Genomic DNA, 55,019 nt, shown 5'->3' with positions numbered 1-55,019 from the left:
GGTACGTCCCTTTTTTGTTGGAATGCGAGTAGCTTAAGAAGCTGCTTCGTCGGCTGCTTTAGCCTCATCGCGCGTTTCACCTTCCTGCACAGTAGTTGTAGCGGTATCTTCGGGAGCCGAAGTTTCTACAACTGCAGCAGGAGCTACAGCTTCGCCACCTACGGTAGCATCAGCCTTCTTGCTGCCACTGCGGCGCGAACGACGAGTGGTAGTAGCCTTGGCTTCGCCCACATTCTTAGCCTCCAGCAGAGTCTCGTTGAAGTCAACTAGTTCGATTACACACATTTCAGCGTTATCACCAAGACGGTTAGCGCTCAGCTTGATGATGCGGGTGTATCCACCAGGACGGGTTGCAATCTTGCTCGATACCGTACCGAATAATTCTTTCAGGGCCTCCTTGCTTTCCAGCACCGAGAACACCAGACGGCGAGAATGGGTCGTATCGTTCTTCGACTTAGTTAGCAGAGGCTCAACAAACTTGCGCAGAGCTTTTGCTTTAGCAACCGTCGTCGTTACACGCTTGTGCAGAATCAAAGACGAAGCCATGTTCGAAAGCATGGCATTGCGGTGCGAGGCCGTACGGCCGAGGTGGTTGATGGTTTTACCGTGACGCATAAAAAAGAAAAATGAGTGAGCTTGCGAACGACGACCACGGCGGAAGAGACCAAAGTAAGGCCACCTTCACATTAGAACCGTCATCCCTTGGGGCTCACTAGTTAAAGAAGTGTAAAAAGGAGTGCAAAGGTATGGAATACCTAGACATAAAAAATGTGCTGAAGTGAATATGTGTCACCCACATACTTCACATTCAGCACATTTCCACGGGAGACACTACTCTTCGTCGAGCTTGTATTTTCCTAAGTCCATCCCGAAGGTCAGACCTTTCTCCTCAACGAGGTTCTCCAATTCAGTTAGCGACTTCTTACCGAAGTTGCGGAACTTCATCATGTCAGCCATATCAAGCTGCACCAAGTCACCGAGGGTTTTGATGTCAGCGGCCTTGAGGCAGTTGTAAGCACGTACACTCAAATCCATATCTGCTAGAGGCGTCTTGAGCACCTTACGCATGTGTAAGGTTTCCTCATCTACCGTCTCCTCCTCTTCAGCTTTAGCCGTTTCGAAGGTCATCGTGCTGTCCGAGAACAGCATGAAGTGTTGAATCAGGATATTAGCAGCGCCTTTCAGCGCATCCTCCGGGTGAATTGAACCGTCCGTGTGAATCTCGATAACGAGCTTCTCATAGTCGGTCTTTTGCTCCACACGCGTATTTTCAATGCTATACTTCACGTTTTTGATAGGCGTGAAGATGGCATCAATGGCAATCTGACCGAATACTTGGTCAGCTGGCTTGTTTTCCTCTGCAGGAACATAGCCACGGCCTTTCTGAATCGTAAACTCAAACTCCAACTCGGTAGCTGGGTCTACGTTGCAGATCACCAACTCAGGATTTAACACCTGGAAGCCGTTGGTGAATTTGTTGATTTCGCCCGCCGTGAACGAATCTTGGCCCTTAATACGAACCGTGATTTTATCCTCAATGGCGTCGCTGACCTTCTTGAAGCGCACTTGCTTCAAGTTCAGAATGATTTCGGACATGTCCTCAATCACCCCTTCGATGGTCATGAACTCGTGCAGAACGCTGCTGGTGCGAACCGACGTGATGGCGTAGCCCTCCAGCGACGACAGCAGGATGCGGCGCAGAGCGTTGCCGATCGTGACGCCGTAGCCTTTCTCCAGCGGTTTAAATTCAAACGTTCCGTAGAAGTCGTCAGATTTCTCCATCACGACCTTCTCCGGCATTTGAAAAGCTAAGATTGACATAAGTGGGGCGTTTGAAGTAATGAATAGCAGGAAGTAAGAAGATGACCAATTTGGCCCGTTTTCTTACTGCCTGCTACCCAGATCCATTTATAACAAGGAAAAAAGTCGAAGCAGGAAAACGGCCCGGAATGCCGGGCCGTTCCCATATTACTTCGAGTAAAGCTCGACGATGAGCTGTTCCGTGATTTTCTCAGGAATCAGGTCGCGCGAGGGTACGCTGATGAATTTGCCTACCAACTCCTTGCCGTCCCACTCCAACCATGAGAAGGCGCGGGCGTTACGAGCGCTCAGGCTCGTAGTAATGGCTTCGAGAGACTTTGACTTTTCACGTACTGCAACAACGTCACCAGCACGAAGCTTATAGGAAGCGATGTTTACTACCTCGCCGTTTACTGTGATGTGCTTGTGCAGAACCAATTGACGAGCGGCACGGCGCGTAGGAGCAATACCGAAACGGTATACCGTGTTGTCAAGACGCGACTCCAGTAGGCCGAGCAGGTTGTCACCGGTGATGCCGGGCATCGTAGCAGCCTTGTGGAACAGGTTCTCGAATTGTTTTTCCAATACGCCGTAGAGGTACTTTACCTTCTGCTTCTCCATCAACTGGACAGCGTATTCTGACTGCTTCTTACGGCGGCCACGGCCATGCTGGCCGGGAGGATATGCTTTTTTAGTGAGCGCCTTGCTCGGGCCGAAAATCGGCTCACCAAAGCGGCGGGCAATTTTGGTTTTTGGACCAGTATAACGTGCCATTTCAGGTTTGTTGAGTTTTGAGGGGGTTGAACCGCGCGTGTCGGACTTCGGAAGCGCACCTCGCAGGGGTGAAAAGGCGCATCAGAAACCCGACACCGGTGGCCTGCAGTGCAGGCCTGTTCGCTAAATCAAACGCGACGACGTTTGGGAGGACGGCAGCCGTTGTGGGGCAGCGGCGTTACGTCCTTAATGGTCGTTACCTCAATACCCACGTTACCCAGCGTACGAATAGCCGACTCGCGGCCAGCACCCGGCCCCTTTACGAATACTTCGGCTTTGCGCATGCCCAGGTCGTGAGCCACTTTGCCGCAATCCGTAGCAGCCATCTGAGCTGCATAGGGGGTGTTCTTTTTAGAACCACGGAAGCCCATTTTACCAGCAGAGGCCCAGGAAATAACCTGTCCGTTGTTGTTGGTAATGGAAATGATGATGTTGTTGAACGAAGCTTTGATGTGAACTTGGCCTACGGCCTCAACAACGACAACGCGCTTCTTGGCTTTGTCTTTTCTTTTTTGTGCCATTTGGTTATCGCAAAAACTGCGGAAGGTGTTGAAGCTTATTCTTTCTAAGGGCTAAGCTTCGATTCCCGCTACAGATTATTTAGTAGCCTTCTTCTTGCCAGCAACGGTCTTCCGTTTGCCCTTACGGGTACGGGAGTTGTTCTTGGTACGCTGACCACGAACTGGCAGACCTTTGCGGTGACGCAGACCCCGGTAGCAACCGATGTCCATCAGGCGCTTAATGTTCAGCTGCACTTCAGAGCGCAGCACACCCTCGGTCTTATACTCGGCGGCAATCACGCCGCGGATTTCACCGGCTTCAGCTTCAGTCCAATCTTTCACTTTCTTGTTCAGGTCAACGCCTGCTTTAGTGAGGATCTGCTGAGCAGAAGGACGGCCAATGCCGAAAATGTAGGTCAGCGCGATTTCACCGCGCTTGTTGTCTGGGATATCTACCCCTGCAATACGAGCCATGTGCTTTTGTAAAAAGTCTGGTGCTACTACCCCTGACGCTGCTTATAGCGGGGGTTCTTCTTGTTAATCACGTAGAGCTTGCCTTTGCGGCGGATGATTTTGCAATCAACGCTACGCTTCTTGACGGACGCTTTAACTTTCATGTCGTCGGGTTATTTGTAACGGTAAACGATTCGGCCTTTCGACAAGTCGTAGGGCGACATTTCCAGCTTCACCTTATCTCCCGGCAGAATCTTGATGTAGTGCATCCGCATCTTGCCCGAGATATGGGCAATCAGTTGGTGACCATTTTCCAGCTCCACGCGGAACATGGCATTGGAAAGGGCTTCCAGGATGACTCCGTCCTGCTCAATGGAAGTTTGTTTTGCCATGAGGCTACTGTAAGGCTTTTTCTATGTATTCAAACGAGGTCAGAATTTCTGCCTTGTCTTTGCGTACTATGACAGTGTGCTCAAAGTGAGCCGAGGGCTTTAAGTCCTTGGTTCGAATAGTCCAACCGTCTTTTTCTTGGATGACGCTTTTCGTACCCAGGTTCACCATCGGTTCAATGGCAAGAGCCAACCCCGTCTGCAGCTTCACTCCCGCTCCACGTTTACCGTAGTTTGGAACCTCAGGCCGCTCGTGCAGTTTCTTACCAATTCCATGACCAACAAGTTCCCGAACTACTCCATACCCCAATTTCTCAACGTGGTTTTGAATAGCGTAGCTCACGTCACCCATGCGGTTACCTGCTATTGCTTGCTCAATACCGAGGTACAACGATTTTTTTGTTTCCTCTAACAAGGTTAGTACCTCTGGTGCTACCTCTCCTACTGGATGGGTATAAGCACTGTCAGCATGGTAACCATTGAGTAGTACGCCACAGTCTATAGAGACAATATCGCCACTCTTTAGGGTGTAGTCACCTGGGAAACCGTGTACAACTACTGAGTTTGGAGAAATACACAAGCTGTATTCGAACCCATTGTAGCCTTTGAATGAAGGCTGCCCACCATTGTCCCGAATGAATTCCTCCGCGCGTTTATCTAGCAGGCGCGTTGTAACTCCTTCCCGGATCAGACTGGCTACTTCACCATGAGCCTGAGCCAGTACTTTCGCACTGGCTCGCATGAGTTCTATTTCCTCCTCGGTTTTGTAAAAAATCATTTCCTACGAAGCGAGGGCAATGTTCTGTGAACGACCACGTACCTTGCCAGTCTTCATCATGCCATCATAGTGACGCATGAGTAGATAGCTCTTCATTTGGTTCATGGTATCAAGCACTACTCCTACCATAATGATCAGAGAAGTACCACCGTAGAATTGCGCAAAGGGCCGAGTAACGCCAGCTACTGTAGCTAGTGAAGGCAGGATAGCTATAACAGCAAGAGCAACTGCACCAGGTAATGTAATGCGGGTTAATACTTCGTCAATATATTCTGAAGTATCACGACCAGGCTTGACACCAGGAATAAAACCACCACTCCGCTTTAGGTCGTCCGCAATTTGATTTGGGTTGACGCTAATTGCAGTATAGAAGTAGGTGAATATGATGATTAGTAGCCCAAACACCACATTGTATACCCAATGGTTAGGCTGAAACCATGTGCCAATAAGGCCGGCAGCTTCACTATTTTTATTCCAGGCTGATGCTGCAATAGCAGGCACAAACATCAAAGACTGAGCAAAGATGATAGGCATTACACCGGCAGCATTCACTTTCATAGGAATATATTGCCGCTGAGCGCTTAGGGTAGCGGCTCCACCTACTTGCTTAGCGTACTGAACCGGAATCTGACGAACAGCTTGCGTAAGAATGATAACGGCCATCACTACCAAGAAGAGCACCGCTAACTCGATTAAGAATATTAGCGAACCGCGCATCGTACGAGCTTGTGCTTCTCCAATAAGCGCACCAGGTAGGCGTGATACTATCCCGATCATAATGATCATGGAGATACCATTACCAATTCCTTTGTCAGTAATTTTCTCACCAAGCCACATACAGAAAAGTGTTCCTGCTGTTACGATGATGGCGGTAGAAACTGTAAAAAACAGCCCTGGATTAATGATTGCCTCCGCATTGATCGTCGCAATAAAACCTACCGATTGCAATGCAACGATGGGAATTGTGAGAATGCGAGTGTATTGGTTGATTTTCTTACGACCAGACTCCCCTTCCTTCTGCAGTTTCTGAAAGTAAGGAACCGCAATAGTTAGCAGTTGCAATACAATAGAGGCAGAGATGTAAGGCATAATACCCAACGCGAAAATCGACGCGTGGCTGAATGCTCCTCCAAGCAAAGTATCTAGGATACCTAATACTCCAGAGGCGCCTTCTTTCAACCGCGTTGGATCAACGCCTGGCAGTACCACATAGGATCCTAGCCGATAGATGGCAATGAAAAAAAGCGTATTGAAGATCCGCATACGCAGATCTTCAATCGCAAAAACATTCTTTATCTGTTCGATAAGTTTTTTCATTGCTTCGTTGGCGCTACAGCGTCACAGCTTTGCCACCAGCCTTTTCGATAGCTTCAATAGCTGACTTCGAAAAAGCGTGGGCGTGTACTTCTAGAGCTTTCGTGATTTCACCACGGCCTAGAACTTTGATTTTAGCATTTTTGGATGCTAAACCAGCGTTTACAAAGAAAGCGCTATCTAAAGTAGTAACATCACCTTCAGTCAGGCTAGCCAATACATCAAGGTTAACAGCTTTGTATTCGACGCGATTAATGTTCTTGAAACCGAACTTTGGTACGCGACGCTGCAGGGGCATTTGGCCACCTTCGAAGCCCGACTTTTTGGAGTAACCCGAACGGGACTTGGCACCTTTATGACCGCGCGTAGATGTACCGCCACGGCCGGAACCCGTACCACGACCTACACGCTTTTCATTGCGGGTAGAGCCAACAGCGGGTTTGAGATTGCTGAGATTCATTTTCGGGAGATTCCTAGAGTTCGGTTACTTCCAACAGGTGCTTCACGGCATTCACCATACCAGCTACCTGGGGGGTGTTTTCAACAGCCTTTGTGCTGCCTACTTTGCCAAGGCCAAGGGCCTTCACAGTGCGCTTTTGACGCTCTGGGCGGTCAATAACGCTCTTAACGAGTTTAATCTGGATCTGTGCCATCTGCTCTTAGCCGTTAAAAACTTGAGAGAGGGTGATGCCACGAGCCTGTGCAATTTGCAATGGGTCGCGCATTTTCAGCAGGGCATCGAAGGTAGCCTTCACTACGTTGTGGGGGTTCGAAGAACCCTTCGACTTAGCTAGTACATCTTTGATACCAGCGCTTTCAAATACAGCACGCATAGCACCACCTGCAATTACACCTGTACCGGCAGCAGCTGGCTGTACTAATACATAACCACCAGAGTATTTGCCTTCCATCAGGTGAGGAACCGTGTGCTTGTACAGAGGCACTTTCACTAGGTTCTTCTTGGCATCATCAATGCCCTTGGCAATAGCATCAGTAACTTCGTTGGCTTTCCCGAGGCCATAACCTACAGTACCATTACCGTCACCCACTACTACAATAGCCGAGAAGCTAAAGCGGCGGCCACCTTTTACTACTTTGGCTACGCGGTTAATAGCAACCACCTTTTCTTTCAGATCAGAATCGCCAGTACGCGACTGCTGCTCGTTGTTACGGTCGTTGCCGCGACGGTCATTGCCACCACCCCGACGGTCGTTACCGCCTCGGTCATTGCCACCACCACGGTTGCCGTTGTTAAATTCTGCCATGATGAGTTAGAAATTGAGGCCGCCTTCGCGGGCTCCTTCTGCCAATGATTTTACGCGGCCGTGGTAGAGGTAACCGGAACGGTCAAATACCACTTTCGAAATTCCTTTTGCCTGAGCACGGGAGGCAATTTCCTTGCCTACTGCGGCGGCGAGAGCTACTCCGTTGCCCCCTTCCACCGAAACGTGCTTCGAGGAAGCAGACGCCAGCGTGTGACCATTCGTGTCATCAATAATCTGGGCGTAGATGCCCGTGTTGCTACGAAAGACTGACAGACGCGGACGCTCGGACGTGCCAGCGACCTTAGTGCGGATGATGCGCTGGATCCGTTTTCTTCTAGTTGCTTTATCGAAAGCCATGGTGTGATATTATTTCGAAGCCGTTTTACCAGCCTTACGACGAATCTGCTCACCCACGAAGCGCACACCTTTGCCTTTGTAAGGCTCAACTTTGCGCAGTGAGCGAATCTTGGCGGCCACCTGACCTAGCAATTGCTTATCAATGCTAGTCAGTGTAACGATTGGGTTCTTACCCTTCTCAGTTACAGCCGTTGCAGTTACTTCCTTAGGCAGAGCTAGGAAGATGTTGTGCGAGTAGCCCAAAGACAACTCAAGGGTAGTACCAGCCATTGAAGCTTTGTAACCTACACCTACTAGCTCCAACTTCTCTTCCAAACCGTTACTAACACCGCTTACAGCATTGTTTAACAAGGAACGGTAAAGGCCGTGCATGGCCTTGTGTCGCTTCTGCTCAGTGGGGCGGGTTACTACCAGCTGACCGTCTTCGGTTGCTACAGTAATGTCGCGGTCAACTGGAACCGTCAGGGTACCTTTTGGGCCCTTCACGGTAACCGTATTTTCGTTGCTCACTTCAATCTGCACGTTGGCGGGCAGGCTGATGGGCAGTTTACCAATGCGTGACATAGTCTCGTTTTCCTTTCAGATTAGTAGACGTAGCACAGCACTTCGCCGCCCACGTTCTCGGCTTTCGCCTCTTTCTCCGTCATTACGCCTTTCGACGTCGACAGAATCGCAATACCTAAACCGCTCAGTACGCGGGGCAGGTTTTCAACGTGGGCATACTGACGTAGACCCGGCGTGCTAATGCGCTCTAGCTTCGTGATGGCAGGCTTCTTGGTAGCCGGATTGTATTTCAGCGCGATTTTAATCGTGCCTTGTACAGCGGCATCATCAAAACGGTAGCTCTGAATGTAGCCCTTTTTATAGAGCACTTTCGTAATCTCCTTTTTGATGTTGCTGGCCGGGATTTCTACTACCCGGTGGTTTGCCTTGATGGCATTGCGCACCCGGGTCAGGTAGTCGGCAATTGGATCTGTATTCATTTCTTTAGAAAAGAGGCACCCATTTTTAGGGAGCCGCAAAGATATGAAAATTTCACCGCCACGAAAAGAGGCAACGAAACTTTCGGTTAAGACTACTCGGCTCGGCTTTTCACAGCTCGGCCAATGGTTTCTTTCGGCAACCTGCCAAATATGTGGAGCGTCCTCCACGGCCCTAGGGCTTTCAGGGGTGCAAAGATATATATCTTTTGCGACACTTACTCTATTACTAGATAAGCTTTTAGATATGCTCCTTCGTTTTCTTAGGGCAACATATAATCAAAATTGCCAAGCTGGGACTTCTAAGAAGAACCAACTTGGCAATTTCAGTTGAACAGTACAGGCTAGTTTTTACCAGCTTGACTTGGTTACGCCGGGGATTTTACCAGCGAGAGCCATTTCGCGGAAACGCACACGGCTGATGCCAAATTTGCGCATATAGCCACGAGGGCGTCCGTCGATTTTGTCACGGTTGTGTAGACGAACTGGCGAAGCATTCTTGGGCAGTTTGTCCAAACCTTCGTAATCGCCAGCAGCTTTCAGGGCCTTGCGCTTTTCAGCGTAACGGGCAACGGTAGCGATACGCTTCCGCTCACGGGCTTTAATTGATTCCTTAGCCATTGTTCTGTTTCTTGGCGTTAGCGAACGGCATACCGAAAGCTTTGAGGAGCTCGTAGCTCTGCTCATCGTTTTCGGCCGTCGTTACGAAGGTAATATCCATACCGGCAATCGACTTAATCTTGTCGATAGAAATTTCCGGGAAGATGATTTGCTCTTTAATGCCCAAGGTATAGTTACCACGACCATCAAAGCCTTTGTCATTGATGCCTTTGAAGTCACGCACACGTGGTAGTGCTACGGTAAGCAGACGGTCGAGGAATTCGTACATCTGCTCACCACGCAACGTTACACGGGCGCCAATTGGCATACCTTCACGTAATTTGAAGTTCGATACCGAACGTTTGGCGATGGTTGGAACAGCTTTCTGACCAGTAATTACCGTCAGTTCGTCTACTCCGTTATCTACCAATTTTTTATCGGCAACAGCAGCACCAATACCACGGTTAATGCAGATCTTGGTGATACGTGGCACCTGCATAATGCTCTTGAACTGGAATTTCTCCTGGAGCGCAGGTACTACTTCTTTTTGATATTTATCTTTCAGTCGAGCCATGGTCGTAGAGCGGATTAGGCGTTCGTCGAATCCGCACGCTTCACGTTGCTCACGTGAATCGGTGACTCGATTTTGGTGATGCCGCCCTGGGGGTTTTTAGCACTTGGTTTGTTGTGCTTGGTTACCAGGTTTAGGCCTTCCACGATAACACGCTGCGTCGAACGGTTCACCGATTTGATAACACCGGTTTTGCCTTTTTCGTCGCCGGCAATCACCAAAACGGTGTCACCAGTTTTTACGTGCAGTTTCGCGGGCGTTGCTTTCGTTTTCGTTGCCATTGCTTAGAGAACTTCAGGAGCCAGCGAAACAATCTTCATGAACTGCTTTTCACGCAATTCGCGGGCCACAGGGCCGAAGATACGGGTGCCGCGGGGCTCGTCGTTATTATTGAGCAATACAGCAGCGTTGTCGTCGAAGCGGATGTACGAACCATCTTTACGACGGATTTCCTTCTTCGTACGCACTACTACTGCCTTCGATACAGCGCCTTTCTTAGCGTTGCCAGAAGGAATAGCTGACTTAATTGCTACTACAATTTTGTCACCTACACTAGCGTATTTCTTGCCCGTGCCACCGAGGACACGAATGCATAGAACTTCTTTGGCGCCGCTGTTATCAGCGACGGTCAGACGGGATTCTTGCTGTATCATCTTACTTGGCGCGTTCTACGATTTCTACCAATCTCCAGCGTTTGTTCTTGCTCAACGGACGAGTGCTCATTATGCGCACCGTGTCGCCTTCGCCACATTCGTTATTCTCGTCGTGAGCCATAAACTTGGTCGACTTAGTAACGAACTTACCGTAGATGGGGTGTTTCATTTTGCTTTCCACAACTACCGTGATAGACTTATCCATCTTGGTAGAGGAAACGCGGCCGATGATTTCTTTACGCAGGTTCCGCTCGGTTGCGGTCGTTACCTGCTGTTCTTCGTTGCTTGCCATCGTTAGTTAGCAGAGTTAGTTGCCTGCTCGTTCTCGCGACGCTTCAACTCGGTCAGCAGACGGGCGACATTTTTGCGGGCTTGCTTCAGACGAATAGGGTTTTCTAAGGGAGAAATGGCATGTGCAAAGCGCATGTTCTGACCGTTAGTTTGCTCCGTCTTAATTTGGTTTTGTAGGTCCTCTGAAGAGAGGGCGCGGATTTCGGCGTTCTTCATCTTGTTTAAGCTTCTTGATAGTCGCGACGAACAACAAACGAGGTACGCACTGGCAGCTTCTGTGCGGCCAAGCGTAGCGACTCCTGCGCTACCTCTAATGAAACACCGTCAGATTCGAACAAAATGGTACCAGGCTTTACTACAGCTACCCAGTATTCTGGGGAACCCTTACCCTTACCCATACGAACCTCAGCAGGCTTCTTGGTAATTGGCTTATCAGGGAAAATACGGATCCATACTTGACCTTCGCGTTTCATGGCGCGGGTCATGGCAATACGGGCAGCCTCAATCTGGCGAGCCGTAATCCAAGCCTGTTCCAGCGACTTGATAGCGAACGAACCGAAGTCAATGGAGCTGCCGCGGTGGGCTAAGCCATGCACGCGACCCTTTTGCATCTTGCGATACTTGGTCCTTTTCGGTTGTAACATGAGTTATCTTGAATTGAAATTCGAGAGAAAAGAAAAAGGCTAGCGACGGGGAGCACCACCGCCTTGGCCGCCACGGTTCTGGCCACCGCCGCCGCCGCGACGCTGTCCACCACCTTGACCACCACGGTTATCACCGCCGCGGCCTTCGCCACCACGGTCGTTACGGTCGCGACGTGGTCCACGGTCACCACCACGGTCACCACGCTCACCACGTGGGCCACGGTCGTTGCCACGGCTTTCGCCACCTTGGCCACCAGCAGGCTGTTGGTTTGGAGAAAGATCCGGCTTGCCAAATACTTCACCACGCATAACCCACACTTTGATACCAATTTTGCCATATACCGTCTGTGCCTCTGACAAAGCATAGTCGATATCAGCACGCAAGGTATGTAATGGAGTACGGCCTTCTTTATATTGCTCAGAGCGAGCAATTTCAGCACCACCTAGACGACCACCGCACTGAATCTTGATGCCTTCGGCACCAACGCGCAGAGCAGCTTGAATGGCCATTTTCATAGCGCGACGGAAGGAGATGCGAGCTTGCAATTGCTGAGCAATGCTCTCACCTACCAGCTTGGCATCTAGTTCTGGACGCTTAATTTCAAAGATGTTGATCTGAACGTCTTTGCCAGTTATTTGCTTCAGTTCGTCCTTGATCTTATCAACCTCAGCACCACCCTTACCGATTACCACGCCTGGACGAGCCGTGTTGATCGTAATGGTTACGCGCTTCAGCGTACGCTCGATTACAATGCGGCTGATGCCACCTTTTGGAATACGAGCATTAATGTATTTGCGGATTTTTTCGTCCTCAACCAATTTGTCGGCAAAATCCTTGCCGCCGTACCAGTTCGAGTCCCATCCTTTGATGACGCCCAGACGGAAGCCAACCGGATTTACTTTCTGTCCCATAGTGCTTATGCGGTGGCTTCTGCCGTGGTTTCGTTAGATTTCTTAGCTGAGCTGCGACGAGTCTTCTTAGGAGCTTCGTTTATTACCTCAGCGGAAGGCTTACTCTCAGCAGCCTGCTTAGCAGCAGCTTTGCTACCTAGCGGCTCAACTTTTGAGTCAATAATCAGCGTCACGTGGTTGCTACGCTTGCGGATGCGGTGACCACGGCCCTGAGGAGCCGGACGCAAACGCTTCAGCTGACGACCTTCATCTACGAAAATCTCTTTGATGTAAAGATTAGCATCTTCAATGCGTTCGTCTTCGTTTTTCTGCTGCCAGTTAGCCAAGGCCGACAAGAGCAGCTTCTCAACGCGAGCAGCACCAGAGTTAGCCTCGAATTTCAGCAGGCCGAGAGCACGCGTCACTTTCTGACCGCGTACTAGGTTGGCCACCAAGCGCATCTTGCGCGGCGAGGTGGGCACATTGCGGAGTTTAGCTACTGCTTCCATCTTAGCGCTTGCCTTTATCTTTCTTGGCAATGTGACCACGGAAGTTACGGGTCGGAGCAAACTCACCGAGTTTGTGGCCTACCATGTTTTCCGTTACATATACCGGGATGAACTTATTGCCGTTATGAACGGCGAAGGTGTGGCCAACGAAATCCGGAGAAATCATCGAGCGGCGCGACCAAGTCTTCACCACCGACTTTTTGCCGGACTCATCCATTGCCGTTACTTTCTTCTCGAGCCGGAAGTCAATGTACGGCCCTTTTTTTAGTGAACGTGCCATTGCTTACTTCTTGCCTTTGCGGTTAACGATGAGCTGCTCGGAGTACTTGTTCTTGTTCCGGGTCTTCTGACCTTTCGAGAAGATACCGTTACGGCTACGTGGGTGACCACCCGACGATTTGCCTTCGCCACCACCCATGGGGTGATCGACTGGGTTCATTGCAACACCACGAACGCGCGGACGACGACCTAACCAACGGTGACGACCAGCTTTGCCGAGACGTACGTTCATATGGTCACCATTCGATACGGTACCAACAGTAGCCATGCAGGTAACGAGTACCATGCGCATTTCACCAGAAGGTAGTTTCAACGTGGCGTATTTGTCTTCGCGAGCTACTAGCTGAGCATATGTACCAGCGGAACGGGCCATAGCAGCACCACCACCGGGCATCAACTCGATGTTGTGTACAATAGTACCTAGCGGAATCTCGCGCAGAGGGAGAGCATTGCCTACTTCAGGGGCCACACCCGTACCCGACACTACAGTTGCTCCTACGATAACACCGGCGGGAGCAATGATGTAACGCTTTTCACCATCGGCATAGTTCAGCAGTGCGATGCGAGCCGTACGGTTTGGGTCGTACTCAATCGTCTTCACCGTAGCTGGAACACCAGCTTTGTCACGCTTGAAGTCGATAAGACGATACTTGGCTTTATGCCCACCACCAATGTAGCGGTTAGACATTTTGCCTGAGTTGTTGCGGCCACCGGAGTTTTTCATGGGTGCCAACAGCGACTTCTCCGGCGTCGACGTGGTAATCTCGTCGAAGGCCGGGGCTATGCGGAAGCGCTGACCCGGTGATGTTGGTCTTAGTTTTTTGAGTGCCATTACTCTAGCTTAGAAAATGCTCTTTGCGGAAAGGCGGGCTTATAGGCCGCTGTAGAAGTCGATAACGTCGCCTTCTTTCACGGTAACAACGGCCTTTTTGCCGTTCGGGCGACGGCCGGATACGCTGCCACCTTTCGTGAACTTAGACTTCAGCTTACCGTAGGTGCGGATCGTGCTAATGCCCGTTACCGTTACACCGTACAATTGCTCAATCTCTTTTTTGATTTGAACCTTGTTCGCGTCGCGCGCAACTTCAAAGGCATACTGGCCTTTTTCGTTCAAACCCGTGGCCTTCTCGGTCACGATGGGCTTCTTCAGGATGCTCATTACTCAGCAGTGGTATAGAGTTGTTCCAATGCCGTCAGGCCATCCTCCGACAGCAGCAGCGTGTCGGTATTCAGCAAGTCGTGCGTGTTCAGTGCTACTGGAGTAGCTACGCTTACTTTCTGAATGTTACGAGCCGAAAGCACTACATTTTTATCAACCGAGCCGGTTACCAGCAGGGTCTTTTTGCCGTTGTTCAGCTTCAGACCGTTCAGGATATTCAAGAACTCCTTGGTCTTGGGGGCCGACAGCGTGATGTTCTCTACCAAGCTACTTTGCCATCTTTAGCCAAGCTCGAGAGAGCTGACAGACGAGCAAGACGCTTGGTCTTTTTGTTCAGCTTGAAGCCATAATCGCGGGGCTGAGGACCGAACATACGGCCACCACCTACGAATACACCCGACTTCATAGAGCCGGCACGAGCACCACCGGTGCCCTTTTGCTTCTTCAGTTTTTTGGTAGTGCCGTGCACTTCGTTGCGCTGCTTCGACTTGTGCGTGCCTTGGCGCTGGTTAGCCAAGTACTGCTTCACGTCGAGATACATCACGTGCTCGTTCGGTTCCAGACCGAAGATGGCGTCAGACAGAGTAACCTTACGGCCGGTGTCTTCGCCTTTGATGTTATATACTGACAGTTCCATTTGCTAGGTTATTTTTCCAGGACCACGAAAGAGTTCTTGGCACCGGGAACCGAGCCGCTCACCACGATGAGGTTCTTGTCGGCTACAATGCGCATTACCTTCAGGTTCTGCACTTTCACACGGTCGTTACCCATGCGGCCACCCATGCGCATTCCTTTGAATACGCGCGAAGGCCATGAGCAAGCACCGATAGAACCGGGGTGACGGCCACGGTTGTGCTGGCCGTGCGTTTGGCCACCTACACCAGCAAAGTTGTAGCGCTTTACAACGCCTTGGAAACCTTTACCTTTTGAGGTGCCTACTACGTCAACGAATTCGCCTTCCTCGAAGAGGGTAGCGTCAATTTCGCTGCCAGCAGTATAATTAGCTACCTCGTCGGTACGGAACTCAACGAGTTTTTTCTTGGGGGTGGTTCCGGCTTTAGCGAAGTGACCAGCCAATGCTTTGGTGGTGTTCTTCGCCTTCTTCTCGCCGTAGCCGAGCTGGATGGCAGTGTAGCCGTCCGTTTCGATGGTCTTAACCTGCGTCACTACGCACGGACCCGCCTCGATGAGCGTGCAGGGAATGTTCTTCCCGTCCGGAGTGAAGAGGCTTGTCATACCGATTTTTTTACCGATGATGCCAGGCATTCGATTGGGGTTTTAGAAAAAGACACAGTTGAAAACGCCCAAGTGGCGTTTTCGGAAATGGAGTGCAAAGCTAGGAAATTGTTGACTGATAATCTACTACCGTTCTAAAATATTTTCAGAACCACATAGTTAGCGCCACTCCCTACTCACTTGCTGATTCTCAATTCCTTTGCACATGTGACCTATCACCCTCCTACCCTACTGTTATTCTATAGCTGCGTTTGGCATCTAAATAGACGTGTTCGCCCGGTTTATTAATCATGCTGGGCGCCATTCAGCCTCAGGCTGGCTTACCGGCTTACTTCCCTCCAGGGCTAAGAGGAGGAAGAACAGCGAAAAAGCTACCCCTACTTGTGTCTCTAAGGTGTACTCAACCAAGAAGGACAAGGTAACAATGAGATAGTGTGCCGCTAGGAGGGGAGCGTAGCGTGGCCAAATGCTGATGCCAGCATAATAAAACCCAATAATGAAGAGTAACACCCCTATAATACCAAAGGCAACTGCAGAGTATAAATATTGATTATGTGGTAGTATGTAGGCTTCCTGACGAATATTTGGGAATTCCTTTTGGTAATGCGCTGCCATTTCTTGCTCCATGTCAGCCTTGCCTACACCTAACAAGAAATTTTCTTTGATAACCATTGCTGCTACTCGATACGAGTACACACGTCCTACTAAGGAGTAGTTGTTGGCTGACTCGGTGTGCTCTACGCGACCAACATCTTCACGGGTATTGGCATACTTATTTTGGAACGTAGGGAAGCAGATATAGCTTACTATAGGTAGAACAAGCATTACTGCCGCTACTTGCAGAGCTCGTAAATAATCACGATGACGTATCAGTAACCACAAGCAAGTAATCCCCCCTAACACGTACAACGTGAGTAGGCCGCTACGCACAGCAAGCATATGCTGGTATAAGGCCAACCATATTACTGCGCCTAGCACCCAGGGGCGTAAGCGTGGCCCTACATTGTGGTGCATGAGAAGCAGAGAGCCGGCTACCACTGCTAACGTTACGATAAGACTAAAGCGAATATGATCTGGCTCTGTGGGCATCACTTTAGAGCGCAGATAAGACTCATTAATTTCTTGGGTGTGCAGTAAGTAATTTCCTGTGCTTACCAATGACCCCAACAGGGTAAGACCCAACAACCAGAGCCATAGCAACTGTAAGTATCGAGTTGGAAGCGGAGGCAGTAGCCAAAAAGCGAATGGTAACGACATAAAGGGCAATTGTAGTACTACATCCCGCTCATACGCTGACCAGTTAGCGGTACTCGTAACAAGACCAGAAGCTAGATGGATACCAAATACCAGTACAAACGATCCATATATAGTCCAGGTGGCGCGTTGGTACGAGGCACGGTGCAGCCCATAGCAGAGTAATCCTGTAATCAAGATTCCAACCATACCGATGCTAGGTAGCACACGGAAAAAAGGAGTGGTAAACAGCCCCGCAATGATGCAGCCGCAGAAAAAAACGGCAATCATCATTAATCTGGGTAATGGCAAGAGAACTGACAAGGAGGAAAACATGAAAACAAATGCGGTGCATTGGAGGCGTGTTACTCAGCCAACGTTGCTACTATACACAACAGTACGGTAGAGCCTCACTTCCGTGCCACAAGTTGCACCGATAAAAAACAAAACACCCCACCGGTTCCGCAGAACCAGTGGGGTGTTTTGTTTTATCTAAGCTGAAAAGCAGTCCTCAGACTTTAATTTCAACGTCTACGCCGCTTGGCAATTCAAGCTTCATCAGAGCATCTACCGTCTTCGACGAAGTAGAGTAGATATCTACGAGGCGCTTGTAAGTGCAAAGCTGGAATTGCTCACGTGACTTCTTGTTCACGTGGGGCGAACGAAGTACGGTGAATTTTTCTTTGTCGGTCGGCAATGGAATGGGGCCGCTTACGATAGCGCCCGTAGCCTTCACCGCCTTCACAATCTTCTCCGACGATTTGTCCACCAAGTTGTGGTCGTAGGATTTGAGTTTGATGCGAATCTTCTGGTTCATGTCTATTGAATGAAAGCGGTATTAGCGGATGGCGTTGCCCTTTTGCTTAGCAATGATTGCTTCAGCAAGGTTGTTAGGCACCTGATCGTAGTGCGAGAACGTCAGCGAAGCTGAAGCGCGGCCCGAAGAGATAGTACGCAGCGACGTCACGTAGCCGAACAGTTCCGACAGAGGAACATCAGCTTTGATAACGTTAGCACCACCTTTGGTATCCATGCCCTTCATGATGCCACGACGACGGTTCAAGTCACCGGTTACCGAACCCGTGTACTCATCTGGCGAAACTACCTCTACAGCCATAATAGGCTCAAGCAATTTCGGACCAGCCTGCTTACCAGCTTCGCGGAAACCACCACGGGCGGCGAGTTCGAACGACAGAGCGTCCGAGTCAACATCGTGGTAAGAACCGAAGTACAAACGAACGCGCATGCCTTCAATGGGGAAGCCAGCCAGCGGACCGTTCTTCATAGCTTCTTCGAAGCCTTTCTGAACCGGAGCAATGAATTCACGAGGAATAACACCACCCGTAATGTCGTTTACGAACTCCAAACCGGGTTTCTCCGGATCAGTCAGCTTCGGACCGAGTTCGAATACGATATCACCGAACTTACCACGACCACCTGTCTGCTTCTTATAGGTTTCGCGGTGCTCAACGGTTTTAGTCAACACCTCTTTGTAGGCTACCTGGGGAGCACCCTGGTTAATCTCCACCTTGAACTCACGACGCATACGGTCGATGATGATTTCTAGGTGAAGCTCACCCATACCTTTCAGTACGGTCTGGCCCGTTTCAGGGTCAGTCTGAACTACCAGCGTAGGATCTTCTTCTACCAGCTTGGCAATAGCCATACCCATCTTGTCAACGTCAGCCTGAGTTTTAGGCTCAATGGCGTAACCGATAACAGGCTCAGGGAACGACATCGACTCAAGTACTACGCGCGACTTCTCGTCAGTCAGCGTGTCACCGGTTTTAATGTCTTTGAAACCCACACCGGCAGCAATGTCACCAGCTTGGATTTTGTCGATCGGATTCTGCTTGTTCGAGTGCATCTGCATCAGGCGCGAGATACGCTCTTTCTTGTTAGTACGGTTGTTGTGCACGTACGAACCAGCATCCAACTGACCGCTGTAGCAGCGGAAGAAGCACAAACGACCTACGAAGGGGTCAGTAGCAATTTTGAACGCCAGAGCAGTGAAGGGCTCGTCGTTATCGGGGTGACGCTCGATTTCTTCGCCGGTGTCAGGATTGGTACCAACTACAGCAGGCATGTCCAGAGGTGATGGCAAGTAAGCCATAACAGCATCCAGCATCGACTGCACACCTTTGTTCTTGAAAGCCGAACCGCACATTACGGGCGAGAACTTCATGTCGATAACCGCTTTGCGGATTACCACCATCATTTCTTCGCGGGTAATGGAGTCTGGATCGTCAAAGAACTTCTCCATCAGCGTGTCGTCGTATTCAGCAACGCTTTCTACGAGCTTCTCACGCCATTCGGCTACCGTATCCACCAGATCTTCGGGAACTGGGATTTCCTTGTAGGTCTTACCCTGGGTCTCGTCGTCCCACACAATGGCTTTGCCAGTGAGCAGGTCAACTACGCCTTTGAAGGTGTCTTCAGCGCCGATTGGAATTTGCAGTGGCACGGGAGTAGCGCCTAGCTTATCCTTGATCTCGTTAACAGCTTTGAAGAAGTCAGCACCAGCACGGTCCATCTTGTTGACGAAGCAGATGCGTGGCACTTTGTACTTGTCAGCCTGACGCCATACAGTCTCCGACTGTGGCTCTACACCCGATACGGCGCAGAACAACGCTACGGCACCGTCCAGAACACGCAAAGAGCGCTCCACCTCTACGGTGAAGTCTACGTGGCCGGGAGTATCAATCAGGTTGATTTTATATTGCTTAGTCTCTGGGGTAGGATCACCCTGTACAGTTGGGTAATTCCAGAAGGTAGTAGTAGCAGCCGACGTGATAGTGATACCACGCTCCTGCTCCTGCTCCATCCAGTCCATCGTGGCAGCACCTTCGTGCACTTCCCCGATTTTGTGGGTTTTACCGGTGTAGTAGAGAATACGCTCCGACGTGGTGGTCTTACCAGCGTCGATGTGCGCCATAATCCCGATGTTCCGGAGGTATTGCAGATCTTTATTAACAGCCATTGCTTTTTTTGTGACGTAGGGAATTCAGCAGTTGAGCTTGTAGAACGCGAAAATTATTTTTCTCATTCCCTAAGCCCACAACTTCTAAAGTCCCTGCCAGGTCTGATTAGAAGCGGAAGTGCGAGAAGGCCTTGTTGGCTTCTGCCATCCGGTGCGTGTCGTCCTTTTTCTTCACGGCAGCACCTTCACCTTTGGCGGCAGCAATGATTTCGCCAGCCAACTTGTCTTTCATGGTTTTCTCACCACGACGACGAGCATATTGAATCAGCCACTTCGAGCCAACAGCAATGCGACGATCTGGGCGAACTTCAGTAGGCACCTGGAAGGTAGCACCACCTACACGGCGGCTCTTCACTTCTACAGTTGGCATTACATTGTTCAGGGCTTTACGCCACATTTCCAGGCCGCTCTCTTTGGTGCGCTGCTCAACCAGTTCGCAGGCATCGTAGAAAATACCGTAGGCCAGGTTTTTCTTCCCGTCGTACATCATGTAGTTAACGAAGCGGGTCACTAGCGTCTCCTTGAACTTGGGGTCCGGCAGGAGGATGCGCTTTTTTGGTTTTGACTTTCTCATGGGTGTAGAAATGAGTGTTACGGCAGTGAGCAGTGGGATAAGAACCATGTGCTATCCGGCACTGGGCACTACCTCACTCGTTCAATTACTTTTTCTTGCCGGGTGCTGGTTTGCCACCTTTGCCTGCTGCGGCAGCTTGGCCTGGCTTCGGACGCTTAGCGCCGTACTTCGAACGACGCTGCAGACGGCCGTTTACACCGGCAGTGTCAAGAGCGCCACGGATGATGTGGTAACGTACACCGGGAAGGTCTTTCACACGGCCACCACGGATCAGCACGATGCTGTGCTCCTGCAGGTTGTGGCCTTCACCAGGGATGTAGGCGTTAACTTCTTTGCCATTGGTGAGGCGCACACGGGCAACTTTACGCATAGCCGAGTTCGGCTTCTTAGGCGTGGTGGTGTACACACGGGTGCAAACGCCACGGCGCTGCGGGCACGAGTCAAGAGCCGGCGACTTCGACTTCGTCGTCAGCTTCTCGCGGCCTTTTCGTACTAACTGGTTGATGGTAGGCATCTACGGAATGTTTTGTCTAGGAGGGTTCTCTCCAAAAATTAGGCTTGCAAAGGTATAGAAGTTGCCTCGAAATAGCAAACAGGTTGAAATAGTTAATTTTAGAGAAATCATACGGGCATTTTAGCACCTCAAAAATCTACTTCTAGGGTCAACTACACGACTCAGAACGTATTCGTTTCCCCTTCTTCTATGCTATTACTATCACATAATCTCTCCACATTCAATTTAGTTACGTTACTCATTCCCCTATAGTTAGATAAAACAAAGAAGCGGCTTCTATCTTTCCGATAAAAGCCGCTCCGCTCATTGCACTATTTCTAGAATTATGCCTCCCCCACTTTACCACCGAACCCCATTGGGTACATAGGCCCGTCTTGCTGATGCTTGATAGCACCATGAGCTTGCTCGTAACGCTCAATATTTTCAGCTAAGGCGGCCTGCAAACGCTTTGCATGCTCGGGTGTCAACACAATGCGAGCTTTCACCTTTGCCTTCGGTAGCCCTGGCATTAAGCGAATGAAGTCGACCACGAATTCACTACTGCTATGTGCAATCATGGCAAGGTTAGCGTATTCGCCCTCGGCTATTTCTTCGGTCAACTCAATATTGATAGCATTTGAATCTTGAGGAACGTTGGCGTCGGTTTCCGGTTGATGTTGTTGGGCCATGTAGATGAAAGTTGAAGACGCTGGACCAGCGGCGTGAAATGACAAGTACGGATAAAAGAAAAAGCCGACCAGTATTTCTCTGGCCGGCTTTCCTTATTTACTATATGCTCCGGATGTTACTCCGAAACTGACTCGCGGCGTGAGGCGCGTGCAGTACGCTTGGTAGGAGCTACTACGTCGTCGGACTTGGCCGCTTGAGCAGCTTCCAGTTCCTCCTTCGAGCCTACGATCTGGCGAGTGTACTCGCGCAGACCGGTACCAGCTGGAATGAGGTGACCAACGATTACGTTCTCTTTCAGACCCAGCAGTTCGTCGGCCTTACCACGGATGGCGGCTTCGGACAGCACCTTGGTCGTCTCCTGGAAGGATGCGGCCGAGATAAACGACTGAGTGCCCAGCGAAGCTTGCGTGATGCCTTGCAGCGTGGGCCGTGATACGGCAGGCTGGGCTTCGCGCACTTCTACAAGAGCAAGGTCGCGGCGGCGCAGGCTGCTGTTCTCATCACGCAGGCGACGAGCCGTTACAATCTGGCCGGGCTTCAAGTTCGTAGAATCACCCGCGTTGGTTACCACCTTCATATCGATGATGGTATCATTCTCTTCCATGAAGATAATCTTGTCGATTACCTGGTGCTCAAGGAAGGTCGTGTCACCGGCATCAAGGATAACCACTTTCTGCATCATCTGGCGAACTACCACCTCAATGTGCTTATCATTGATTTTCACACCCTGCAAGCGGTATACTTCCTGAATTTCATTCACGAGGTATTCCTGCACTGCACCTGGACCCTGAATGTTCAGAATATCCGTTGGGGTGATAGCACCATCTGAAAGCGGCGCACCAGCCGGATGAAGTCATTGTCCTGCACAAGAATGTGCTTCGACAGCGGCACCATGTACTTCTTCTTCACGCCGTCTTTCGACTCCACGAAGATTTCACGGTTACCACGCTTCACCGTACCATAGGTTACTACACCGTCGATTTCAGCTACAACGGCTGGGTTCGATGGGTTACGCGCTTCGAAGAGTTCGGTAACGCGAGGTAGACCACCGGTGATGTCGCGAGTTTTACCCACGGCACGCGGAATCTTAGCCAGAATCTGACCAGCCTTGATCTTCTCACCGTTCTCCACGTTCAAGTGCGAGCCAACTGGAATAGAGTAGCCTTTGGAGCCTTCCAGGTCACCTTTCTTGCCGGGGCGAACAATGATAGCAGGGTTCTGATCCTTTGCCTTCGATTCGATAATCACTTTCTCGCGGTGACCGGTCTGTTCGTCCGATTCCTCACGGTAGGTGATACCTTCAGTAATAGCGTCGTACTGAACGGTACCATCAAACTCAGCCAAAATAACGGCGTTGTAAGGGTCCCAGTTGTTCAGTTCTTGGCCTTTCTCTACCTCTTGGCCTTCTTCAACCAACAAGAACGAACCGTACGGCACGTGGTTCGAGATGAACACCTTGCCAGTGCCTTTCTCCACGATGCGAATCTCACCCGAGCGACCCATCACCACTTTCACTGGCTCGCCGTCGGCGTTGGCAGTTTCTACGGTCCGGATGTCTTCGAACTCAATCACACCATTGAACTTGGCGCGAAGGCTAGCCTCTACGGCAATGTTTGAGGCAGTACCACCTACGTGGAAGGTACGCAAGGTCAGCTGGGTACCGGGTTCACCGATAGACTGAGCAGCAATTACGCCCACAGCCTCGCCCTTTTGTACCATGCGGCCCGACGACAGGTTACGGCCGTAGCATTTGGCGCAGATACCACGCTTCGATTCGCAAGTCAATACCGAACGAATCTCTACCGACTCGATGCTGGTAGCATCTACGCGGCGCGTGATATCCTCCGTGATTTCCTCACCAGCCGGCAGAATTACTTCGTCCGTGAGCGGATCAATGATATCGTGTACAGCTACTCGACCCAGTATACGCTCAGCCAGCGGCTCTACTACATCTTCGTTATCCTTCAAGGCGAAGGTCTCGATGCCACGTAGCGTGCCGCAGTCAGTTTCGTTTACGATTACGTCCTGCGAAACGTCTACCAGACGACGAGTCAGGTACCCGGCGTCGGCCGTTTTCAGTGCAGTGTCAGCAAGACCCTTACGGGCACCATGGTAGAGATGAAGTACTCAATTACGTCTAGGCCTTCTTTGAAGTTAGACAGAATCGGGTTTTCGATAATCTCACCAACCGAACCTTGCAATGACTTCTGTGGCTTAGCCATCAGACCACGCATACCGCCGAGCTGACGAATCTGCTCGCGCGAACCACGGGCACCGGAGTGCATCATCATGTAAATCGAGTTGAAGCCCTGGTTCTCCTTTTCGAGGCGACCCATGAGGGTTTCAGTGATTTGGTTGTTGATGCGGGTCCAGATGTCGATAACCTGGTTGTAACGCTCGTTGTCCGTAATTAGACCCATCTGATAGTTCTGCGTTACGGCAGCTACATCAGCTTGGGCTTGGGCAATTAGAGCGTCTTTCTCTTTCGGGATGTTGATATCACCCAGACCCATCGACAGACCACCTTTATAAGCCGACTGGAAGCCCAGCGTCTTAATGTCGTCGAGGAACTGCGCCGTGCGGGCCATGCCCGTACGCTTGAACACCATCGAGATGATCTGCTGCAGCTTCTTCTTGGTCAGCAACTCATCTACGAAACCTACTTCCTCAGGTACGAGCTGGTTGAACAGCACGCGGCCAGCCACTGTCTCAATAATCTTCGTTACAAGGTTATCTTCCTCATCACGAACCTTCGTGCGCACCTTAATATAGGCGTGCTTCGACAGCTGACCTTCGTTGATAGCAATAACTACTTCCTCGTCCGAGTAGAACATGCGGCCTTCGCCCTGGATCTGCTCGTCTTCGGTGCTGCGCTTGCCTTTGGTTACGTAGTACAGGCCAAGAACCATGTCCTGCGACGGTACCGCGATGGGCGCTCCGTTGGCGGGGTTCAGAATGTTGTGCGACGCCAGCATCAGCATAGAGGCTTCCAGGATAGCGGCCGGTCCTAGGGGAACGTGCACAGCCATCTGGTCACCGTCAAAGTCAGCGTTGAAAGCCGTACATACCAGCGGGTGCAGCTGAATAGCTTTACCCTCGATGAGGCGGGGCTGGAACGCCTGAATACCCAAGCGGTGCAGCGTAGGAGCACGGTTCAGGAGCACTGGGTGGCCTTTCAGCACGTTCTCCAGAATGTCCCATACTACGGCGTCCTTGCGGTCAACGATTTTCTTAGCCGATTTCACCGTCTTCACGATACCGCGCTCGATGAGCTTACGGATGATGAATGGCTTGAACAGCTCGGCTGCCATGTTCTTGGGCAGACCGCACTCGTGCAGCTTCAGCTCAGGGCCTACTACAATAACCGAACGGCCAGAGTAGTCAACACGCTTACCGAGCAGGTTCTGACGGAAGCGGCCCTGCTTGCCTTTCAGCATATCAGACAGCGACTTCAGCGCGCGGTTACCTTCTGCACGCACGGCGTTAACCTTACGTGAGTTGTCGAAGAGCGAGTCAACAGCTTCCTGCAACATGCGCTTCTCGTTCCGCAGAATCACTTCAGGAGCCTTAATTTCAATCAGGCGCTTGAGGCGGTTGTTACGGATAATTACGCGACGGTACAGGTCATTCAAGTCAGAAGTAGCAAAACGGCCACCATCCAACGGCACGAGGGGGCGCAGTTCCGGGGGAATAACCGGCACCATGCGGATTACCATCCACTCAGGCTTGTTCTCCACTCGGGTAGCGGCGTCGCGGAAAGCTTCTACAACCCGCAGACGCTTCAATGCTTCAGCCTTACGCTGCTGCGACGTCTCGTGCGCAGCAGAGTCACGCAACGAGTACGATAGCTCGTCGAGGTTGATGCGCTCCAACAATAGCTGTAGAGCATCAGCACCCATACGGGCGATGAATTTATTTGGATCCTCGTTTGGCAGCATCTGGTTCTCCCGGGGGAGCTTGTCGATGATATCGAGGTATTCATCTTCAGTTAAGAAGTCGAGTTGCTGTACGCCTTCTTCGGCCAGCACACCCGGCTGCACTACTACGTAGCGCTCGTAGTAGATAATCTGGTCGAGCTTCTTGGTGGGCAGGCCCAGCAGATAGCCGATTTTGTTAGGCAGGGACTTGAAGTACCAGATGTGCGCAACAGGCACCACCAGTTCGATGTGGCCCATCCGCTCCCGACGTACTTTCTTCTCGGTCACCTCTACGCCGCAACGGTCGCAGATAATGCCTTTGTATCGGATGCGCTTGTATTTACCGCAGTGGCATTCCCAGTCCTTTACGGGACCGAAAATCCGCTCGCAGAACAAGCCACCCATCTCGGGCTTGTACGTCCGGTAGTTAATCGTCTCAGGCTTTACAACTTCACCGTTCGACCGCTCCAGAATGGATTCGGGCGAGGCCAGCGAAATGGTAACTTTCGAGAAGTCCTGTACCAGTTTTTTGTTTTTTGCAAACGCCATGTAGAGTAGCTGTTGTTAGCTGGTGGCTTTTATCTGTTCGTTGGTTCCGCCAGTCTTAAGAATGGTCGGAGAGAACATAACAGTTCGACTCTGCGAAAAGTGCTCTGTGGGTCGGATAGGTACGCCACGCAGTAGGTTTCCGCCAGGTCTGGTACTCGGGTGACTCAGAAGACTGAATCAAGGTGCGGCCAACTTCTGCTAGGCCTGTTTGCCGTTCTGACCATATCTCGGAACGACGCCAGCAGATGATGTTATCGGTTTCCCGAACCGCGGGTATGCTATTATCAGAAGACTTGAAAAGTGGCTGCCAACACTCGCGCATCAGCAGCCACCATTTTCAAACCTTAGTCAAGCGTGATTTCCAGGGCCAGACCACGTAGCTCGTGAATGAGTACGTTGAATGACTCCGGGATATTCGGCTTGGGCAGTACGTCACCTTTCACAATGGCTTCGTACGCTTTGGCACGGCCTACCACGTCATCCGACTTCACAGTCAGGATTTCCTGGAGGACGTTGGAAGCACCGAAGGCCTCCAGAGCCCATACTTCCATTTCGCCGAAGCGCTGACCACCGAACTGGGCCTTACCACCAAGCGGCTGCTGGGTGATGAGCGAGTACGGTCCGATGGAGCGGGCGTGCATCTTATCATCAACCAAGTGACCCAGCTTCAGCATGTAAATTACCCCAACGGTTACCGGCTGGTCGAAACGCTGACCGGTGAGACCGTCGTGCAGGTAAGCACGGCCGAAGTGTGGTAGACCAGCTTCCGTTAGTTCGCGCGATACCTCCTCTTCGGTAGCACCGTCGAAAATGGGCGTAGCGTAGGTACGGCCCAACTTCAAGCCAGCCCAGCCGAGTACGGTCTCGTAGATCTGGCCGATGTTCATACGGCTTGGTACACCTAGCGGGTTAAGCACGATGTCCATTGGCGTACCGTCGGGCAGGAAAGGCATATCCTCATCGCGCACGATGCGGGCTACTACCCCTTTGTTACCGTGACGGCCTGCCATCTTATCACCTACCTTCAGCTTACGCTTCTTGGCAATGTATACTTTGGCTAGCTGCACGATACCAGCAGGGAGTTCGTCACCTACTTCCAGGGTAAACCGGTCACGCTTGAAGCGAGCAGTGATGGTGTTACGCTTCTTGGTGTAGTTCTTCACCAACTCCGTCAACATGCCATTCACTTTTGCATCAGCGGTCCAGTTCTCCAGAATGAGGTCTTTGAACATATTCACCTCTTCTGGCACGGCATAATTGCTTTCATCCTTGTAAGGGTTCTTCTCGGGGAAGAGAGCATCCGTGATGTTCTTCTTACCGAATTTGGCCCCCTTGGTCAGGATTTCGTCACCAAACTTGTGCTTCACGCCCTGCGAGGTCTTGCCTTCCAGCAATTCTACCAGCTTGTCGATCATCACAGCTTTGATGCCGCGCAACTCACGAGCGTACGACTCTTTCAGTTCTTCTACTTCCTTCTTTGACTTGGCCCGTAGGTTTTTGTCTTTCTTAGGACGAGAGAACAGCTTAGTGCCGATAACTACCCCGTTCAATGATGGTGGCGCCTTAAGCGAGGCATCTTTCACGTCGCCAGCTTTGTCACCAAAGATGGCGCGGAGCAGCTTCTCTTCCGGGGTCGGGTCAGTCTCGCCTTTCGGCGTGATCTTACCGATGAGGATATCACCTTCACGAACCTCAGCACCCAAACGGATGATACCGTTGTCGTCGAGGTTACGCACGGCTTCTTCGCTCACGTTTGGAATTTCTGACGTCAACTCTTCTTCACCACGCTTGGTCTCGCGCACCTCTAGTTCGAATTCCTCAATATGGATTGAGGTAAAGATGTCGTCGCGAACAACGCGCTCCGAGATTACAATAGCATCCTCGAAGTTGTAGCCCTGCCATGGCATGAAGGCTACCTGCATGTTGCGGCCAAGAGCTAGTTCACCTTTGTTTGTGCCGTAGCCCTCGCACAAAGGTTGCCCTTTAGTTACCCGCTCACCCTTCTTCACCAAAGGAGTCAGGTTAATGCAAGTATCCTGGTTGGTACGACGGAATTTGATCAGATCGTACGAAATCTTTTCAGCGTCGAAGCTTACAAGAATATCGTCTTCCGTCAGGTCGTATTTAACTACGATCTTGTTGGCATCTACGTAATCAATAACACCGTTACCCTCGGCTACCACCAAGGTACGAGAGTCAATAGCTACGCGGCCTTCCAAACCAGTACCCACGATGGGAGCTTCCGCTTTCAACAGCGGCACCGCCTGGCGTTGCATGTTCGAACCCATCAGGGCACGGTTGGCGTCATCGTGCTCCAAGAATGGAATAAGCGAAGCGGCAACTGATACAATCTGGTTCGGAGCTACGTCCATGTAGCTATACTCCGTTGGGCCTACTACTGGGAAGTCACCTTCAAAACGACCTTTTACTAAGTCGTTAATAAAATTACCATCCTCATCGATGCGGGCGTTGGCCTGTGCGATGTGGTGGGTATCTTCTTCCTCAGCTGTTAGATACTTCACGTTCTCCGTAGTATCTACCTTACCGTTATCTACGGTACGGTAGGGAGTTTCAATGAAGCCCATTGAGTTTACGCGAGCGTGCACACACAACGACGAAATCAGACCGATGTTTGGTCCTTCCGGCGTTTCGATAGTGCACAGACGACCATAGTGCGTGTAATGAACGTCACGTACTTCGAAACCAGCACGCTCCCGCGACAGACCTCCTGGCCCTAGTGCCGATACGCGACGCTTGTGCGTCACCTCAGCTAGGGGGTTCGTCTGGTCCATGAACTGCGAAAGCTGGTTCGTACCGAAGAACGAGTTAATCACGCTCGACAACGTACGCGCGTTGATCAAATCAACTGGCTTGAAGTCCTCGTTGTCACGCACGTTCATGCGCTCCTTAATAGTACGCGCCATACGGGCCAAGCCTACGCCGAACTGAGCATAGAGCTGCTCCCCTACCGTGCGCACACGACGGTTGCTCAAGTGGTCAATGTCATCGACAATGGCCTTTGAGTTAATCAGACCAATCAAGTATTTCACGATGAGGACGATGTCCTCATTGGTTAGCACGCGGGCCTCCCAGTTCGTGTCAATACCCAATTTCTTATTGATACGGTAGCGGCCTACGTCACCGAGATCGTAGCGCTTATCCGAGAAGAATAGCTTTTGGATGATGTCACGAGCAGTTTCTTCGTCAGGAGCTTCCGTATTACGGAGTTGACGATAGATTTGCTCAACGGCTTCTTTCTCCGAGTTGGAGTTGTCCTTTTGCAGCGTGTTGTAAATAATTGCATAGTCAGCAATGTTTACGTTTTCACGATGCAGAATTACCGACTTAGCACCAGCGTTAAGAATAACGTCAATGTCTTCCTCCTCGATCGTAGAATCGCGCTCCAACAGAACTTCATTCCGGTCAATGGACACCACTTCACCGGTGTCCTCGTCCACAAAGTCTTCCGTCCAAGTGCGGAGCACACGGGCAGCTAGTTTGCGACCTACAGCCTTCTTGAGTGTTTTCTTATCAGCCTTCACCTCTTCCGACAGTCCGAACAAGTCTAGAATGTCTTTATCGGTACCGTAGCCAATAGCACGGAGCAGTGTAGTAACCGGAAATTTCTTCTTCCGGTCGATGTAGGCGTACATCACGTTGTTCACGTCCGTGGCAAATTCGATCCACGAACCTTTGAACGGGATAATACGAGCTGAATACAGCTTAGTACCATTGGTATGCTTGCTTTGCGCAAAGAACACACCAGGTGAGCGGTGCAGCTGCGAAACGATAACGCGCTCTGCCCCGTTGATTACGAATGAGCCTTTTTCGGTCATATAGGAATATTCCCTAAGAAAACCTCCTGCTCAATGGTCTCGAAGTCCTCGTTGTCCGTATCATTGCAGATCAGGCGCAACTTAGCCTTCAGGGGTACCGAGTAAGTCAAGCCCCGGTCGATGCACTCGTCAACTGAGTACTTTGGCGGGTCGACGTGGTAGTCAATGAATTCCAGAACAAAGTTTTCGCGCGAATCCGAAATCGGAAAGTTCTCAGCGAATACTTGAAACAGGCCTTCATGGGTACGGTTCTCGGCAGCCGTCTCCAACTGGAAGAAATCCATGAACGAGCGAACCTGCACGTCTAGGAAATCCGGGTACTCAATAACCTTTTTAATCTTGGCGAAGTTGATCCGCTCGTCAGCCGCTTGCAGTTTTTGCAAGCCTGTCTGTGCTTTCGGTGTAGCCAATGTATGTGGGGTTAGGAAATGGATACTGAGAGAATCCAACCCAAGCAGCTAGCAGAACTAGGCACCTGGGTAAAACGAAAGTTTTTGGCGCACGAAAGCGCAAAGCAGAACCTTGCGCTTCTGGCGTCCGTAGGCACGAAAAGCCGCAAAGCGGCGTGCAATCGAACTTCCGACTAGTTTGTTGCCTACAAACAGGAAAAGACCTGGCTTAGTTGCCAGGCCTCTCCTTATTTGCTGGTTTTACGAGCAGGCAGCAGAAATTACTTAACTTCTACTTCAGCGCCAGCTTCTTCCAGTTGCTTCTTCAGCGACTCAGCTTCGTCTTTAGCAACACCTTCTTTCAGGGGCTTAGGAGCACCGTCAACCAGTTCTTTGGCTTCTTTCAGGCCCAGGCCGGTCAGGTCTTTTACCAGCTTCACAACAGCTAGCTTCTGGCCACCAGCAGCCTTCAGGATTACGTCGAACGAGGTCTTCTCCTCAGCGGCTTCAGCAGCACCAGCGCCAGCACCACCAGCTACCATTACGGGAGCAGCAGCAGCAGGCTCAATGCCATACTCGTCTTTCAGGATAGTAGCCAGTTCGTTTACTTCTTTTACCGTCAGGCTAACGAGCTGCTCGGCGAATGCTTTCAAATCTGCCATTTCTGTAGATTGTTAAAAAGGGGGTTGTTGAACTTTGGAAATTGAAAGTGAAAAAGATGAGCAGCGGTTAGCCTGCAACCTCTTCTTTTTCGGAAAGCGTTTTGATAAGACCAGCAAGGATGTTGCCACCGCTCGATAGAGCAGAGATAACGTTCTTGGCTGGCGATTGGAGCAGACCGATAACTTCACCGATAAGCTCGTTTTTGCCTTTGATAGTGCTGAGTGTCTCTAGCTGGTTGGCACCTACATAGATACTAGCGTCTACATAAGCACCTTTCAAGGCAGGCTTAGGCTCAACACCTTTACCATATGCCTGAGCTTTATAGAACTCTTGGAGCAGTTTAGCAGGAGCATTACCTGACTCTTTCGAGAACAGAATGCCTGACTGTCCTTTCAACGCTGCATCCATTTCAGCGGTATCGCCACCAAGGGTGTCGAGAGCTTTACGAATGAACGTATTCTTGTATACTTTGAACTCCATGCCGCGGGTAAAGCACAGGCGACGGAATTCGTTGATTTTCGCCACCGACATTCCCGAAGCATCGGCAATGTAGAACGCGTTGTGCGATTGAAACTTCTCGCTCAACTCGTCGACGAGGGCTTGTTTGTCTTCCCGGATCATATCGTCGTGTTGATTAAAACTTAGGCGGAAGTTACTTGCGTGTCAACTGGAACAGCAGGAGACATTGTGCTCGAAAGCGTGATGCTCTTGATGTAGGTGCCTTTTGCCGAAGAAGGCTTCAAACGCTGGAGCGTCTGGATAACTTCGATGGCATTTTCAGCAAGCTTTTGCTCGTCAAAGGACACTTTACCAACTGAGCAGTGAATGATACCGGTTTTATCAACTTTGAAGTCGATTTTACCAGCTTTCACTTCCTGTACAGCTTTGGCTACATCAGTGGTTACAGTACCAGACTTAGGGTTGGGCATCAGGCCACGAGGACCTAATACACGACCTAAGCGACCAACCTTAGCCATAACAGATGGCATCGTGATGATTACGTCGATATCAGTCCAACCCTTTTCGATTTTCGAGATATAGTCGTCGAGACCAACATAATCAGCACCAGCTGCGGTAGCTTCGGCTTCTTTGTCTGGGGTTACAAGGGCTAGTACACGAACGGTCTTACCGGTGCCGTGAGGCAGTGTAGCCACGCCACGAACCATTTGGTCAGCTTTGCGTGGGTCTACACCCAAGCGAACGTCGATGTCAACTGAAGCGTCAAACTTGGTATAGGTGATATCCTTTACCACTTTAGCAGCTTCCACCAAGGTCCGAATTTCGGTTAGGTCGTGCTTAGCAAGGGCTTCCTTGCGCTTTTTGCTAATTTGTGCCATGTGTCTTCTCCGTTGTTAAATTATTCAGCAAAGGGAGAAGTACCCGAGATGGTGATGCCCATGCTGCGAGCCGTACCAGCTACCTGCTTCATAGCTGACTCAACCTTGAAGGCGTTGAGGTCAGGCATTTTCGTCTCGGCAATGGTACGCACTTGGTCCCATGATACTGACCCTACTTTGTTACGGTTAGGCTCTTTTGAGCCGCTCTGAAGCTTTGCAGCATCCATGAGCAATACCGGAACTGGAGGGGTCTTCACCACGAAGTCAAACGACTTATCGGTGTACATGGTGATGAGTACAGGACAAACTTGGCCGGCCTTATCCTGGGTGCGAGCATTAAACTGCTTGCAAAACTCCATGATGTTAAGGCCTTTGCTACCAAGTGCAGGTCCAACCGGCGGCGCGGGGTTCGCGGCGCCTCCCTTTATCTGAAGCTTCAGATAACCTCTAATTTCCTTGGCCATTTGGTTTGAAGGGCTTCGGACTCTGCATCGTAACACGCAGCGTCCTCAGTTTTTGATTGCTCCTAAGTGGAAGCACCACCGACCCGGAGCGGATAATCGGTGACGTTTTGTATGAGTTACGCTTCCTTCTCGACTTGAGTATAGCTTAGCTCCATAGGAGTGCTACGGCCGAAAATTTTCACGATAACGTTCAGCTTCTTACGCTCCTCAAACACCTCCGACACAGTACCTGACATTCCAGCAAAGCCTCCATCTACGATCTTCACTAGCTCCCCTACTACAAATGGGGTTTCCAGTGTTGCAGTTTGCTCTTCAGCCTCATCCACAATCCCGAGAATGCGGTTTACCTCTGAGATATGCAACGGTACTGGCTTCGTGTTTTGACTAGCTGCCTTACCCTCTTTGTCGCTGAGAAAACCAATTACACCAGGAGTGCTAGTGATAATGTGATCAACCTCACCGTGAGTAAGATCAGCGTGAATGATAATGTAGCCAGGGTACAGATTCCGTTCACGAACGCGCTTCTTACCGTTGCGCATTTCGAAAACTTTTTCTACTGGTATCAGCACCTGTGGTACCAATTCTGATAGGCCATGACGACCAATTTCAGTTTCCAGGTAAGTCTTTGCTTTCTTCTCTTGTCCGCTAACCGAACGGACCACGTACCATTTCAATTCGCCCATTGTTGTCGTATGTTCTACCGATTAACGGAACGAAGTGTAAAATGCTTCCAAGCTCTTGCTAAAGGCAACATCCATCAACCCAACTACGGCTGCAAACAACAAAGAGCCTAGCAATACCAAGCCGGCACTTTTCTGCAATTCTTCAATGGATGGCCACGTTACTTTGTAGCGCATCTCCTCGGACGTCTCGCGGAAATAGTTAGACAATTTGCTCATGATACCGGCACCAGTTAGGTGATTAAGAGGACGGCTGCCGAAGCAGCCGTTATTCTTGGTGGCACGGGCGGAGAGATTCGAACTCCCATCAAAGGTTTTGGAGACCTCTATTCTACCCTTGAACTACGCCCGTGTATGCGTCCCAAGCCTTCAAGGTGCTGGATTGGGACTGCAAATGTAGGAAACTCTTTAAACAAAACAAATCCGCCCCCGAAAAAATCAGAGGCGGATTGTGTTGATTACCTAGAATCTAGGAAAAAATTAGTCGGTGATTTCAGTAACCTGACCAGCACCTACGGTACGGCCACCCTCACGGATAGCGAAACGCAGACCTTTTTCCATAGCTACCGAGTTGATTAGCTCAACCGAGATAGTTACGTTGTCACCAGGCATTACCATTTCCACACCTTCGCCCAGCGAGATGATGCCGGTAACGTCGGTGGTACGGAAATAGAACTGGGGGCGGTAGTTGTTGAAGAACGGAGTGTGACGACCACCTTCCTCTTTCGACAGTACGTACACCTCAGCCTTGAACTTAGTGTGAGGCTTAACGGAACCGGGCTTGCAAATAACCATACCACGACGGATGGCTTCTTTTTCAATACCGCGGAGTAGCAGACCTACGTTGTCACCAGCTTCACCACGGTCAAGGATTTTGCGGAACATCTCAACGCCAGTTACGGTCGACTTGAGGTTCTCAGCACCCATACCGAGGATTTCAACTTGCTCACCCGAGTTGATGATACCACGCTCGATACGGCCGGTTGCTACCGTACCACGACCCGTGATAGAGAACACGTCCTCTACTGGCATCAGGAAGGGCAGGTCAGTCAGACGAGCAGGAATTGGAATGTAGCTGTCAACAGCTGCCATCAGTTCCTCAATCTTGGGAACCCAGTTAGCATCGCCGTTCAGGCCACCCAGAGCAGAACCCTGAATAACTGGAATGTTGTCGCCGTCGAAGTCGTAGAACGAGAGCAGTTCACGGATTTCCATTTCTACAAGCTCAAGCAGCTCGGGGTCATCCACCATGTCCACTTTGTTCATGAACACTACCAGCTGAGGTACACCTACCTGACGAGCGAGCAGGATGTGCTCACGAGTCTGGGGCATTGGGCCGTCGGTAGCAGCTACCACAAGGATAGCACCGTCCATCTGAGCAGCACCCGTTACCATGTTCTTCACGTAGTCAGCGTGACCAGGGCAGTCAACGTGAGCGTAGTGACGGTTTTCGGTAGCGTATTCTACGTGAGCGGTATTGATGGTGATACCACGCTCTTTTTCTTCGGGAGCATTGTCAATCGAAGAGAAGTCGCGCTTGGCAGCCAGACCTTTGTTAGCCAGAACCGTGGTGATGGCAGCAGTAAGGGTGGTTTTGCCGTGGTCCACGTGACCAATCGTGCCGATGTTTACGTGCGGCTTGGACCGGTCAAAATTTTCTTTAGCCATTGTAAAGAGATTAAGAGGAATTTTGAGGTAAAGAGGGGGAAACGCGACTAGACTATACAGTAAGAAAGCGAAACACAGCTCCGTTTAGTCGGGACTGCACGTCGCTTCACTTTGCTGACAGTTTCCAAACGGTGCAGTCGCGCTGCCCCGTTGGTACTCGTAATTCTGAGCCATTTATGGGATTTGAACCCATGACCTCTTCCTTACCAAGGAAGTGCTCTACCACTGAGCTAAAACGGCTTATTTGATGTGGCAAAGGTACGACAGGAGAAGAACATTTGCCACTTGGGCGATTACTCTATTTCTCGTTGCCAGACTTAAGCATCGAGCGGGAGACGAGGTTCGAACCCGCGACCTGCAGCTTGGAAGGCTGCCGCTCTACCAACTGAGCTACTCCCGCGTACGGTAAACTAGTAAAACAATGAACCATGAATTACTTCAAAGGCTCATCGTTTTACTATTTCACTACTGTGGGGGGAGAAGGATTCGAACCTTCGAAGTCGTAAGACAACGGAGTTACAGTCCGTCCCATTTGGCCGCTCTGGAATCCCCCCAATTATTACCTCTGACGCCGATTGCGAAGAGTATTCCCATCTACTTCCCGAAGACTAAGTGTCGGTGGTGTGTCGATTGGAGTTGCAAAATTAGAGGCTTTCTGACGTAAGTCAAGACCTCAGCGAAAAAGGTTTTGTTTTTTTTCTTCCTACCCTAATTCAGCCGCTGCTCATTAGGGCGACAACCACTTGACTATCTAGGATAAGCGTGCGAATTGATTCGAAAGGCCACAACTAAAAAAAATTTCTGTTGTCTATTGAATGAGGCTGTATATCGAGGTTAACCGTTGGTCTTTTTCCTTGGTCCGTATATCTCGGAGGGTGGTTTTTAAAGCAGGCATACTACTCGATAACTCGTTCAAGCCCTTGTACGCACCTAGTCGTACGTAATATATGGGGTGAGTTCTAGCTAGTGTTTCGAGACGTGCAATACCTTTCTCGCGCTCAATGGGAGGCATACGCTGCATAAGCACGCCGAAGTTCTCTAGCAGTGTATATAACACCTCGGCGGGGGCATCTTGACTGCGTCGTAAAAACCATTGGTAGTGGTCAGCCGTCCCATTCAATCCATAGTAATTCGCTAAAGCGGTAAGCAGAGAGGCATTTCGCGTTTCTTGTAGCCCATTAATTTGCTCACGAGTGCCTATTGTTGGCGCTTTAGCTAAGGCATCTACTGCGGCTCCCACTACTAGGTAAGAACTGTCTTTAAGCGCCGCTGAGTACACGCTGCTGAAATCCTCATTTGCAAATGAAGATAGAGTAGTAATAGCAGTGGCGCGTACTCGATTATCCTTTTCATTGATAGCTACTCGTTCTAGATCCTTGCGAACTGCAGAACCTTCGGGACCCTTGTAACGACGTAACCCTGCAGCCGCGACTTGCCGAACCGCCCAGAAGTTGTCGTTTAATGCACTGCGCAATACAGCGCTAACAACCAGATCACCAGACTTACTACGTAAGCCCTCAATAGCTTCGTATTTCTGTAAATAGTTACGGGCGTGATTAAACTGGAAGATAAGCTCATCTTGCGTGCGTTGCTCATCGAGCTCGGCTAGCAGAATACCTTCGCTATCAAACTTCACTAGGCTAGGACGCTGCGCTATGGGCAAGCGAAACGTCTGATTGGCTTTGGTGACGATAATCCGATGATCAGTAGCCTGGTTTCCAGACCACGTGGTAACCGTGACTGGCAAACGGTAAACTGGCTGAAATAAGGTATCCTGCGCTTGCTGCACCCGGAGCGCAACTTGACCGTTTTCGTAGCTGTGAGTAATACGCAGTTCAGGGTGTCCCCGCTGCATAAACCACTGGTCAAAGAACCACATCAGATCCTCCCCTGTCGTTTCCTCAAATGCTATCCGCAGCTTGGCAATTTCGGTGGAGGCAAACTTGTTTTGAGTGAGGTAGCGGTTGAGGGCCACGAAAAACGCTTCATCGCCCACGTACTTGCGTAGCATATGCAAAACTCGTCCTCCTTTGTCGTAGGAGTGTCGGTCGAACATGTCTTCCCGGTTTAAGTATTGATACCGGATCAACGGCTCACGCTTCGTTTGAGCCTCTTGCAAGTAGTTGTTCAGCTTTGTTTGCTGGACAAATGCAGCGGCATCAGCACCGTATTTATACTCGGCCCACAGCAGTTCAGAATAGTCGGCGAAGGATTCGTTTAAAGGCAAATTCGACCATGATTCTGTAGTGACATAGTCGCCAAACCACTGATGGAAAAGCTCATGCGTAATGACTGCTTCCGACTCGTAGCCTATATCTGGCAGTTCCCGGTTTGAGAACTGCACTAGCTGCTGTTGGATAGTAGTAGCGGTGGTATTCTCCATAGCCCCCGACACAAAGTCGTGTACAGCCACCTGGCTGTATTTCTCCCACGGAAACTCTACGCCAAGTTTTTTAGAATAAAATTCCAGCATCTCGGGGGTGTTGCCAAAAACTTGCTTGGCCGTGTGCTGGAACTCTGGGTCAACGTAGTACTCAATTGGCTTGCCACGCCACGTATCCGTAATTACAGAGAAAGTGCCAACGGCAAGCATCGTAAGGTACGGCGCAGCGGTAGGCTCTGCTTCCATACATCGGTACGGGTGCCATCTGGATTTCGCTTGGTGGAAATAAGCAAGCCATTGGAAAGAGTTTTTAACCCGTTTTCCACTGTAATGCTGATTTCCTGCGTCATGCGCTGGTTAGGCTTATCAATGGTTGGAAACCAGCAGGAACTTCCTTCTGTCTCTCCCTGGGTCCAGACCTGACGTGGCCTACCTTTCTCCGTGCCCAAAGGATTAATAAAGTAAAGCCCTTTATCATCGGTAATAGCCTCACTACCACCGCCTTTAGGTAGCTCGTTTGGTTTTGCTGTATACTGCACTCGTACCTGGTACTGCTCAGTACGCGTGTAAGATCGGTCGAGGGTAATTGTAAGCTTTTTCTTGTCGTAGCTGAATTTAAGGTCTTTACCCTTCTTACCATTAGCTACCATTTCCACACTCCTCACGTCGAAGCCTTTGGCATCGAGCACTAATTGAGTTTGTGGGTAGAAGTGAGGGCGCACGGTGAGGAGCGCGCTACCTAGTAACCACTGCTTGGCCCAATCAAACCGCACATCCAGCTTCGTATCAAGCAAATCATGTACAATAGTAGCTGCTGGCTGAACGGGAGCTGTAGGGGGCAACCAGTTGGGTACAGGAGCGGGTGCTGGCAGAGTTGTTGTAGCAGCTTCAGCAGGAGCTGATACTTTCTTGCGAGTTGCAGCAGGTTTGGCTGGCTTTACTGCCTGAGCCGGTGCCACCATGTGGCAAGTCAGAAGTAGGCCAATAATGCCAAGAACCGGGTATTTCATGCTGAAAGGCAATAGGGGGAATGAAGGGTCAAGTTCCGAATTTATTTCAGATTTGACCTATCTTTATGCCCATTTCCGCCCCACTCTCGCCCTCCTCACATGCTACAAGTACGCACCAGCCCCGATCAACTCTGGGACATCGATTACACTTCTGGAGGACCTATTACTGTGAATGGGCAACCATTTACTTGGGACCTAATTCCTCTTGGAAACGGGCGTTACCATTTGCTACATGAGGGCCGGTCTTATTCTGCGGAGCTAGTTTCTGCTGACTATGCTACTAAAGCGTTTGTACTGCAGCTTAACGGACAGCGCCTAGAGCTGCAAGCTAAAGACCGCTTCGATTTGCTTCTTGATAAGCTGGGTATGAGCAATGCGGTAGTCAGCAAAGTAAATGAGCTGAAAGCACCAATGCCAGGTCTGATTGTCGCTATTCGGGTTGAACCTGGACAAAGCGTACAGAAGGGCGACCCGTTGCTAGTGCTGGAGGCCATGAAAATGGAGAACATTCTGAAAGCACCTGGCGACGGTACCGTGACGGGCATCAAAGTTGGCTTGCGCGACAACGTGAATAAGGGCCAAGTGTTGATTCAGTTCAGCTAACCCACTTTTCGCGTACGTATCCTTCTGCTCTCTATTTCTAGTAGCTTGCCTACTCTCACCAAGTATAAACGCGTCTTACGCTTAACCCCCCTGTACTTTGAAATACAACAGAATCCTGCTGAAACTAAGCGGCGAGGCCCTAATGGGTCAGCAACAGTACGGCATTGATGCCGAGCGCCTGATGCAATACGCTGAAGAAATCAAAGCTGTAGCTGCGACGGGCACGCAGGTTGCCGTCGTTATTGGGGGCGGCAACATTTTCCGTGGTGTGCAGGCCGAAGCTTTTGGCCTAGACCGCGTACAGGGCGACTACATGGGCATGTTGGCAACTGTAATTAACTCCATGGCGCTGCAAAGCGCACTAGAAAAGTTGGGCATTCCTACCCGGTTGCTTTCTGGTGTTACAATTCAGCGCGTATGTGAGCCGTACATCCGACGCCGGGCATTACGTCACTTGGAGAAAGGACGAGTAGTTATTTTCGGAGCAGGCATTGGCTCTCCTTACTTCACTACCGACTCTGCTGCTTCACTACGCGCTATCGAGATTGAAGCAGACGTAGTGCTGAAGGGTACGCGGGTAGATGGCATCTACACTGCCGATCCAGAAAAAGACCCAACGGCTGTTCGCTACTCCGAAATCACGTTCGACGAGGTAATGGAGAAGAACCTCAACGTAATGGACATGACAGCCTTTACCCTGTGCAAGGAAAACAACCTTCCTATCATCGTATTTGATATGAATAAGGAAGGCAACTTGCAACGTCTTATCGAGGGAGAAACAGTAGGTACTCGCGTAAGTATGCTCGGTTCTACCACTAGCGCTACGCTTGATGCTAAGCATAGCAGCTTACAGCCTACTACCGAGCATCCTCTAACTAACTAAATCACCTGATCAGGAGGTAGAAGGAGCGTCAAGCAGAATACATTGCACAACGCTAATCAACAGCTTCCCTTCTGCTTACAGATCTTATCTCTAATTCTTTCCTTTCACACAATGGACGAAGAAATAAAGTTTTACCTGGACGAGGCCGAAGAGTCAATGGGAAAAGCCCTGCAACACACGGGCGTAGAGATGACACGAATTCGGGCAGGTAAGGCATCACCAGCTATGCTCGACTCACTGCGAGTTGACTATTATGGTACCCCCACCCCTATTGGTCAGGTGGCCAACGTTGCAGCTCCCGATGCTCGTACGTTGTTCATTAAGCCATGGGAGAAAAACATGATCAGCGAAATTGCTAAGGCCATTAAGAATAGTGACCTAGGCCTTAATCCTCAGTCAGATGCTGAAGGGGTACGCTTGAACATTCCAGCTATGACAGAAGAACGTCGGCGGGAGCTGGTAAAGCAGGCCAAAAACGAATCAGAAAGCGGCAAAGTGCGCATTCGCGGCATTCGCAAGGATGTGAATGATGCCCTTCGCAAACTGCTTAAAGAAGGCGCTTCTGAAGATGCTATCAAAGATGCTGAAGCGAAAGTGCAAAAGGCAACAGATAGCTACATCAGCCGTGTTGATGACTTGCTAAGCAAGAAGGAATCAGAAATTATGACCATCTGATTTGTAGCCTACTTAACTAAAAAAGCCCCCTTGCTTGCATAGTCAGGCGAGGGGGCTTTTTAGTTAATGTATACTTAGTGCCAGTAGTCAGCTTGCAGAATGCGAGCTTCAACAGTTTCAGGCACTAAATAGCGGATAGACTTGCCAGCGCGCACACAATCACGAATAAACGTGGCTGAAATGTCTAACAAAGGAGCTTCTACAACTTTCACTCCCGGGCGCCTATACACATCTGTGGCAGCTACGTCCGGCCTTGGATATACGTACACTTCGTGTTCAGCCAGAATACGCTCAGCTTCCTTCCACTTAGGTAGACCGGGAAGGTTGTCTTCGCCCATCAGTAATACAAAATGATGCGCTGGATGCTGGCGCCGCAACTCATCAAGCGTATCGATTGTGTAACTAGGCTTAGGCATCCGAAACTCTATATCGAGTGCTCGTAGCTGCGCATTTCCCTCAATAGCTAGCCGCACAAGCTCATAGCGATGTTCCTCAGCTAAGAGCTCATGCCCTACTTTGAAGGGACTCTGCGGCGATACAACTAGCCATACTGCGTCTAAATCAGTATGAGTAGCCATGAAGTTAGCCAAGATTAGGTGTCCTGTATGGATCGGGTTGAATGAACCAAACAGTAAACCTACTTTGACGGCATTAGACGGCGTACTCACACAACGGCTGGCTCGGGGGCAATAAAGTCACGTACTAGTTTTTCAGCCTGGTCAATGGCCTTGTCTAAATCATCGTTGACAATAGTCACATCAAAGCGGTCTTCGAAGGTAAGCTCGAAGTTTGCCTTATAGATGCGTGCTGAAATACTAGCGGCGGAATCAGTTGCTCGGTTACGTAGGCGTTGCTCTAGGACTTCTAGCGAAGGTGGCTTTACAAAAATGGCTAGTGCCCGCTCTTTGTAAAACTCCTTTATACTAAGGCCTCCTTTAACGTCAACGTCGAGAACAGCATGTTCACCACCTTCCCAGATGCGCTCAATTTCAGATTTGAGCGTACCATAAAACGCACCTTCGTATACTTCTTCCCACTCCACAAAGGCATCTTGGCGGATTTTCTCCTGAAATTCCTGAACGGAGATGAAGTAGTAGTCCTTACCATTAGCTTCTGTGCGCCCACGCTTATCACGTGTACACGCTGATATCGAGAAACTTAGCTCCGGTATGCGCTCAAGCAACCGGTGGACAATAGTGGTTTTACCAGCTCCCGAGGGAGCCGAGAAAGCGATGATTTTACCCTGCATGGGGTAAAATTAGGCCATTTCTGCCTTAACGCGAGCAAGAATTGTGTTTGACAGCGAAGAAGGCACACCCTTACGGCCTACATGCTGCGACAAAAAGTCAACAAATAGACGCTGCTTGTCAATGCTATCGAAGCAAGGAGAGCAATCTTCGGCGTGGTTTACGAAGTAATCTTCGTCTTCTGCCGTGGGCTCCTGCCCAACAATGATTTGATCAAGGATTGTATTCACACGTTCACAGTCGGGTCCGGACGTGGCGGCCTCGCTCTGGTTGGTTTGCTTTGTAGAGGTAGCTTTCATAATGGGGGTTGGCAGTGAGTTATTCATTTTCGTCTAACGCTAGGTCATCGTCGCCATTCTCTGAGCCATAGCCCATTGATTTGGCGTATTTTTCCAATTTGTCCTTCAAGAAATTACGTGCCCGGTGCAAGCGAGAGCGCACCGTCCCGATAGGGATATCCAGCACTTTTGCCATTTCCTCATACGTGAAACCTTCCAGGTCGCAGAGGATAATAACCGTGCGGAAATCCACCGGCAGCGAGTTCAAAGCGCTGGCCACTTCGTCGCCGATGAGGTCGCGCACGGCCTGCTGCCGCATATCGGTTGATGTGCTGCCGGCGTCGCCGTCGGCCTCTACATCTTCCGAGTTGTAGTACCCTTCGATTTCGCTGTAGTCAACCTTAGCTGGCTGCTTACTTTTCTTGCGGAAATCGTTGATGAACGAATTTTTCAGGATGCGAAACAGCCACGCTTTGGCGTTTGTTCCCGGCTCGAAGTACTCAAAGAAGCGATATGCTTTCAGATAAGTTTCCTGTACTAAGTCATTTGCGTCATCTTCATCAAGCGTAAGCCGGAAGGCGAAGTTGTACAGTGGATCGAGCACAGGCATGAGTTCGGCCTGGAAACGCCGATCTTTTTCTTCTTTGCTCAGTTTCGGAACCCGTTCGGGAGAGTCGCTCATGGACGGAAAAAATTGCGGCTGAATAATAAAAGAATACCGCTGACAGACAAATATATGCTTTATACCGTGGGACAAACGGAAGGTTTGCCCACTGAGGTACAAGCAGCGCGGCGCTCGTTGGCTACCACTAGGAAGCCGTAGAAAAACACGAAAAGGTTGAACCCAATCTGCAACTGAAGAAGAGAATCTACCAGCATAGCAGTGGCCTGTATCAACAGGAACCGATACACGTACGCATTCTGCCGCAGGGCGGGTTTCATTAAAGGCCCAAAGAGTACCAGCAACCATAGGCTCAAGCCTACCACACCGGCGGCCACAAGCTGGTGTAAATACTGATTGTGAACCATCACGCGGTTCTCGGGTTCGAGGCCGAAGCTCTGCCATTCGTACTGACGCATCATGCCTGATAGGCATCGGCCGGGCCCACGCCTAGCCACGGATGCTGCTGCGCAACGATGACGGCTGTTTTCCATGCCGCAAAGCGCCGCGACAAGGAATACTGGTTGATATCATGTTCTTGCTGAAACTGTTGGACGTCCCAAATGGTAGCGTGCATGCGCTGCTGCACTGGTTCCAGGGTTTGATACGCTAGCCAGGGAACAACACTCAGCGCGCACAGTAACGCTACTCCGCCGAGGACACGCCGTCGCAATAGTAGCCGGACTGCTTCTACTATTAGCATAACGTAGAAGGCTAATAATCCCGTACGGTAAGCTAACAGATGAAGCGTGAGAACTGCTAGTATAACTGATACTACCAACGCCCAACGTACAGGCGGCGGGGTATAGGGATTGCGCCGAAGCAAAAGCCCTAAAAAGGCCGCTAAGGCAAGCATCAGCCAAAGTGAATATGAAATATACCTGTTACGGAGGGTAAACTCTGCCCTAACCCGAAAGCAACATTTGCGGCGGCAGCGTCGAGAAAATATACTCCCAACGTTGCCATTCCGACCAGGGCAGTACCAACTACATACAAAGATCCCACTGCGCAGCGCTGCCGCTCACTTAGCGGTACGGCCACGGCAAAGGTGAAAGGCACGGCCAACCAAGGCAGCTGCCGGTATACCTCATGCCGCCAGACAGGCCAATCATCGGTATACAGACAACTTACCAAGAGCACTGCATATAGCAACGCGGGCGCCCAAACGCTTTGTAGGCGTATCCACTGAGGGAGGGTGCGGCGTATTTGTGGATTAGTGGCAGCGGCTAGTACACCTACAATTGGGCACAATGCTACTAGGGCCCGGGAGGCAAGCAGACCCGTTACGCCTGCCACGCTAGCTAGCAAAAGCAGATACTGGGAAAGCTTTCCGCTAGCCCACCAGTGCCGCCAGCGAGATTGAGAACTAGTAGGATGTAGGAACGATGTGGTGAAGGCCATTACGCGAGCAAGTAGATCAGGAGGCGACCGAAGGCAACGGCTGCCACCCTTGAATCTGGGTAAAAGCGAGTACGGGCGACAACGCTTTCATACACGAACAAGCAGCCGGCTCCGATCGGCAGTCCTCACACCCCGGTTTGTCGAAGACTATATACTCGGCATGGGGACCTAGCGGGGCCCAACGGCCGGGGTGCATAGGACGGATGGGCGGATAGAGGCCTAACGCATAACGGCCCAATGCTGCTGCCAAGTGCAAGGGGCCCGTGCTACCCGCCACTAGCCCGTCGGTAGTGGCAATAAAAGCTAGGAGTTCTGGCAAGCTGAGCTTACCGGTTAGATCGGCGGCTATGTAGGGCTGATACTCCTGTAACCACTCGCGCAGTTCCTCCCCTTCAGCAGCCGTGCCTGTAACAAAAACATAATGTCCTGCTTGGTGCAGAAGCTTTGCCAATTCGCCAAAGTTGGGTAGCCCCCACTCCCGCGCGCTGCCTCGGCTGCGGGGATGCAAGATTACGCGCAGTTGCCCTAGCTGTTGGGTGGCAAGTGGTACTTGTATGCTGGGAGGTACTGGAACGGTAGGAAGTAGCTGCACTAAGCGCGCTACCTCAGACAACGTCATTCCTTTGGGGGATCCCAAGGGTTGAAGCAACGACATATTCAGTTGCGCTTCGTGCAAAGGAGAGTTTTTCCTGCTCAGACTTATCAAGCGGTTACAAGTTAGCCAGTGAAACCACCGGTTGCGGGTGCCAATACGCAAGGCTATACCAGCCTGCTGAGCTAGCTGCGCAATGTGCTTGTTAGGAAAAATGTGCAGTACTACATCTGCCTGAACGGCACGAACGGCTTCTACTTGGTCCTTGGCTGCTAGCTGCTTGAGCTCGTCGTAATTCAGAAAAGCGTCTACCCACGGGCAGGCTTCGGCTACGGCTTGCGTGTATGTGCGCCCTAGCAATACCACGTGGCATTCCGGAAATAGCTGCTTGAGTTGCCCGCACACGGGCAATGTCAGAACTACGTCGCCAATAGCATCGGTACGACTTACAAGGAAGGTTTTCATGCAAAGGCTGGGGTAGCAGATACTAATGGAGGAGCAGGCTTTGACATTATTTTGCCCCGCTGTTTTTGGTTTTTAGCTTGGCAAATTTCAGGAAAACGCCCCAGGCTGAAATGGTAGCAATGCTAAGGCCTGCAAAACCATCGAGCATACCCAGCCGAAAGAAGTACCCATGAGCGAACTTCCACCAAGGCTTCACCACCAGTTGAAAGAGGGATACATTGCGCTTGCCCCGTATCCACAGTTCCTCGGCAGCAATACTAGTGAAGCGGTTGAGTTGCGCCACGTGCTGCTCCACTGAGTTGTAAGAGTAGTGCAAGGCATCACCCGCCAACATCCCAACAGGCTCCCCCGACGACACCTCATACCGCTCGTGCAGGAGCAGCCCCATCCATTGGCCCTGACGCCGGTCGTAGAGACGCAACTTACGGTCGGGGTACCAGCCGCCGTGGCGAACCCACGTACCGCAATAGTTGGTAAGGCGAGCCATTGTATAGCCGCTACCCCGCCAATTTTGCTTAGCCGCCAAGATGCTCTGGCGAAGTTCCTCCGTCAGCACTTCGTCAGCATCTAGTTGAAGGACATAGTCGTGCTGGGCTTGGGCGGTAGCAAAGTTTTTCTGCTGGACGTATCCTGCAAAAGCATGCTGCACTACCTGGGCTCCATGTTCCCGGCAGATTTCCACGGTGCGGTCGGTAGAGAAACTGTCTATCACTACTACCTCGTCTGCTATGCCGCGCACGGCTTCCAGGCAACGAGCAATGTTAGCTTCTTCGTTGAAGGTGATGATAACAACAGATAGTGGAACGGCACGCATAGGGACAAATATCCGGATTTTGGCGGCGCAGTCAGTTCAAAGCTGCTCGGCCACTTCAAGTAAAGTTCAGCTTCACGCGTTTGCCTGCGTATAGGTACTTATCAATTGTCACCTTTCTGCGCGCTCCTATGCCCAACCTAAAAGACCAAATTATCCTTGTTACGGGTGCCACATCGGGTATCGGTAAAGTCACTGCGCTTGAACTGGCCAAGCAAGGCGCCTACGTGGTGCTGCTAGCACGCAACGCAGAAAAGGCGGAAGCTACCCGCCGGGAAATAGTAGCTGCCGCAGGCCATGACCTGATAGGCGTGCTGCTCTGTGACCTCTCCGACTTGAAACAGGTGCACCATGCCGCCGAAGCCTTTCAGCGCACGTATCCCCGCCTCGATGTGCTGGTGAACAATGCGGGTTTGCTATTTGGTCAGTCCCGCAACGTATCAGCCGACGGCTATGAAATGGGCGTCGCAACCAACCATCTCGGCCCATTTCTCCTTACAAGCCTATTACTGGACGAGCTTCAAAAGAGCTCAGCAGGCCGCATCGTAAACGTAGCTTCCGAAGCCTACCGGTTTTCCAAGCCTGATCTGAACGATTTTCAGTCGGAGCGCCAGTATAGCCCGTTGCGGGTATATAGCAACACCAAGCTTTACAATATCATGTTCACTCAGGAGCTAGCTCGGCAGATGCGCGCACGTGGCATACGCAACGTAACCGTTAATGCGGTACACCCCGGCGCTGTAGCCAGCAACTTCGGCGACAGTTCCAGCGGCTGGCTTTCCACGCTCACTCAGCTCTTCCGGCCCTTTATGCTATCAGTAGAGCAAGGTGCAGCTACTAGTATCTTTCTAGCCTCCGAACCCATTGGCGCCGAAATCAGCGGCGGCTACTTTGAGAAGAAGCAAGCCAAGGCCGTAAAGCACTCATTCAATACGCCAGAGAATGCTCAGGCGCTGTGGCAGGAAACCGAGCGCCTCGTGCAACATAACTTTTTTCAACACTAGCGCTTGAACTCTGATAAGCGCGTGGCAGCCTGCTACGGATCCATCGGCATGGTAGGGCTGTAGTTTCAGGGATACAGCACTGTTTATCAATGCTTGACTGCTGTGGCGCTAGTTGTACTTGTAGAGTAACTCGGAGTTCATATCTACGAGAAGCACCCGTGCTATTTCTGAAACAATTTGTGACCTTGGTGCTTCCTCCACTTATTCAACTGGTTTACTTGATTTCATGGAACTAGGTATTAGCTCCTTTGGCGAAGTAGCTCCCGCACACGTAGCTGGGCGCGACCAAGCAGCGGCCACCCGCATGCAAGAACTGCTGGCCATGGCCAAACTTGCCGACGAGGTAGGGTTAGATGTACTTGCCTTGGGTGAGCACCACCGCCCCGACTTTATCATCTCCTCCCCGGAGGTAATACTGGGTGCGGCGGCGGCCGTTACGAAGCGCATCCGCTTGTCGAGTGCCGTTACGGTACTCAGTTCGGCCGACCCCGTGCGAACGTTCCAGAACTTTGCCACCGTCGACTTGATTTCTGGAGGCCGGGCTGAGATTCTGGCGGGCCGTGGGTCTTTTATCGAGTCGTTTCCACTATTTGGTTACAACCTGCAGGACTACGATGCCCTGTTTGTGGAGAAGCTCAATCTGCTTTTGAAAGTCAACTCAGAAGAGGTAATTAACTGGCAAGGCAAGCACCGCCCCAGTATTGCCGGCAAAGGTGTGTACCCTCGCCCGGTGCAAGACAAGCTGCCCGTATGGATTGGTGTTGGTGGCACTCCTGCTTCGGTAGTGCGAGCCGCCCAGCTAGGTCTACCGCTTACCATTGCCATATTAGGCGGCGCCCCGGCCCAGTATGTGTCCTTCACCGACCTTTACCGCCAGACCTATAGCCAAGCGGGCCACGATGCTGCTCAACTACAACTAGCTATCAACTGCCATTTCCACGTGGCTGAAACAGCCAAGCAGGCAGCCGACGAGTTTTTTCCACCTTACTCGCAGCTTATGAACCGTATTGGCCGCGAACGGGGCTGGTCGCCAATGTCGCGCCGGCAGTTCGACTACCTGTGTGGGCCCGAAGGGCCTTTGCTGGTGGGTAGCCCCCAGGATATTATCGATAAGCTGCTGTACCAGAAAAGACTGTTCAACAATACCCGGTTTCTAGCCCAACTAGTGATTGAAGGTATTTCGCACCAGAGCGTACTGCGTGCCATTGAACTTTTCGGACAGGAAGTAGCGCCCGCCGTGCGAGCTGCTATTGGGGTGGCAGTAGCGTAGCACTCCGCTTAGCTATACCATACCCAATGCAAGGCGGCATAGTTTCCGCTACAGCTAGCCCCAACCAAAAGAAAAGCCCGCCTGACGCAATGCCAGGCGGGCTTTTCTATGCAATATTTTAAAATTGCTTAGTAGCGGTACAGGTCCGATTTGAAGGGGCCTTCTACCGTTACGCCGATGTACTCTGCTTGCTTCGGCTTCAACTCATCCAGCTCAACGCCAATTTTGGCGAGGTGCAGGCGAGCTACCTTCTCATCGAGGTGCTTGGGCAAGGTGTACACTTTGTTTTCGTACTTGTCGGCGTTTTGCCACAGCTCTAGCTGCGCTAGCGTCTGGTTGGTGAACGAGTTCGACATCACGAACGAGGGGTGACCAGTGGCGCAGCCCAAGTTTACCAAGCGACCCTCGGCAAGGATAATTACCTCTTTACCGTCGATGTTGTAGAGGTCAACCTGAGGCTTCACGGTATCCTTGGTGTGGCCGTAGTTTTTGTTCAACCACGCCATGTCAATCTCATCGTCGAAGTGACCGATGTTGCAGACGATAGCCTTGTCCTTGAGGGCACGGAAGGCGCTTTCGGTGATGATGTCGCAGTTGCCGGTAGCGGTTACTACGATGTCAGCTTCCTTGATAGCATTTTCCATCTTCTTCACTGCGTAGCCGTCCATGGCAGCTTGCAGGGCGCAGATGGGGTCAATTTCCGTTACGATAACGCGGGCGCCAGCACCACGCAACGAAGCAGCAGTACCCTTTCCTACGTCGCCGTAGCCAGCTACTACGGCAATCTTGCCAGCCATCATCACGTCGGTGGCGCGGCGAATAGCATCTACGGCCGACTCTTTGCAGCCGTACTTGTTGTCGAACTTCGACTTCGTTACGGAATCATTGATGTTGAAGGCAGGCATGGGTAGGGTACCGGCTTTCACGCGCTCCAGAAGACGCAGAACACCCGTAGTCGTTTCCTCCGAAATGCCCTTGATGCCTGCTGCCAACTCGGGGAACTGGTTCAGCACCATGTTGGTCAGGTCGCCACCGTCGTCCAGAATCATGTTCAGGGGCTCGCGCTTCTCACCGAAAAACAGTGTCTGCTCAATGCACCAGTTGAACTCTTCCTCATTCATGCCTTTCCAAGCATATACGGGAATACCAGCCGCCGCAATAGCGGCCGCCGCGTGGTCTTGGGTAGAAAAGATGTTACACGACGACCAGGTAACATCAGCGCCCAGCTCAATGAGGGTTTCAATGAGCACTGCCGTTTGAATCGTCATGTGCAAGCAGCCAGCAATGCGCGCACCTTTCAAAGGCTTGCTAGCGCCGTACTCTTCGCGTAGGGCCATCAGACCGGGCATCTCGGCCTCGGCCAAGCGGATTTCTTTGCGGCCCCACTCGGCGAGGCTCATATCTTTTACTTTGTACGGAACGTAGGCCGTCGTCTTAGTCTCAACCATAGTGGTAGAAGAATGCGTGTCGTGTTTCAACTGCAAAGGTACGTGATTTGTTCTCCTCTCTTGTTGCAGGATATTAGCCCTCGCCCTAAAGCACACAACCCGCCCTAGCCGGAGCCAGAGCGGGTTGTAATGCACTCAAGATCAGAATGCTTATTTGTTCTCAATGAAATCTGCTTTGATCTGCAGATCAGAAGTCAGGCCCGATGCCGAGCCACGAATGAGCAGTGTGTAGATTTTACCAGCCGTCAGGGCCTTGCTGTTAATCAGGATAACAGGCACATTGCTAGAATTAGCCAAGTACAGGTTGCTGGTTGTGGCATCTATCTCAGTGAATGCCGAAGCATTGCCGAACGAGATATTAGGCAGCAGCAGCGTAGCCGTTCCCGTAGATTCGGTACGATACAGCGTGAGTGGAGATGCAGCACCTAAGCCCAGGTGCACTACCCGGATTTTAGCTTTGCCGCTGGCGGGAGCCGTCAAATCGTCCTCTACCCACAGTGGCCCTATGGAGTTGGCGGTATTGGAAGGACTATACGCAAACAGGGAGTAGTTCTTGTCCTTGCTGATAGTTTGGGTAGTAGTAGCCACGGTGGTGGTCGTACCCGTCACGTTTACCTTGAACACCCGGCTGCCGGTAGTAAGCGGTTGGTAGCCGGTGCTCTCGCCGTAGTTCAACTCTTTAATGGCGGCGTCATCGGCCAGCACTGACACTTTCACGTTGGCATTGGGCGCTACGTGCACAGCCATTATCCGAGCTTGATCGGGCGTTGCCGGGCTATCATCGTCATCGGAGCAGGAAGAGAAGGCCACGGCGGCTGGCAGAGCCGCAAACAACGCAGCGCGGCGAAGCAGGGGAACCAAGGTTTTCATAGGCTGCAAAAAATTAGGAATGGAAAAGTCCAGAAAGTTGCCGGCTCAACGAAGCGGTACTGCTTTTTGTTGAGTTGGGTCGAAAAATTTTCTCTCGGTGAATTGCACTTTTTTCTCGGCGGATCACTTAGTAAGTGGCAAATCAGACTAGTAGCTTTGCACTGTATGCATTTTGATAATATGACAGCCGTTGCATTTTCCGCCGCCGTACGCCGGATTACCTTGTTATTTGTGCTTCTCTTAGGGGGTAGCGCCGTTCGGGCTCAGCAGGTGCCCACTGCCATCCAACTCAGCCCAGAGGATAAGGAGCGCGGTCACAACGGAATTCAGAAAAACTTCTTTTTCACTACCGGCCAAGGCACTACAGAGAAAGAGTATCAGAATGCTGGTTTCTTTGGTCAGGGCCTCCGTCCTTACTTAGCTGGCAACCAAGAAGCCTTGGATAACCTGAACCGGTACCGCCGGCAGAAATGGTTGTTTCTGGCCGAGCGCCTGACGTTCGTTAGCGCCATTGGCGTGTACGGGCAACAAGTGTTAGCCAAGGACTCAGAGCAGCAGTATTTCAACAGCACGCAGAGGGTAGCCGCCGGCGTGGCCATGGCTAGCCTACTGAGTAATGTGCTGATTACGCGCAATACCAGCGTGCACTTCCAGCGGGCAGTAGATGCGTATAATGCTGGTATGCCAGCCGCTCGTATGGGTGCCTTGCAGCGTCTGCGCCCTTCGGCTATGGGCATAGCCGCCGCGCCAAGTGGCCAGCCGCTACTTGCCCTAACCTGGAACCTACGCTAGGCTATTCGGCGTTTCCTACTACACTACCTAATAAGGAGGAATCCACTAAGTACTTCGCCCGGCGCGAGGCACTTGGTGAATTCCTCCTTACGTTTGGTAGTATTTTCGCCGTGGTTCATTGACCAGGGCCGACGCACTTTCGTAGGAAACCTACATGGAATACCCGCTGCCGGCAGCGGCTCGACAATATGTTGTTGAGCATCTGCACGACGACCCCGCTAAACTGGCGCTGCAAGCTCGCCGCTATCCTGGCTTGCCCGTACCCGACCTAGTACGGCAGATTCAGGCACGCCAGAAGGCACGCCCCAAAGTGCCTATCTGGGCCGATAATCCGGACCTCATTTTTCCGCCAACATTGTCGGTTGAGCAAGCCTCTTCGGCGCGTACGGCGGCCTTTAAAGCCAGCCTCGTGCAGGGGCAGCGCCTGGCCGACCTCACTGGGGGCTTTGGCGTAGATGCGGCGCACTTTGCTGCCACTATCCCCGAAGTGCACTATGTGGAGCGTAACGCGGCGCTGGCAAACGTAGTCCGCTACAACTTGGAGCAACTGGGCATACAGAATGTGCAGTGCCACGCCGAGGATGCGGTAGCGTTTTTAAAGAGCACTCCTGACACCTTTGATTGGCTGTACCTAGACCCTGCCCGTCGCGACACCGCCGCCCGTAAGATTTTCCGTCTGCAAGATTGTGAGCCCGATGTTCTACGCTTGCTGCCACTGCTCTTGCACAAGAGCCGGAGCGTGCTGCTCAAGACGTCGCCCATGCTTGATATTGAGCAAGCGCTGCACGAATTGCGCCAGGTGCGCCGCCTGTGGGTAGTAGCCGTTGACAATGAGTGCAAGGAAGTGCTTTACGAACTCGGGGCCGAGCCAGCCGTTGACCCGGAGCGCTTCACCATAAACCTGCGTCGGGATGGCACGCAGCAAGAGTTTCGTCTGAACCGGGCCCGCGAAGGCCGAGCCATTGCCCGCTACGCTGAGCCCCAACAGTATCTCTACGAACCAAACGTAGCAATTCTGAAAGCAGGTGGCTTCCGTAGTGTAGGCACTGCCTTCGAGCTTTTAAAGCTGCACCAGCATAGCCACCTCTACACCTCCGACACGCTCCGGCCCGAGTTTCCCGGCCGTATTTTCCGCATTCGGGCCGTGGAGCGGTACGACGCGCAAGCATTACGTACCCACTTAGGACCGGAGGTGCGCGCCCACGTAACTACCCGCAACTTTCCTGATACCGTGGCCGAATTCCGGCACCGCACGGGTATTCGGGAGGGCGGCGAGTTGTACATCTTTGCTACCACCAACCTGGAAGGAAAGCTGATGACACTGGTTTGCGAGAAGCTGTAAACAGCATCATCACTTTATAGACTGGGTCGAGGCGCTATCTACTGGCAGCACCTCGACCCAGTCTATTTTTTATTTGGCCGGGCTCGTCCAGGGGCTACCTATAATTCGGAAGCGCCACGGAAGGGCCGCGTCGGTACCAGCGTAGTCTATTCCCACTCGGGGAGAGGCTCTAATCTCAGTGTCAGGTACGGGAGCCCCTCGGTCTTCCAGCCACACAACGTCGCTGGTAAGGCTGGTGCCATAGAGGGCAGTAGTGATGCCTAGCGCCTGGGTCAGGAGCCCCGGCCCACCCGTCAGATTACGCTGCACAGAAGCCACGCCCCGCCGCAGCAGCATTTCCGGAATACCCTCCGTAGGCTCCAGCCCCCGAATGAGTACAGCATCAGCTTTACTGGCTTCGTTGGTGATAATGTTAAAGAGGGTGTAACGGCCGTAAATAAGGTAAGCGTAAGCCACTCCGCCAGGCTCATACATCACCTGAGTGCGGGACGTGTAGCGGCCCAAGTGCGAATGACACGCTTGGTCGTTGATATGGGCGTAGGCTTCCGTTTCAACAATTATACCGCCCGTGAGTACCCCGTCGATGCGCGTGAATAGATACTTACCTAGCAAGTCGCGGGCAATCTGAACGGGGTCAGGGCGGCGGTAGAACTCTATGGGGATTTTCATGGGAGCAGTTAAGCAAATCGGTAATGGATGGTGGTAGCTCGTGCCCCAAGGGCAAAAGCTACTCCTACCTACGGACTAGCTTGAAGCATAGGCGACATTGTGTATCTTTGCTAACGTAGAGGTGGCCAGACCCCGATTGTGGGGCGCGGCTGAAAAGGGAATCCGGTTAGAAGCCGGAGCTGTCCCCGCAACTGTACGCTTCAGAAGTTGGTGCGCCTCAGCTGCCACTGTTTCGATGATGGTTTCTTTCTAGTTGAAAGAAACTGGAGGAATGGGAAGGCGGCGCATCAGAAGCAAGCCAGGAGACCTGCCTTTGCAATTCCCATGTTCAGCGCCTTCGGAGGAAGGGCGGAGAACGAATGCAGTGGCTACCCCCCGCGGGCAGTTGATTTTTCTGTTTTCGGCCTCGGCTTTGGCTTTGGGCTCCGGTTTCGGAATCCACGGTTGAAGTTTTGAACTGACGTTTCCTACCCTGGAAATTTTGGTTCGGATGATTGAGTTTTGCGCAGGACAACTACCCACGGCTACCGTACTACGGGCCGGGTGGTGCCTACTATGGCTAAGCGGCAGCATGCTGGCGAGTAGCACAGTAGTGGCTCAGCGCGCTCCCGCCCGCCTCACCGATTCTATTCAGAGCTTACCCACTGTTCGGGTACAGGGTGTGCGTCCAAGCCGCTTTGCCGTGGGAAGCCGCGTCACTACTGTTCTCGATTCGACTACTATTCTCCCGACGGGTAGCACCTTGGCCGAGGCATTGGCTGCCCGCACCCCCTTGTACCTGAAGGAATACGGACCGGGACAATTGGCTTCTATTTCCATTCGTGGCACTTCGGCTCAGCACACGGCAGTGTTGTGGAATGGCTTCAACGTTATGCTGCCCACCCTGGGCCAAAGCGACTTTTCCCTTCTACCCCTTAGTGGCAACACCCGCGCCGACGTGCAACACGGCCCGGCAGGCGCTACCTACGGCACGGGCGCAGTAGGGGGCACCGTGCTTCTGTCGTCGCCGGTGGTGTGGGGAGCAGGCTTGCGCGGCACCGTGCAGTTAGATGCTGGCAGCTTTGGACTGCGGGCAGGTAGTGTAGAAGGAAGCTTTAGCAACCAGCGCCTGGCCGTACGCACGGCGGCTTCCTACCGCACAGCCGATAATGACTTCCTCTATTCCACCCGTGAAATAACGGGGCTAGTAAGCCGCCGCCAGGAAAATGCCGCGCAACGCCAATGGAGTCTAGCGCAGGACGTGACGTTGCGGGTAGGCCAGCGAGGCGAAGTGCAGGCCTCGGCGTGGCTGACAGACGCCGACCGTCAAATTCAACCTTCCATTGGCTCGGCCAATACGCATGCACGCGAGCAGGATAAAAGCCGCCGCCTGCTGACTGGCTACCGGCACGTAACTAGCCGTCATGAGACTGGGGTGCGCGTGGCGTGGTTTGAGGATATACTCAACTACCGCAACGATGCCACCACTAGCAACTCGACGGTGCGCACCACCCAGGCCCAAGCCGACCATACCCGAAACTTTGGCAGCCGGGCCAGCCTGCGGGCAGGAGTAGAAGCCCAGCATTTTGCCGTGGTGCCGGAGCTTTACCGACGGGAAGTAACCGAAAACCGTTTCGCGGGCTACGTGCTGCTACGCTACGACCCGCACCCAACCGTGCATCTGTCGGCTAACGTGCGTCAGGCGGTGCTCCCCGGCCGC

61 protein-coding genes, 4 tRNA genes, 4 pseudogenes and 1 riboswitch are annotated in these 55,019 nt (G+C 51.5%); of the genes and pseudogenes, 8 read left to right on the top strand and 61 right to left on the bottom strand.

Going from position 1 to position 55,019, the window contains the following annotated elements; translation table 11 throughout:
* Positions 1-33 precede the first annotated feature (33 nt).
* The 50 genes and pseudogenes from rplQ to VI25_RS26670 all read right to left on the bottom strand — a co-directional run bounded on the left by rplQ (position 34) and on the right by VI25_RS26670 (position 38,309).
* A complete protein-coding gene (gene rplQ / locus VI25_RS08860) occupies positions 34-615 on the bottom strand; it encodes a 50S ribosomal protein L17 (RefSeq protein WP_045688475.1) in 582 nt (193 codons plus the stop codon).
* A gap of 216 nt (positions 616-831) precedes the next feature.
* On the bottom strand, positions 832-1,821 hold the full coding sequence (locus VI25_RS08855) for a DNA-directed RNA polymerase subunit alpha (protein WP_045688474.1): 990 nt from the start codon (positions 1,819-1,821) through the stop codon (positions 832-834).
* A gap of 147 nt (positions 1,822-1,968) precedes the next feature.
* Positions 1,969-2,574, bottom strand: coding sequence for a 30S ribosomal protein S4 (gene rpsD / locus VI25_RS08850; RefSeq protein WP_045688473.1), 606 nt, complete (start codon positions 2,572-2,574; stop codon positions 1,969-1,971).
* Positions 2,575-2,702: 128 nt separating this feature from the next.
* Entirely contained in the window at positions 2,703-3,095 is a 393-nt protein-coding gene (gene rpsK, locus VI25_RS08845; RefSeq protein WP_045688472.1) for a 30S ribosomal protein S11, read from the bottom strand.
* Positions 3,096-3,170: 75 nt separating this feature from the next.
* Positions 3,171-3,548 carry a 30S ribosomal protein S13 gene (gene rpsM / locus VI25_RS08840; RefSeq protein WP_045688471.1) on the bottom strand — a complete coding sequence of 126 codons (378 nt, stop codon included), beginning with the start codon at positions 3,546-3,548 and terminating at the stop codon, positions 3,171-3,173.
* A gap of 26 nt (positions 3,549-3,574) precedes the next feature.
* On the bottom strand, positions 3,575-3,691 hold the full coding sequence (gene rpmJ / locus VI25_RS08835) for a 50S ribosomal protein L36 (RefSeq protein ID WP_045688470.1): 117 nt from the start codon (positions 3,689-3,691) through the stop codon (positions 3,575-3,577).
* A 9-nt stretch (positions 3,692-3,700) separates the two neighbouring features.
* A complete protein-coding gene (gene infA / locus VI25_RS08830; RefSeq protein ID WP_022822146.1) occupies positions 3,701-3,919 on the bottom strand; it encodes a translation initiation factor IF-1 in 219 nt (72 codons plus the stop codon).
* Between the two features lie 4 nt (positions 3,920-3,923).
* A complete protein-coding gene (gene map, locus VI25_RS08825) occupies positions 3,924-4,694 on the bottom strand; it encodes a type I methionyl aminopeptidase (RefSeq protein WP_045688469.1) in 771 nt (256 codons plus the stop codon).
* Between the two features lie 3 nt (positions 4,695-4,697).
* Positions 4,698-6,011, bottom strand: a complete 1,314-nt coding sequence (gene secY / locus VI25_RS08820) for a preprotein translocase subunit SecY (protein WP_045688468.1) — start codon at positions 6,009-6,011, stop codon at positions 4,698-4,700.
* 13 nt (positions 6,012-6,024) lie between these two features.
* Complete coding sequence (rplO, locus tag VI25_RS08815; protein ID WP_045688467.1) at positions 6,025-6,468, bottom strand: 50S ribosomal protein L15; 444 nt, start codon at positions 6,466-6,468, stop codon at positions 6,025-6,027.
* 13 nt (positions 6,469-6,481) lie between these two features.
* A complete protein-coding gene (gene rpmD, locus VI25_RS08810; RefSeq protein ID WP_045688466.1) occupies positions 6,482-6,661 on the bottom strand; it encodes a 50S ribosomal protein L30 in 180 nt (59 codons plus the stop codon).
* Positions 6,662-6,667: 6 nt separating this feature from the next.
* The gene (rpsE, locus tag VI25_RS08805) at positions 6,668-7,273 is read right to left on the bottom strand and encodes a 30S ribosomal protein S5 (protein ID WP_236704977.1); all 606 of its coding nucleotides are present in this window, start codon (positions 7,271-7,273) and stop codon (positions 6,668-6,670) included.
* Positions 7,274-7,279: 6 nt separating this feature from the next.
* Positions 7,280-7,630 (bottom strand): 50S ribosomal protein L18, encoded by a 351-nt coding sequence (rplR, locus tag VI25_RS08800; protein ID WP_045688465.1) that lies wholly within the window; start codon positions 7,628-7,630, stop codon positions 7,280-7,282.
* 9 nt (positions 7,631-7,639) lie between these two features.
* Positions 7,640-8,194 carry a 50S ribosomal protein L6 gene (gene rplF, locus VI25_RS08795; RefSeq protein WP_045688464.1) on the bottom strand — a complete coding sequence of 185 codons (555 nt, stop codon included), beginning with the start codon at positions 8,192-8,194 and terminating at the stop codon, positions 7,640-7,642.
* Between the two features lie 20 nt (positions 8,195-8,214).
* Positions 8,215-8,613 (bottom strand): 30S ribosomal protein S8, encoded by a 399-nt coding sequence (gene rpsH, locus VI25_RS08790; RefSeq protein ID WP_045688463.1) that lies wholly within the window; start codon positions 8,611-8,613, stop codon positions 8,215-8,217.
* A gap of 348 nt (positions 8,614-8,961) precedes the next feature.
* Complete coding sequence (gene rpsN, locus VI25_RS08785) at positions 8,962-9,231, bottom strand: 30S ribosomal protein S14 (protein WP_045688462.1); 270 nt, start codon at positions 9,229-9,231, stop codon at positions 8,962-8,964.
* Positions 9,224-9,784 (bottom strand): 50S ribosomal protein L5, encoded by a 561-nt coding sequence (rplE, locus tag VI25_RS08780; RefSeq protein ID WP_045688461.1) that lies wholly within the window; start codon positions 9,782-9,784, stop codon positions 9,224-9,226. The genes rpsN and rplE overlap by 8 nt, the downstream gene beginning before the upstream one ends.
* A gap of 29 nt (positions 9,785-9,813) precedes the next feature.
* A pseudogene (rplX, locus tag VI25_RS08775) lies at positions 9,814-10,062 on the bottom strand (50S ribosomal protein L24); the annotation flags it as partial.
* A 3-nt stretch (positions 10,063-10,065) separates the two neighbouring features.
* Entirely contained in the window at positions 10,066-10,434 is a 369-nt protein-coding gene (gene rplN / locus VI25_RS08770; RefSeq protein ID WP_045688459.1) for a 50S ribosomal protein L14, read from the bottom strand.
* Between the two features lies 1 nt (position 10,435).
* A complete protein-coding gene (gene rpsQ / locus VI25_RS08765; protein WP_045688458.1) occupies positions 10,436-10,726 on the bottom strand; it encodes a 30S ribosomal protein S17 in 291 nt (96 codons plus the stop codon).
* A gap of 2 nt (positions 10,727-10,728) precedes the next feature.
* Positions 10,729-10,941: a 50S ribosomal protein L29 gene (rpmC, locus tag VI25_RS08760; protein ID WP_045688457.1), complete on the bottom strand. Its 213-nt coding sequence runs from the start codon at positions 10,939-10,941 to the stop codon at positions 10,729-10,731.
* Between the two features lie 5 nt (positions 10,942-10,946).
* Positions 10,947-11,369 carry a 50S ribosomal protein L16 gene (gene rplP, locus VI25_RS08755; RefSeq protein ID WP_045688456.1) on the bottom strand — a complete coding sequence of 141 codons (423 nt, stop codon included), beginning with the start codon at positions 11,367-11,369 and terminating at the stop codon, positions 10,947-10,949.
* Between the two features lie 39 nt (positions 11,370-11,408).
* Entirely contained in the window at positions 11,409-12,281 is an 873-nt protein-coding gene (rpsC, locus tag VI25_RS08750; protein WP_045688455.1) for a 30S ribosomal protein S3, read from the bottom strand.
* Between the two features lie 5 nt (positions 12,282-12,286).
* Positions 12,287-12,769 (bottom strand): 50S ribosomal protein L22, encoded by a 483-nt coding sequence (gene rplV, locus VI25_RS08745; RefSeq protein WP_045688454.1) that lies wholly within the window; start codon positions 12,767-12,769, stop codon positions 12,287-12,289.
* Position 12,770: 1 nt separating this feature from the next.
* Positions 12,771-13,049, bottom strand: coding sequence for a 30S ribosomal protein S19 (gene rpsS / locus VI25_RS08740; protein WP_044003251.1), 279 nt, complete (start codon positions 13,047-13,049; stop codon positions 12,771-12,773).
* A gap of 3 nt (positions 13,050-13,052) precedes the next feature.
* Positions 13,053-13,880 carry a 50S ribosomal protein L2 gene (rplB, locus tag VI25_RS08735; RefSeq protein ID WP_045688453.1) on the bottom strand — a complete coding sequence of 276 codons (828 nt, stop codon included), beginning with the start codon at positions 13,878-13,880 and terminating at the stop codon, positions 13,053-13,055.
* Positions 13,881-13,919: 39 nt separating this feature from the next.
* A complete protein-coding gene (gene rplW / locus VI25_RS08730) occupies positions 13,920-14,207 on the bottom strand; it encodes a 50S ribosomal protein L23 (protein WP_045688452.1) in 288 nt (95 codons plus the stop codon).
* Positions 14,207-14,844 (bottom strand): annotated as a pseudogene (gene rplD, locus VI25_RS08725) (50S ribosomal protein L4). The gene rplW and the pseudogene rplD overlap by 1 nt, the downstream one beginning before the upstream one ends.
* Before the next feature lie 8 nt (positions 14,845-14,852).
* A complete protein-coding gene (gene rplC, locus VI25_RS08720) occupies positions 14,853-15,473 on the bottom strand; it encodes a 50S ribosomal protein L3 (RefSeq protein WP_045688450.1) in 621 nt (206 codons plus the stop codon).
* Between the two features lie 258 nt (positions 15,474-15,731).
* Positions 15,732-16,970, bottom strand: coding sequence for an O-antigen ligase family protein (locus VI25_RS08715; RefSeq protein ID WP_045688449.1), 1,239 nt, complete (start codon positions 16,968-16,970; stop codon positions 15,732-15,734).
* A gap of 217 nt (positions 16,971-17,187) precedes the next feature.
* A complete protein-coding gene (gene rpsJ, locus VI25_RS08710) occupies positions 17,188-17,493 on the bottom strand; it encodes a 30S ribosomal protein S10 (RefSeq protein ID WP_022822123.1) in 306 nt (101 codons plus the stop codon).
* A gap of 21 nt (positions 17,494-17,514) precedes the next feature.
* Positions 17,515-19,656 carry an elongation factor G gene (gene fusA / locus VI25_RS08705; protein WP_045688448.1) on the bottom strand — a complete coding sequence of 714 codons (2,142 nt, stop codon included), beginning with the start codon at positions 19,654-19,656 and terminating at the stop codon, positions 17,515-17,517.
* A gap of 106 nt (positions 19,657-19,762) precedes the next feature.
* On the bottom strand, positions 19,763-20,230 hold the full coding sequence (gene rpsG, locus VI25_RS08700; RefSeq protein ID WP_045688447.1) for a 30S ribosomal protein S7: 468 nt from the start codon (positions 20,228-20,230) through the stop codon (positions 19,763-19,765).
* 85 nt (positions 20,231-20,315) lie between these two features.
* Positions 20,316-20,744, bottom strand: coding sequence for a 30S ribosomal protein S12 (gene rpsL / locus VI25_RS08695; RefSeq protein ID WP_045688446.1), 429 nt, complete (start codon positions 20,742-20,744; stop codon positions 20,316-20,318).
* Between the two features lie 323 nt (positions 20,745-21,067).
* Positions 21,068-21,412, bottom strand: a complete 345-nt coding sequence (locus VI25_RS08690) for a DUF3467 domain-containing protein (RefSeq protein ID WP_045688445.1) — start codon at positions 21,410-21,412, stop codon at positions 21,068-21,070.
* Between the two features lie 116 nt (positions 21,413-21,528).
* Positions 21,529-25,879 (bottom strand): annotated as a pseudogene (gene rpoC, locus VI25_RS08685) (DNA-directed RNA polymerase subunit beta').
* Positions 25,880-26,223: 344 nt separating this feature from the next.
* A pseudogene (gene rpoB / locus VI25_RS08680) lies at positions 26,224-30,089 on the bottom strand (DNA-directed RNA polymerase subunit beta).
* Between the two features lie 296 nt (positions 30,090-30,385).
* Positions 30,386-30,766 carry a 50S ribosomal protein L7/L12 gene (rplL, locus tag VI25_RS08675; protein ID WP_045688444.1) on the bottom strand — a complete coding sequence of 127 codons (381 nt, stop codon included), beginning with the start codon at positions 30,764-30,766 and terminating at the stop codon, positions 30,386-30,388.
* Between the two features lie 67 nt (positions 30,767-30,833).
* Entirely contained in the window at positions 30,834-31,388 is a 555-nt protein-coding gene (gene rplJ, locus VI25_RS08670; RefSeq protein WP_045688443.1) for a 50S ribosomal protein L10, read from the bottom strand.
* Positions 31,389-31,408: 20 nt separating this feature from the next.
* Entirely contained in the window at positions 31,409-32,104 is a 696-nt protein-coding gene (gene rplA / locus VI25_RS08665) for a 50S ribosomal protein L1 (RefSeq protein ID WP_045688442.1), read from the bottom strand.
* A gap of 20 nt (positions 32,105-32,124) precedes the next feature.
* A complete protein-coding gene (gene rplK, locus VI25_RS08660; protein ID WP_045688441.1) occupies positions 32,125-32,568 on the bottom strand; it encodes a 50S ribosomal protein L11 in 444 nt (147 codons plus the stop codon).
* A gap of 116 nt (positions 32,569-32,684) precedes the next feature.
* Positions 32,685-33,251 carry a transcription termination/antitermination protein NusG gene (gene nusG, locus VI25_RS08655; protein WP_045688440.1) on the bottom strand — a complete coding sequence of 189 codons (567 nt, stop codon included), beginning with the start codon at positions 33,249-33,251 and terminating at the stop codon, positions 32,685-32,687.
* Positions 33,252-33,272: 21 nt separating this feature from the next.
* Entirely contained in the window at positions 33,273-33,467 is a 195-nt protein-coding gene (gene secE, locus VI25_RS08650) for a preprotein translocase subunit SecE (protein WP_045688506.1), read from the bottom strand.
* A 59-nt stretch (positions 33,468-33,526) separates the two neighbouring features.
* Positions 33,527-33,600, bottom strand: a tRNA-Trp gene (locus VI25_RS08645).
* 128 nt (positions 33,601-33,728) lie between these two features.
* On the bottom strand, positions 33,729-34,916 hold the full coding sequence (gene tuf, locus VI25_RS08640) for an elongation factor Tu (RefSeq protein ID WP_045688439.1): 1,188 nt from the start codon (positions 34,914-34,916) through the stop codon (positions 33,729-33,731).
* Positions 34,917-35,084: 168 nt separating this feature from the next.
* Positions 35,085-35,156: transfer RNA gene (locus tag VI25_RS08635), tRNA-Thr, on the bottom strand.
* Between the two features lie 87 nt (positions 35,157-35,243).
* Positions 35,244-35,316 (bottom strand) — tRNA-Gly (locus VI25_RS08630).
* Between the two features lie 71 nt (positions 35,317-35,387).
* Positions 35,388-35,470 (bottom strand) — tRNA-Tyr (locus tag VI25_RS08625).
* 254 nt (positions 35,471-35,724) lie between these two features.
* A complete protein-coding gene (locus VI25_RS08620) occupies positions 35,725-37,509 on the bottom strand; it encodes a M1 family aminopeptidase (protein ID WP_052695192.1) in 1,785 nt (594 codons plus the stop codon).
* The gene (locus tag VI25_RS26670; RefSeq protein WP_052695191.1) at positions 37,482-38,309 is read right to left on the bottom strand and encodes a hypothetical protein; all 828 of its coding nucleotides are present in this window, start codon (positions 38,307-38,309) and stop codon (positions 37,482-37,484) included. Before VI25_RS26670 ends, VI25_RS08620 begins: the two co-directional genes overlap by 28 nt.
* Before the next feature lie 99 nt (positions 38,310-38,408).
* Between VI25_RS26670 and VI25_RS08610 the strand changes: the two genes are divergently transcribed.
* The 3 genes from VI25_RS08610 to frr all read left to right on the top strand — a co-directional run bounded on the left by VI25_RS08610 (position 38,409) and on the right by frr (position 40,470).
* Positions 38,409-38,912 (top strand): biotin/lipoyl-containing protein, encoded by a 504-nt coding sequence (locus tag VI25_RS08610; RefSeq protein WP_045688438.1) that lies wholly within the window; start codon positions 38,409-38,411, stop codon positions 38,910-38,912.
* Between the two features lie 97 nt (positions 38,913-39,009).
* Positions 39,010-39,795: a UMP kinase gene (pyrH, locus tag VI25_RS08605; RefSeq protein ID WP_045688437.1), complete on the top strand. Its 786-nt coding sequence runs from the start codon at positions 39,010-39,012 to the stop codon at positions 39,793-39,795.
* 111 nt (positions 39,796-39,906) lie between these two features.
* On the top strand, positions 39,907-40,470 hold the full coding sequence (gene frr / locus VI25_RS08600) for a ribosome recycling factor (protein WP_045688436.1): 564 nt from the start codon (positions 39,907-39,909) through the stop codon (positions 40,468-40,470).
* A 74-nt stretch (positions 40,471-40,544) separates the two neighbouring features.
* Here frr and nadD read toward each other — a convergent pair whose 3' ends face one another.
* The 8 genes from nadD to VI25_RS08555 all read right to left on the bottom strand — a co-directional run bounded on the left by nadD (position 40,545) and on the right by VI25_RS08555 (position 45,928).
* Positions 40,545-41,138 (bottom strand): nicotinate (nicotinamide) nucleotide adenylyltransferase, encoded by a 594-nt coding sequence (gene nadD, locus VI25_RS08595; protein ID WP_045688435.1) that lies wholly within the window; start codon positions 41,136-41,138, stop codon positions 40,545-40,547.
* On the bottom strand, positions 41,135-41,719 hold the full coding sequence (gene gmk / locus VI25_RS08590; protein WP_045688434.1) for a guanylate kinase: 585 nt from the start codon (positions 41,717-41,719) through the stop codon (positions 41,135-41,137). The genes nadD and gmk overlap by 4 nt, the downstream gene beginning before the upstream one ends.
* A gap of 9 nt (positions 41,720-41,728) precedes the next feature.
* Entirely contained in the window at positions 41,729-42,016 is a 288-nt protein-coding gene (locus VI25_RS08585) for a hypothetical protein (RefSeq protein ID WP_045688433.1), read from the bottom strand.
* A gap of 19 nt (positions 42,017-42,035) precedes the next feature.
* Complete coding sequence (locus VI25_RS08580; RefSeq protein ID WP_045688432.1) at positions 42,036-42,677, bottom strand: sigma-70 family RNA polymerase sigma factor; 642 nt, start codon at positions 42,675-42,677, stop codon at positions 42,036-42,038.
* A gap of 59 nt (positions 42,678-42,736) precedes the next feature.
* Positions 42,737-43,078: a hypothetical protein gene (locus VI25_RS08575; RefSeq protein WP_045688431.1), complete on the bottom strand. Its 342-nt coding sequence runs from the start codon at positions 43,076-43,078 to the stop codon at positions 42,737-42,739.
* On the bottom strand, positions 43,075-43,512 hold the full coding sequence (locus VI25_RS08570; RefSeq protein ID WP_055562434.1) for an O-antigen ligase family protein: 438 nt from the start codon (positions 43,510-43,512) through the stop codon (positions 43,075-43,077). The genes VI25_RS08575 and VI25_RS08570 overlap by 4 nt, the downstream gene beginning before the upstream one ends.
* 561 nt (positions 43,513-44,073) lie before the next feature.
* A complete protein-coding gene (locus VI25_RS08560) occupies positions 44,074-45,114 on the bottom strand; it encodes a glycosyltransferase family 9 protein (RefSeq protein ID WP_045688429.1) in 1,041 nt (346 codons plus the stop codon).
* 46 nt (positions 45,115-45,160) lie between these two features.
* Positions 45,161-45,928, bottom strand: coding sequence for a glycosyltransferase family 2 protein (locus VI25_RS08555; protein WP_045688428.1), 768 nt, complete (start codon positions 45,926-45,928; stop codon positions 45,161-45,163).
* Between the two features lie 128 nt (positions 45,929-46,056).
* Here VI25_RS08555 and VI25_RS08550 point away from each other — a divergent pair, with 128 nt between their 5' ends.
* Together VI25_RS08550 and VI25_RS08545 are read left to right on the top strand one after the other, a co-directional pair.
* Positions 46,057-46,929, top strand: coding sequence for an SDR family oxidoreductase (locus VI25_RS08550; RefSeq protein WP_045688427.1), 873 nt, complete (start codon positions 46,057-46,059; stop codon positions 46,927-46,929).
* A 226-nt stretch (positions 46,930-47,155) separates the two neighbouring features.
* Complete coding sequence (locus VI25_RS08545; protein WP_045688426.1) at positions 47,156-48,199, top strand: LLM class flavin-dependent oxidoreductase; 1,044 nt, start codon at positions 47,156-47,158, stop codon at positions 48,197-48,199.
* Positions 48,200-48,327: 128 nt separating this feature from the next.
* Here VI25_RS08545 and ahcY read toward each other — a convergent pair whose 3' ends face one another.
* Both ahcY and VI25_RS08535 read right to left on the bottom strand, forming a co-directional pair.
* Positions 48,328-49,647 carry an adenosylhomocysteinase gene (gene ahcY / locus VI25_RS08540; RefSeq protein ID WP_045688425.1) on the bottom strand — a complete coding sequence of 440 codons (1,320 nt, stop codon included), beginning with the start codon at positions 49,645-49,647 and terminating at the stop codon, positions 48,328-48,330.
* A 150-nt stretch (positions 49,648-49,797) separates the two neighbouring features.
* Positions 49,798-50,517, bottom strand: a complete 720-nt coding sequence (locus VI25_RS08535) for a DUF4397 domain-containing protein (RefSeq protein WP_045688424.1) — start codon at positions 50,515-50,517, stop codon at positions 49,798-49,800.
* A 165-nt stretch (positions 50,518-50,682) separates the two neighbouring features.
* Here VI25_RS08535 and VI25_RS08530 point away from each other — a divergent pair, with 165 nt between their 5' ends.
* Together VI25_RS08530 and VI25_RS08525 are read left to right on the top strand one after the other, a co-directional pair.
* Complete coding sequence (locus tag VI25_RS08530) at positions 50,683-51,309, top strand: hypothetical protein (RefSeq protein ID WP_143437022.1); 627 nt, start codon at positions 50,683-50,685, stop codon at positions 51,307-51,309.
* A 154-nt stretch (positions 51,310-51,463) separates the two neighbouring features.
* Positions 51,464-52,651: a class I SAM-dependent methyltransferase gene (locus tag VI25_RS08525; RefSeq protein ID WP_045688422.1), complete on the top strand. Its 1,188-nt coding sequence runs from the start codon at positions 51,464-51,466 to the stop codon at positions 52,649-52,651.
* Between the two features lie 69 nt (positions 52,652-52,720).
* Here the strand turns inward: VI25_RS08525 and VI25_RS08520 are convergent, their stop codons facing one another.
* A complete protein-coding gene (locus VI25_RS08520; protein ID WP_045688421.1) occupies positions 52,721-53,320 on the bottom strand; it encodes a DNA-3-methyladenine glycosylase in 600 nt (199 codons plus the stop codon).
* A gap of 102 nt (positions 53,321-53,422) precedes the next feature.
* Positions 53,423-53,650: riboswitch (cobalamin riboswitch) on the top strand.
* A 160-nt stretch (positions 53,651-53,810) separates the two neighbouring features.
* On the opposite strand from VI25_RS08520, the gene VI25_RS08515 reads away from it, so the two are divergent.
* Positions 53,811-55,019, top strand: a 1,209-nt coding sequence (locus tag VI25_RS08515; protein WP_152981549.1) for a TonB-dependent receptor, incomplete at its 3' end; no start/stop codon positions are given.

It is taken from the genome of Hymenobacter sp. AT01-02 (assembly GCF_000961955.2).
Lineage (GTDB): Bacteria > Bacteroidota > Bacteroidia > Cytophagales > Hymenobacteraceae > Hymenobacter > Hymenobacter mucosus.
This window is presented reverse-complemented; position numbering and strand designations above follow the sequence as displayed.

What these genes read in the sequence shown, in the direction of transcription:
- rplQ (WP_045688475.1), bottom strand. Translation starts at nt 615, where the DNA reads ATGCGTCACGGTAAAACCATCAACCACCTCGGCCGTACGGCCTCGCAC.
- VI25_RS08855 (WP_045688474.1), bottom strand. Translation starts at nt 1,821, where the DNA reads ATGTCAATCTTAGCTTTTCAAATGCCGGAGAAGGTCGTGATGGAGAAA.
- rpsD (WP_045688473.1), bottom strand. Translation starts at nt 2,574, where the DNA reads ATGGCACGTTATACTGGTCCAAAAACCAAAATTGCCCGCCGCTTTGGT.
- rpsK (WP_045688472.1), bottom strand. Translation starts at nt 3,095, where the DNA reads ATGGCACAAAAAAGAAAAGACAAAGCCAAGAAGCGCGTTGTCGTTGTT.
- rpsM (WP_045688471.1), bottom strand. Translation starts at nt 3,548, where the DNA reads ATGGCTCGTATTGCAGGGGTAGATATCCCAGACAACAAGCGCGGTGAA.
- rpmJ (WP_045688470.1), bottom strand. Translation starts at nt 3,691, where the DNA reads ATGAAAGTTAAAGCGTCCGTCAAGAAGCGTAGCGTTGATTGCAAAATC.
- infA (WP_022822146.1), bottom strand. Translation starts at nt 3,919, where the DNA reads ATGGCAAAACAAACTTCCATTGAGCAGGACGGAGTCATCCTGGAAGCC.
- map (WP_045688469.1), bottom strand. Translation starts at nt 4,694, where the DNA reads ATGATTTTTTACAAAACCGAGGAGGAAATAGAACTCATGCGAGCCAGT.
- secY (WP_045688468.1), bottom strand. Translation starts at nt 6,011, where the DNA reads ATGAAAAAACTTATCGAACAGATAAAGAATGTTTTTGCGATTGAAGAT.
- rplO (WP_045688467.1), bottom strand. Translation starts at nt 6,468, where the DNA reads ATGAATCTCAGCAATCTCAAACCCGCTGTTGGCTCTACCCGCAATGAA.
- rpmD (WP_045688466.1), bottom strand. Translation starts at nt 6,661, where the DNA reads ATGGCACAGATCCAGATTAAACTCGTTAAGAGCGTTATTGACCGCCCA.
- rpsE (WP_236704977.1), bottom strand. Translation starts at nt 7,273, where the DNA reads ATGGCAGAATTTAACAACGGCAACCGTGGTGGTGGCAATGACCGAGGC.
- rplR (WP_045688465.1), bottom strand. Translation starts at nt 7,630, where the DNA reads ATGGCTTTCGATAAAGCAACTAGAAGAAAACGGATCCAGCGCATCATC.
- rplF (WP_045688464.1), bottom strand. Translation starts at nt 8,194, where the DNA reads ATGTCACGCATTGGTAAACTGCCCATCAGCCTGCCCGCCAACGTGCAG.
- rpsH (WP_045688463.1), bottom strand. Translation starts at nt 8,613, where the DNA reads ATGAATACAGATCCAATTGCCGACTACCTGACCCGGGTGCGCAATGCC.
- rpsN (WP_045688462.1), bottom strand. Translation starts at nt 9,231, where the DNA reads ATGGCTAAGGAATCAATTAAAGCCCGTGAGCGGAAGCGTATCGCTACC.
- rplE (WP_045688461.1), bottom strand. Translation starts at nt 9,784, where the DNA reads ATGGCTCGACTGAAAGATAAATATCAAAAAGAAGTAGTACCTGCGCTC.
- rplN (WP_045688459.1), bottom strand. Translation starts at nt 10,434, where the DNA reads ATGATACAGCAAGAATCCCGTCTGACCGTCGCTGATAACAGCGGCGCC.
- rpsQ (WP_045688458.1), bottom strand. Translation starts at nt 10,726, where the DNA reads ATGGCAAGCAACGAAGAACAGCAGGTAACGACCGCAACCGAGCGGAAC.
- rpmC (WP_045688457.1), bottom strand. Translation starts at nt 10,941, where the DNA reads ATGAAGAACGCCGAAATCCGCGCCCTCTCTTCAGAGGACCTACAAAAC.
- rplP (WP_045688456.1), bottom strand. Translation starts at nt 11,369, where the DNA reads ATGTTACAACCGAAAAGGACCAAGTATCGCAAGATGCAAAAGGGTCGC.
- rpsC (WP_045688455.1), bottom strand. Translation starts at nt 12,281, where the DNA reads ATGGGACAGAAAGTAAATCCGGTTGGCTTCCGTCTGGGCGTCATCAAA.
- rplV (WP_045688454.1), bottom strand. Translation starts at nt 12,769, where the DNA reads ATGGAAGCAGTAGCTAAACTCCGCAATGTGCCCACCTCGCCGCGCAAG.
- rpsS (WP_044003251.1), bottom strand. Translation starts at nt 13,049, where the DNA reads ATGGCACGTTCACTAAAAAAAGGGCCGTACATTGACTTCCGGCTCGAG.
- rplB (WP_045688453.1), bottom strand. Translation starts at nt 13,880, where the DNA reads ATGGCACTCAAAAAACTAAGACCAACATCACCGGGTCAGCGCTTCCGC.
- rplW (WP_045688452.1), bottom strand. Translation starts at nt 14,207, where the DNA reads ATGAGCATCCTGAAGAAGCCCATCGTGACCGAGAAGGCCACGGGTTTG.
- rplC (WP_045688450.1), bottom strand. Translation starts at nt 15,473, where the DNA reads ATGCCTGGCATCATCGGTAAAAAAATCGGTATGACAAGCCTCTTCACT.
- VI25_RS08715 (WP_045688449.1), bottom strand. Translation starts at nt 16,970, where the DNA reads ATGATGATTGCCGTTTTTTTCTGCGGCTGCATCATTGCGGGGCTGTTT.
- rpsJ (WP_022822123.1), bottom strand. Translation starts at nt 17,493, where the DNA reads ATGAACCAGAAGATTCGCATCAAACTCAAATCCTACGACCACAACTTG.
- fusA (WP_045688448.1), bottom strand. Translation starts at nt 19,656, where the DNA reads ATGGCTGTTAATAAAGATCTGCAATACCTCCGGAACATCGGGATTATG.
- rpsG (WP_045688447.1), bottom strand. Translation starts at nt 20,230, where the DNA reads ATGAGAAAGTCAAAACCAAAAAAGCGCATCCTCCTGCCGGACCCCAAG.
- rpsL (WP_045688446.1), bottom strand. Translation starts at nt 20,744, where the DNA reads ATGCCTACCATCAACCAGTTAGTACGAAAAGGCCGCGAGAAGCTGACG.
- VI25_RS08690 (WP_045688445.1), bottom strand. Translation starts at nt 21,412, where the DNA reads ATGGCCCAACAACATCAACCGGAAACCGACGCCAACGTTCCTCAAGAT.
- rplL (WP_045688444.1), bottom strand. Translation starts at nt 30,766, where the DNA reads ATGGCAGATTTGAAAGCATTCGCCGAGCAGCTCGTTAGCCTGACGGTA.
- rplJ (WP_045688443.1), bottom strand. Translation starts at nt 31,388, where the DNA reads ATGATCCGGGAAGACAAACAAGCCCTCGTCGACGAGTTGAGCGAGAAG.
- rplA (WP_045688442.1), bottom strand. Translation starts at nt 32,104, where the DNA reads ATGGCACAAATTAGCAAAAAGCGCAAGGAAGCCCTTGCTAAGCACGAC.
- rplK (WP_045688441.1), bottom strand. Translation starts at nt 32,568, where the DNA reads ATGGCCAAGGAAATTAGAGGTTATCTGAAGCTTCAGATAAAGGGAGGC.
- nusG (WP_045688440.1), bottom strand. Translation starts at nt 33,251, where the DNA reads ATGGGCGAATTGAAATGGTACGTGGTCCGTTCGGTTAGCGGACAAGAG.
- secE (WP_045688506.1), bottom strand. Translation starts at nt 33,467, where the DNA reads ATGAGCAAATTGTCTAACTATTTCCGCGAGACGTCCGAGGAGATGCGC.
- tuf (WP_045688439.1), bottom strand. Translation starts at nt 34,916, where the DNA reads ATGGCTAAAGAAAATTTTGACCGGTCCAAGCCGCACGTAAACATCGGC.
- VI25_RS08620 (WP_052695192.1), bottom strand. Translation starts at nt 37,509, where the DNA reads ATGCTTGCCGTTGGCACTTTCTCTGTAATTACGGATACGTGGCGTGGC.
- VI25_RS26670 (WP_052695191.1), bottom strand. Translation starts at nt 38,309, where the DNA reads ATGAAATACCCGGTTCTTGGCATTATTGGCCTACTTCTGACTTGCCAC.
- VI25_RS08610 (WP_045688438.1), top strand. Translation starts at nt 38,409, where the DNA reads ATGCTACAAGTACGCACCAGCCCCGATCAACTCTGGGACATCGATTAC.
- frr (WP_045688436.1), top strand. Translation starts at nt 39,907, where the DNA reads ATGGACGAAGAAATAAAGTTTTACCTGGACGAGGCCGAAGAGTCAATG.
- gmk (WP_045688434.1), bottom strand. Translation starts at nt 41,719, where the DNA reads ATGCAGGGTAAAATCATCGCTTTCTCGGCTCCCTCGGGAGCTGGTAAA.
- VI25_RS08585 (WP_045688433.1), bottom strand. Translation starts at nt 42,016, where the DNA reads ATGAAAGCTACCTCTACAAAGCAAACCAACCAGAGCGAGGCCGCCACG.
- VI25_RS08580 (WP_045688432.1), bottom strand. Translation starts at nt 42,677, where the DNA reads ATGAGCGACTCTCCCGAACGGGTTCCGAAACTGAGCAAAGAAGAAAAA.
- VI25_RS08575 (WP_045688431.1), bottom strand. Translation starts at nt 43,078, where the DNA reads ATGATGCGTCAGTACGAATGGCAGAGCTTCGGCCTCGAACCCGAGAAC.
- VI25_RS08570 (WP_055562434.1), bottom strand. Translation starts at nt 43,512, where the DNA reads ATGCTTGCCTTAGCGGCCTTTTTAGGGCTTTTGCTTCGGCGCAATCCC.
- VI25_RS08560 (WP_045688429.1), bottom strand. Translation starts at nt 45,114, where the DNA reads ATGAAAACCTTCCTTGTAAGTCGTACCGATGCTATTGGCGACGTAGTT.
- VI25_RS08555 (WP_045688428.1), bottom strand. Translation starts at nt 45,928, where the DNA reads ATGCGTGCCGTTCCACTATCTGTTGTTATCATCACCTTCAACGAAGAA.
- VI25_RS08550 (WP_045688427.1), top strand. Translation starts at nt 46,057, where the DNA reads ATGCCCAACCTAAAAGACCAAATTATCCTTGTTACGGGTGCCACATCG.
- VI25_RS08545 (WP_045688426.1), top strand. Translation starts at nt 47,156, where the DNA reads ATGGAACTAGGTATTAGCTCCTTTGGCGAAGTAGCTCCCGCACACGTA.
- ahcY (WP_045688425.1), bottom strand. Translation starts at nt 49,647, where the DNA reads ATGGTTGAGACTAAGACGACGGCCTACGTTCCGTACAAAGTAAAAGAT.
- VI25_RS08535 (WP_045688424.1), bottom strand. Translation starts at nt 50,517, where the DNA reads ATGAAAACCTTGGTTCCCCTGCTTCGCCGCGCTGCGTTGTTTGCGGCT.
- VI25_RS08530 (WP_143437022.1), top strand. Translation starts at nt 50,683, where the DNA reads ATGCATTTTGATAATATGACAGCCGTTGCATTTTCCGCCGCCGTACGC.
- VI25_RS08525 (WP_045688422.1), top strand. Translation starts at nt 51,464, where the DNA reads ATGGAATACCCGCTGCCGGCAGCGGCTCGACAATATGTTGTTGAGCAT.
- VI25_RS08520 (WP_045688421.1), bottom strand. Translation starts at nt 53,320, where the DNA reads ATGAAAATCCCCATAGAGTTCTACCGCCGCCCTGACCCCGTTCAGATT.